Origin of the sequence: Nitrosomonas sp. Nm166, from assembly GCF_900112825.1 — a bacterium.
Lineage (GTDB): Bacteria > Pseudomonadota > Gammaproteobacteria > Burkholderiales > Nitrosomonadaceae > Nitrosomonas.
On the sequence record NZ_FONE01000013.1, the window covers coordinates 1 to 57,671 of the forward strand.

Here is a 57,671-nt window from a genome sequence, read left to right on the forward strand (position 1 = left end):
GGGATAGCGGCACAAATTATCACCCGTTACTCCAACCTGACAGACGTGATCTGGAATAACCAAAGCAAAGAAATTCTCAACAACCGGATTGTTCCTTAATCTAGGGCTTTCCCTGCCTGGCAAAAGCTGGGTAGGGGAAAGTAAAAGACACGAGGAATCGTCATGTTTTCAAATTTAATATCACACGCAATTGAATAAAGGGAGGTTCTAGTGAGTAGAACAGACGAAATTATAGCAGCGGCCAAGATGCCGCCTGAAGCGGTCAGGATGTCCAGATATATTGATGCAGTGTATTTTCCAATTCTCTGTATTCTTCTGGTAGGTACGTATCACATGCACTTCATGCTGTTGGCGGGAGACTGGGACTTCTGGCTAGACTGGAAAGACCGCCAATGGTGGCCGGTAGTCACACCGATTGTAGGGGTCATGTACTGTGCAGCCCTGATGTATTACTTATGGGTAAACTATCGGCTGCCCTATGGAGCGACGCTATGTATCGTATGCCTGTTAGTAGGCGAATGGCTGACCCGTTACTGGGGTTTTTACTGGTGGTCACACTACCCGCTCAACTTTGTACTGCCCTCAACCATGATTCCAGGCGCGCTGATGCTGGACACCATCATGTTACTGACGGGTAACTGGCTAGTTACAGCCCTGTTAGGCGGCGGATTCTGGGGCTTATTCTTCTACCCGGGCAACTGGCCGATATTTGGCCCGACCCACTTACCGGTGGTGGTAGAAGGCGTACTGTTATCAGTGGCTGACTACACAGGCTTCCTGTATGTGCGTACCGGTACACCGGAATACGTACGCCTGATTGAACAAGGCTCACTGCGTACGTTCGGTGGTCACACCACAGTCATTGCAGCGTTCTTCTCAGCCTTCGTATCAATGCTGATGTTCTGCGTATGGTGGTACTTTGGCAAACTGTACTGCACCGCCTTCTTCTATGTTAAAGGCGAAAGAGGTCGTATCTCGATGAAGCACGACGTAACAGCGTTTGGCGAAAAAGGCTTTGCACAGGGGATCAAATAATGAGTATAAAAAGCATTTTTAAACTGGGCGTATTAGGCCTGTACGGTGCTGCGATTGGAGCGGCCTCACTGGCGATGACCCTGGCAGTAGACGTAAAGACAGCGGCAGCGCACGGTGAACGTTCCCAGGAACCATTCCTTCGTATGCGTACGATTCAATGGTACGACCTGAAATGGCAACCGAAAGTCACCAAAGTCAATGATATTGCAACGATCACCGGCAAGTTTCACCTAGCGGAAGACTGGCCCCGTGCGGTAGGTAAACCGGAACGTGCATTTTTCAACATCGGAAGCCCAAGCCCGGTGTTTGTACGTTTAAGCACCAAGCTGAATGGCGAACCGACATTCATTTCTGGTCCGCTGGTCATTGGACGTGACTATGAATTTGAAGTCAGACTGAAAGCCAGGATCCCAGGACGCCATCACATGCACGCGATGGTGAATGTCAAAGAAGCAGGACCGATTGCAGGACCGGCCTCGTGGATGAACATTTCTGGAAGCTGGGATGACTTCACCAACCCGATCACCACACTGACGGGTAAAACCATCGATTTGGAGACATTCAACTTTGGCAACGGCATATTCTGGCACTTGGTATGGCTAGGCCTGGGCTGCTTCTGGATTGGTTACTATGTAGCCCGTCCGATGTTCCTGCCGCGCAGCCGGGTATTGCTGGCGTATGGTGATGAACTGCTGTTAGACCCAATGGACAGGAAAGTAGCCTGGGGCGTTGCGATACTGACCTGTGCCCTGGTATGGGGAGGCTATCGTTACACTGAAAGCGTCCACCCCTACACAGTACCGATCCAGGCAGGTGAATCCAAAGTAGAACCAATGCCGATTGCACCGAACCCAGTTGCAATCAAGGTGACTCATGCTAACTATGACGTACCAGGCCGTGCGTTGCGTGTGACCATGGACATCACCAACAATGGCGACTCACCGATTAGCATCGGAGAATTCACCACAGCAGGTGTACGTTTTGTTAACAAATTAGGTCAAACGCATCTGGACCCAGACTATCCAAGAGAACTGGTAGCTACCGGTTTATCGATGGATAACGACAGCAGTATTGCACCTGGAGAAACCCGCGAAGTCAAGATGGAAGCCAAGGACGCGTTATGGGAAGTACAACGTCTGATGGCGCTGCTGGGTGACCCGGAAAGCCGTTTTGGTGGCTTACTGATGACATGGGATGAGGAAGGCAATCGTTATATCAACAGTATTGCTGGCGCAGTAATTCCAGTCTTCACCAAGCTATAAGCGGAAGTCAAGAAACAACACCGGTACACCACTGTCGAAAGACAGCCGGTGTGCCGGTTTTTTTATGAGTATGAAAGCAAAGTAAAAATCTAGGCATCCTGGAAATGAACAATCAAATCAGCAATATCAGGAGTGCTCACCCAAAGGAGGATTTGTCGTGGTTAGGCAAATAACACACGCAGGGATTTCTGTTTTTATTCTTGTTATGATGGCATTTTACGCAAGCACAGTCGGAGCCCATGGCAAGGTAACGATGGAAGAAGACACTTGTATGCGTCGGATCGGCGAGAACATGATTCATCTCAGTACCTATCAGCCGCAAGTGGACGAAGAAGGACATTATTGCACCGATATACCGAAAGCAGGAAATGCCATATTGGTTATAGACTTAGTAGATCCCTCATTACGTGATATGCCAATCGGAATGAAAGTAATAAAAGGCAGCAAAGTAGATGAAGGAGAAACAGTTACCAATATACGTCCCGCGCTATATCACGACGGTGTCATCAGTACACAAGGTGTATTGGATCAAGGGAAATATCTCGTGCTGGTCACAGCCGAAGGCGTACCACCTCTGAATTATGAATATCACCTACGGGTGGAAATGGTCAATTATGCAGCAGTATTCAGGGCATGGATAGGGCCTGTCGTTGGCCTATTGCTGACCGCAATACTTGGGTATAAACTCATCAGGTCAAGACGTTTCAGAGATTGGATAGCCTCACGCGGTTCAGAGAAAAAATGAACCCCCCGATGACGCATAAAAAGAGAAAAAAATCATCACAAAACTAACCATTTAAAGACAGGAAATTTTAATAATGTCAGCAAGAATAGCAGCAATGAAACAAATCGTATTAACAGTATTACTGGCAGCAAGCGTAATGTTTACATCGCAAGTACAAGCGCATGGTGGTCTGGCTTTAGCAGATGACATGTGCGTATTGACAGTCGGTCCCTACAGAATGCACTTTACAGGGTATCAACCGCTATCACAGGAAGAAGAATTCTGTGAAGACATACCGGAAGTAGGCAAGACGGTGATTGCGCTGGACTATATTCAAGAAGAATTGCGTCCCTTGACAACTGAGGTCAGGATTATTCGTGATACCGGATCAGAAGAAAATCTGGATGCAATCACGGTATATCATTTGCCACCCAAGGTATATCCATCGGCATCGATTAATATCGAGCATACCTTTCCGGAGAAGGGTAAGTTCGTTGGACTGGTAACGGTAACGGGAGGTGCTCAGGATTATGTCTCCCGTTTTCCATTTTCAGTAGGGGAAGGCCGTCCCACACCCAAAATAGCCATCATCGCTCCGATTGTGCTGGTGATTGCAGCAGGCGCTTTCTTCATGATGCGCAGCCGGAGTAAAACTCATCCAACTGCGGCTTAAGGTAGGGATAAGGATGAGTGATTTATTGAACTTATCCTTTTAAAAATTAATCAAATTTTTAAAAGATGGGAGGAAAAATTGTGCAAGATAAACAATCATTAGAATTTATACTTAAAAAAGTAACTGTCTTTCTTGGGTTGCTGGTTATATTGTCCTTATTAGTTCAAGCAAATTCAGTAATGGCACATGCAACTTTGGTCAAATCCGATCCACCTCGTAGAGCTGCTCTTTCTTCACCACCCAAACAAATTCAACTATGGTTTAATGAAAAAATAGAAGGGGCGTACGCATCTGTTACAGTGCTTGACTCAAATAAAAACCCAATCACTGAAAATAGTCCAGAAGTTGTTCCAGATGATCCAAAGTCCGTTGTATTAAACATACCGCAAATCGAGCCGGGACGTTATACAGTACAATATCGTGTGATGTCTGTGGATGGGCATGTAATTGAATCAGGCTTTGACTTCAGTGTAAAAAAATAAAATGTAGTAACTATGATAGAAATCATTGCAGCAATTGCACGCTGGTTTCAACTTGCAGCAAATCTGATTTTATTAGGGAGTTGCGTTTTTCTAGCAATTACTAGTACTGGAGAGCGAGCATACTTAGAAGCATGGATTGAAAGGTTAGAACGCTTATTTCCTTGGTTGGCGTTGAGTATCCCATTGGGATTACTTATCATTCTGATCGCAACCATAGTACAGGTTACCGGCAATATCAATAGCTTGGAGCAGCAAGAAATTTGGTTGGGCATCATAAGAGATACCCGAGCGGGGCAGATATGGATCTGGCGAACTGTATTGGCTATCCTGCTACTGTTTGCGGTTATATATCTGCGTAACACACCCAAAGCTCGCTGGCGATATATTTTATGCGCTGTTATTGCGACTTTACCATTAATTGCCAGTTCATTGGCCAGCCACACGGCAGCAGAAGATTTATCCGTTACAGCTGTCATGCCATACGCACTGCATCTCATTTTTGCTGGTATATGGTTTGGAGCATTGCCGGCTTTTCTATTGCTGATTTATGAAAATAATAAGAAGGAAAATAGCTTAGCGTTTGAAACCTTGAAGCGCTTTTCTTCAATTGCTTTGCCGGTGATGCTATTGATTATTCTGACTGGTATTATTGTAGGCGACCGTATATTCGATGATCACTATGCAGCATTGGTGGCTACTTCATATGGCTGGCTGCTTAGTGCCAAAATATTTTTATTAAGTATTATTCTCTTGATAGCAGCACGCATCCGCTCATATTGGTTACCTTTACTGACGAGCAGCAAGCAAATCGCAGAGCAGGGTAGCAGTAAAAGTATAAAAAAATGGGTGCGTATTGAGTTTGTCCTGGCGCTGATCTTGGTATTTCTAGCAACGTTAGTTACCAATACCACACCCGTAAAGGATGCATTGATTGAAAACTGGCCATTTCCATTCCGATTTTCGATTGATGCTACCTGGAATCAACCTCATGTGGCAACCCAAGTATGGATAGGCGTAGCAATTCTGGTATTTGCGATAGCGGCTATAAAACTGGGCCATTCTCGTAATTGGGAATTGAAGCGCTTAATCAGTATTCCAGCGATCCTTTTTATATGTGGTCTTGCAATTGCGCTACCACCATTAACAATTCAAGCTTACCCGGAAACTTATCGTAGACCACTGGTTCCCTTTGATGCTATCTCAGTAGCTAATGGCGCAGCGCTTTATACGGAATATTGTGTTGAATGCCATGGACATCAAGGAAAAGGCAATGGAATCAAATCAAGAACCTTATCGACAAAATTGCCGGATCTATTGACCGAGCCACACACAGCAGAACATACGCCAGGGGATTTCTATAACTGGATTACCTATGGCATGGCTAGCACAGACATGCCCGGTTATGCAGAAAAATTATCCGATGAGGATCGGTGGGATTTAGTCAACTTCATTCATGCACTATCGCGGGGTTATCAAGCGCGAATTCTGACGCCAGAAATCATTTCAAATAAAGCTTATGTAAAGCCGCCCGTTTTTTCTTATTCAGGGCATGATGAAAGTGGTGGTGCTCTGCAAGATTTCCGTGAGAATAAAGCAGTTTTGCTCGTTATTTTTTCTTGGCCGCAATCTAAAGATCGAATAGAACAGTTAAAACTGGCTTATGATCAGCTAAGTAAACAAAACATTGCAATATTAGCAGTACCATCCACAGATCTGACTGCCGATGAGTTGGCACAACTAGCGACATTGCCTTTTCCAGTGATTACCCAAGGCGCTGCTGAAATTGCAGGGAGCTATTCATTGTGGCGTCGGACGTTGAGCCATCCGGATATCATTGGCCGTGGAACAAACCCTGAGCATATGGAATTTTTGCTAGATCGATACGGATACCTGCGCGCACGCTGGATTCCATCAATAGATCAAAATGGCTGGTCAGATATCGATAGGTTGAGTCAGCAGATAAGCTTATTGAATCGTGAAAAAAACAAAATGCCATTTCCGGAGGATTATGTTCGTTAATACCTTGAACAGTTAAAGAGAATTGTTTAAAGCTATCACCGAAGCCAGCAGTGCGACCGTTTCCGCAATTTCTACCAATGCGCCCGCTGTATCACCGGTTGTCCCACCAATCCGGTGGAGCATCAGATGACGTAAAAACCAGAAAATAATCACTACAGTCAGCGATAACCACAAATAGTGCATATCGGTGAGTAAAAACATCAGTAAAAATGTGGCAGTAATAATAAAAATACTCAACTGGCGTGGCTGATGCGCTGCCAGTGATGCGCCTAGTCCATTGCTTCTGACATACGGTGTAGTTAAAAACAGCAGTGGCAATAATGTCCTCGCGAGAATGATAGCCAATAATAAAGCAATCCATTCATTGGCGGAGATCAGGGTATAAAGCGTGACGAATTTGAGGAGCAGAATCAATACGATGGCTACTACTCCGGCCGGCCCGCAATTGGGATCTTTCATGATTGCCAATGTTTTTTTCCGATCACCCATTCCACCAATCCAGGCATCAGCACTGTCCGACAGGCCATCCAGATGTAATCCGCCGGTCAGTAAGACCCAGACAGCAACCAGTAACGCTGCAGTTACAAGAGGCGGTGAGTTATTCAATGCCCACCCTAATCCCATGAGTATTAATCCTATGATTAAACCTATCAGCGGATAGAAGAGTAAGGAATATCCCAGGTCTTTATCACTTGGCTGAACCGTCAGCCGCACAGGTAAACGGGTCAAGAATTGCATCGCAACGAGAAATGGCTTGATGATCATAGGAAGAATCGGAAACAAGTCTTACTTGAGAGTGTCCTGCTTGTTCTATGCAAACATGTTGCATGCTGGCATGCTTGACTTCAAATTCCAGCAGTCGCTCAACAGGATATTGCTGAATATGGCAAATGATCACTCGTATGACACCGCTATGTGTAATAAGTAAAATTCTCTTATCAACAAATTGGCGCTGGATTTCATACCAGGCTGATAATACGCGCGTCTCGAAATCAAGCAAATGTTCAGCCTTGGGAGGCGGATAAATCAAGGGATTCTGCCAGAAGCTAGATACAGCATCAGCATGGACTTGCATCAATTCAGCAGCCGATTGATTTTCCCATGCACCAAAGTGAATCTCCTGGAGACGTGCATCTTGTGTAACGGGAATGCAATAACGCTGCCCCAATGCTTGCGCAAAATCTGCACAGCGAATGAGCGGGGAAGTGATAATCTGCTGCCACTGGAAAGGGCTCATTTCAACGGTATGCCACATTTGTGCCCAGCCGCGTGGTGTCAAGGGATAATCCGTACTGCCACAATAACGATGGCTATTTTCGGTTTCGCCATGCCTGAGGAGATCAATAAAGGTTGTCATGGCTGAGTGGAGCTCAATTTTTTTGCGCAACTTGCGCTTCCGAGAAAGTTGCCATTTCATTATGCAACTGACAAGCCATGCGCAACAGGCTGAGCGCGATGGCTGCACCGCTGCCTTCTCCCAGCCGCATATCCAAAGCAATCAACGGTTCTGCATTGAGTGCTTTGAGAACCATACCGTGACCTAGCTCTGCTGACCGGTGCGAATAAATAAACCAGTCCTTGCACCCTAGAGAAATATGCTCAGCCGTTAATGCGGCAACGGTACTGATAAAGCCATCGATCAGCATAGGCAATCCTGATTGAGCGCCGCAGATATAAGCACCGGTTAAAGCAGCGATTTCAAAACCGCCGACACGGCGCAGCGCATCTAAAGGAGACTTAATGTATGCGCGATGCAAGGACAAGGCTCGGGAAATCACATTTATTTTATGAGTAATACCCTGATGATCAAGACCAGTGCCGGCGCCTGTCAGAAAGTGGGGTTGTTCATTCAACAAGATACACGCCAGTGCAGTGGCGCTGGTGGTATTACCAATACCCATCTCACCGCCGATGAATAGTTGTTTGTTATTTTGTCGCGCACGCTCAATCGCTTCGTAGCCAGCATAAAGCGCCTGATTCAATTGCTCCCATGTCATCGCGGGTTCATGGATAAAATTGGCCGTCCCTGGCCCCAGGTGATAATGTCTGACATTTGGCAATGACTGTGTATCATGTGCCGCTCCCAGATTAATGATTTCCAGTGAGGCGTCCAGCGCGCGAGCCAGCACATTGATGGCGCCGCCGCCGCGCGCAAAATTTCTAATCATTTCGCTGGTTACCGATTGCGGAAACGCAGAGACGTTTTCCGCCGCTACACCGTGATCACCAGCAAATATGGCAATGTGCGCCTGTTCAACGCAAGGCCGTGGCGTATTTTGCAAGGTGGCCAGTTGAATGGCGATTTCCTCAAGGCGGCCGAGCGATCCGGGTGGTTTGGTGAGTTGTGTCTGGCGCATCTGCGCCAATCGGCCCATTTCCGGGTTAGGGACGGCTAACGGTGCATCCAACCAACCGAGGGTAATGGGCTTGATCACACGTGTTCTCCTTTCAGCATCAATGGTAACCCAGCAGCGGTTAGCACTACCTGATCGCAATGCTGAGCGATTTCCTGATGCAATTTACCAGCTTCATCGCAATAGCGGCGACTCAACTCACCCATCGGTATGATACCCATATTCGTTTCATTACTGACCAAAATGAGTCTTCCCGTCAAACCAGGCAGTACTTTCACGAACGCCGACCGCTCAATGTCAAATCTTGATATATTTGGATGAGTCAATAAATTGGTCAACCAGAGTGTCAAGCAATCAACCAATAGACAGCGTTTACTATCTGCACGCTGACTTAAGACAGCAGCCAGTTCCACGGGCTCTTCAATGATGCGCCAATGATCAGGACGCCGCATCCGATGTGAAGCAATTCGCTCGCGCATTTCTTCATCTTCGATGGTTGCCGTTGCGATATAGGTGACTGGCAGCTGGCTTTCGGTGGCCAAACGTTCAGCCAGACGGCTTTTGCCTGAACGCACGCCGCCGAGAATCAACGTCTTCATGCTGGTCATGATGTGCCTGATTGCAAGTTGAGTAATCGATACAAATGTGCGGTATCAAGATATTGGTCAACGCAATCCGCTAACCGATTAATCGCCGCATCACATACGGCATGATAATCGAGTGTTGCATTTTGACTGTTCAGCCCGGCCCAGGTCAGTATACCTTCGCGTGCGGTAGAGGATACAAAAATACCATGTAAGTAGGTGCCCAGTATCAATCCATCATCACTGATTACGCCATCATTACCGTATGATAAATGAATGGCCGGAGTATAAGGTGCACCGTAAGTAGTGATACCTGTATGGATTTCATAACCAATCACGGCTGCGCCATTAAAGACTAAAGTTCCCTGTGTATTGCGCAGCAGCTTATCGGGTTGCAGTGTCGTTTCCATATTAAAGAAGGCGAATCCTTGCGTGCTGCCGGCGTCGCCTTCCAGGCCATGAGGATCATGAATCAGCTTGCCCAGCATTTGGAAACCGCCACAGATGCCCATCAGCTTTCCACCGTAGCGTAAATGCCGGCGGATCGCCACTTCCCAACCTTGTTGGCGTAACCAATGCAGGTCAGTACACACGCTTTTGGAACCCGGCAATATAATCAGATCGGCAGGCGGGATGGTTGCGCCAGGGCCGATAAATTGTAGCTGCACTTGCGGATGCAGGCGCAGCGGGTCGAAATCGGTGTGATTACTGATGCGCGGAAGTGCGGGGACGATAATGCGAAGATATTCCTGCTTCCCAGGCACAGCATCAGCCGAATCAGGCAATGCATCTTCCGCTTCAAGGTGCAAGCCCTGCAGGTAAGGCAAAACACCCAGTACCGGTTTGCCAGTATAGTGTTCCAGCCAATCTAGTCCGGATTGGAGCAATGCCCTATCGCCACGAAAGCGGTTGATGACGAAACCCTGAATGCGCGCCTGCTCGCTTTCGCTTAATAATGCCAGGGTGCCCACTAGATGGGCAAAAACACCGCCGCGGTCAATGTCAGCAATGAGAATGACCGGACAATCGACTGTTTCCGCAAAACCCATGTTAGCGATATCGTTGGCGCGCAGATTGATTTCAGCGGGGGAACCAGCACCTTCCACGATAATCCTGTCATATTGGCTGGCAAGCCGTACATAGGATTCAAGCACTGCCTTAAGTGCTATTGACTTATAATCGTGAAAACCGCGAGCATCCATGTTGGCGATCGCGTGTCCATGAATGATGATCTGCGCGTTCTTATCAGTGTTCGGTTTGAGCAATACCGGATTCATATCCGTGTGTGGTGTCAACCCGGCAGCTAATGCCTGCACCGCTTGTGCACGGCCAATTTCTCCGCCATTCCTTGTTACGGCGCTGTTTAATGCCATATTTTGCGGTTTGAACGGTGCCACACAGATACCTTGGCGTGCCAGCCAACGGCATAATGCAGTCACCAACATGCTCTTGCCAGCATCCGAGGTGGTACCTTGAATCATCAGGGTTTGCGTGTTCATTCTGGAGAAGCTGTATTATTCCAGTGATTGTGAAGTATTAATTCTTGCATTGAGCATTTTTCCGCCCAGCCTTGCAGTTTCAGCATCTGGGCCGGATAAAAGGATTCGCCATGACCCAGGCACAAAATAGCGATTGACTTGCTGCCGATGGGCATATTGAGCAATTGCGCCAGTTGCGCAGGGTCAAACAATGACACCCGCTCATACCCAATCCTTCCGCACGTGCAGCCAGCCAAAAATCCTGAATCGCACAGGCAATGCGGCGGCGAGCAGGCGATCCAATACGATAGGATCTACCAGATTCAGGAAGAAAATGGCGCATGTCGCGGTAAATGACAGCCCGTTCTGTATCACTGAAGCGATGATGATTGCTCATGAGACTACAAGTCGATGCCCTTCTGTGCCTGGATACCGGCGCGATAGGCATGTTTGATATCGGTCATTTCGGTGACGGTATCCGCGATCTCACACAGCGTATCGGGTGCACCGCGCCCGGTAATGACGACATGCTGCATGGGGGGGCGATTCTTCAAATCATTCAGTACTATGGTTAAATCCAGCCAGCCAAACTTGAGCGGATAAGTCAGTTCGTCGAGTATGATCAGATCGAATGAGGGGTCGCGTAGCATTTCCTGCACGATTTTCCAGCCGCGTTGCGCGGTTTCAGTGTCGCGCTCCAGATTCTGAGTATCCCAAGTGAAACCTTCTCCTAGGACGTGCCAAATTACATTGTCCTGTTTGCGGAAAAAAGCTTCTTCACCGGTGTCTGAGCGGCCTTTGATAAATTGCGCCACACCCACATGCATGTCGTGACCCAGCGCCCGTGCAATCATGCCAAATGCCGAACTGGACTTTCCCTTGCCATTGCCCGTGTGAACCAACAATAAGCCTTGCTCGCGATCGGCACGTGCAATGGCTGCATCAATCACCTCTTTTTTCCGCTGCATGCGATTGCGGTAGCGCTGGGAGCGCTCGGAATCAACCATGGTGTTATCCTATTGTAGTTTTGCGTGAATTGATCGGCTTAACGATCAGCACGAATAGCGCATGGATTACGACAGTAATGCCAACATAAAATACGAATGTTTCAATATAGAGCGGGAAGTATTTGACCAGTTGCTCGCCGAATTCGCTCAAGGTAGTATCGGTAATACGACCGGAGAAGAAATAAAATCCGCCGCTGGAAAATAATTCGCACAGCGTTAAGCCCACTATGACACTAAGAGAAAGCGGCATAACGGTACGCCAGGCAAATTGATAGCGTTTGGAGTACCAGCGGCCAGCCAGCCATAAGGAGGCATAGGCAGGTAACAGAAACACATAAGCCGGTGTCAAACAGAAATCACTGACACCCCCCCAGGTGTAAGCTGCAAAATCCAGCCACCAGCTCAATACAAAAAAGCCTAACAATGGCCATGCGGAATGCAGATATATCCCGGCCAAGAAGAAAATCGCCCAGGAAGCATCCGCCAGGCTGTGCACGGATGCAAAGTGATGACTGCGGGTGAGAATCATCAGTAACGCCATCAACAATCCGATAGCTATCTGGTTGTGAGTAGATAAAGTCAACATATGAAACTCCTTGTTAAGGTTGATAACGTATCATGGCCATGAAATTGCGTCCTGGTTGATTGAAGAATGCCGCTGTTTCATAGCGTTCATTAAATAAATTTTCAATCCGCCCTTGCAAGCGCCAATGTTTATTTAAGATATATTCAGCACGTAAATCAAATTTGACATAACTGTCAAGTTTACGCGTATTGGCCAAGTCATCAAAGCGTTCGCCTTCAACCAGCAGCATCGCACCCAGCCTATAATATTGACCAAACTGGCGATCGGCATCCAGCCGGAATGATTGTTCAGCACGCCTTGGCAATATATTACCGCGATTTAATCCGGAGGAACGATCTTCAGCATCCAGAAGTGTCAGGTTAGTATTGAATAACCAACCCTTAATCTGCGCGCTGAGTATGCCTTCAAAGCCTCGAATACGCGCTTTCTCGATATTGACAGGCATAAGGATTCCGGTTTGGGGATTAGAAGCAAGACCAATCAGATCATCAATACGGGTTTCATAAAAATTCAACGACCAATTCCCCCAGTCAGCCTTGCCGCGCGTGCCGAATTCATAGCTGCGCGAATCTTCCGGACGTAAATTGGGGTTGCTGCTAAAGAAGGAAGAGCTGGGGTAATACAGGTCATTAAATGTGGGTGCTTTAAAAGCGCTGCCAAAATTAGCGAGCAGACGGATGTTTTCAGTGAGCGGATAACCCCAGCCAGCGCCGCCGGTCACCCGGCTGCCAAACTGCTGATTATCGTCGTGACGTAGGGATAATTGGATGTCATGTTTGGCGAACGTGGCCTGGTGCTGGGCAAAAACGCCCCAGTTGGTGCGAGAATGCACCGTAAAAGCTTCGGTGCTCCTGACATGATCTTTTTGATAATCCATGCCGATGGTCAACAATTGATTTTTGCTCAGCGTAAAGTCATTCAGCACGGAAATGGTATCGCGGGCGGTATTAAACCGACTAAAGAAAACAGTGCCCAAAAAATTGTCCGAATCCTCTCGGCTGCGGCCGCCAATCAGATTGATGCGCCAGAAATCCACAGGGGAATACCGTGCCGTACCGCCAAAAACCTGTTGCATCAAAGTGCCCTTGTTGGGGAAACCATCAAATTCGGTTTTACCGGCGGATTGCATGAAATTACCATCGATTTCCAGTCCATTCTGAAACCGGTAGCCTGCGCGCATGCTGCCCGCCACGTTGCGATAACCGTCTCGGTCAGGCTCATGGGTAAAGCAACCCGCAGTGTCAGAGCCGGTGCAGGCATTAAACCCTTTGGTGCCAATGCCGCTGGCTGTCATATTAAACCAACCCTGTTTCCATCCGCGTGACAGGCCGACGGAGCCCTCCAGCGTGCCAAAGCTGCCGCCGCCAAAATTAAAACTTGGCTTGAGCCCTCCACTGGTGTCGCCTTTGCGGGTAAAAATATGGATGACACCGCCAATCGCCTCAGAGCCGTATAAACTGGAACGTGGGCCGCGCACGATCTCGATGCGCTCAATCTGGTCAATGGGAATATTTTCAAACGCCGTCGTGCCAGATGTGGCCGAACCGACCTTGATGTTGTCAATCATCACCAGCACATGGTCAGACTCAGTACCGCGCATGAAAACTGAAGTGTTTTTGCCCGCGCCGCCACTATTGGAAATGCTCACCCCCGGAACACCGCGGAACAAATCCTGAATGGAGCGGGCCTGCTGACGCTCAATATCCTGGCGCGTAATTACCGTCACCGAAGCCAGCGCCGTATCGGCAGTCTGGGCTGTACGTGTTGCTGTGACAATCACAGGTTTTTCTTGATGCTCTGCATTGGTTGCGAATACAGTTGCGGTTGTGCCAAACCATAGCACAGCCAGTGCCGGAAAACGGCATTTTTTCATGATTGATTTCCTTCGCGCCCACCCGCGCGTTATCAACTATAAAAATCAGGGTATGCAGAAGGAAATTCAGGAATGAACAGACAGACTGACTAGTAAAGTCAATCCGAATGCCACCGATTGCCCTCCGCAATTCCGCAGTATGCTTATTTCAGGCCGGTCTCCGGACTTATGAGTGGAATAGATTCCAGATCCGCGCCTTCCCATGTTGATACACAGTGGCCTCATGCAGATTGTTAACTCAATTACCGTTGCGGGGGCAGTGCTGGCATTGCTTATTTGTTGTGAGCGCACCAGTTTCCCGTTTAACCTTCAAGGAGAGCTTGAAGGCACCTGAAAAGTAAGGACGCGAACTTACATGACATGGAGCAGGCGTGTCAAGAAATTAATCCGTGAAATTGCTGGTTTTTCTGGAATCAGCCTGTCCCTGCTGCTTCCGGAAAAAAACGAAAAGCAGCAGATGGACGGGCTCAAATAAATCACTATGGAATGAGCATTAAGATTGCGTTTTACTTCACAAGCGCAGGCTGTTTTGATAACTCAAAAGTTAGGACTGGCATATCAGGTACTTGTTGAAGTTCAGCCGCATAAGTGGATATTTTTCCATTGGCATCCACCACATTGGTAAACGGAAGGTTGAGTTTGCCCGTAGTTTGATCAAAAGTAGTGGTGTCATCCCGAAAGCGATCTGTTAGCTGTTCATGATCAACCAATTCGAAGCGTAGTGGCTGGCTATCCTGGACGAGTTGCAAGCGTGCACGATAAACGCTGCTATCGCCATTATCCAGCATGACATTGACTGCAGGTATATCAACAAAACCAGCATCAAAACTGGCATTGGGAATCACTTTATATACTGCACCCGTCGTCTCGAAAGGGGTGCCCGTTGTATTGCTGAGTACATAGAGTTCGCCATCGGCATCTCGCCCGAAGCCTAGCACCCAGAAACCAGGCTGATCTTGCTCGGTTAAATCCAGTTCCAGAATTGCACTGCCATCCGAATAAAATAACCGGCCATCGCCTTGACCTGTCTTAGCGACATCCCCAAATAGATATTTTCCTTGCAAGGCAGTAATGGCATTGCCACGATAAATAAAGCCGCCGATGATCGCAGTGCCTTCATCATGATCATACTGAACGACCGGATCGATGAAGTCGCCTGCAACTGATTCATCAGTAACAAACCCTGGCTCATTACCATTGGGTTCAAAGCGGAAATTGCCTTCTTTCAGTGCCCAGCCATAGTTACCACCTGCTTGAACCAAATTAACCTCCTCAATATCGTTTTGCCCAACATCAGCAAGTACGAGTGCACTTGTCTGGGAATCAAAGGAGAAACGGAATGGATTACGGAAACCGTAAGCATAAGTTTCAGGAAGCGCTGTGTCTGATCCGATAAAAGGATTATCACTGGGGATACCATATTTTCCATTGCTTGAATTGTTTCCTGCTGGATCTATCCTGAGCAAGCTGCCAAGAGGATTGCTGGGATTCTGACCGTTGCCATCTGTGCCATGGCCAATGATCGGATTGCCTCCGGAATCCTGGCCATCGCGGTCATCAGCACCGCCGCCATCCCCGAACGCGATATACAACATGTTATCAGGACCAAAATTAAGCGCCCCGGCATTGTGATTGAACTGGGGTTGATCCACAGTCAATAACACGCGTACCTCTTCCACAACGGCTGGGGAACTGGTGGAATTTAGCCGCAATTCTTTAACGACCGAACGATGATTGGGGCTGGCGCCAGACGGAATAGTGGTGAAATCGCTGCTGTCTCCCGCCGGCTCTGAGGTATACGTATATAACAGGCCATTTTCAGCATACTGAGGGTGAAAAGCAAAACCGAGAAAACCGCGTTCATCAAATGAACCACTGCCAGAGATTCCCAGCGGCACTAGTACATCGGAGAAATCCAGAAATACTTCTTTATTATTGTTAGTCAGATTAATACGCCACAATTTTCCGTCCTGATCACCCACATATAAATGCTCGGGATCGCTCGGAGCGGAAACCGCCCAGTTGGGCGCAGTCAAATCACTTACTATTTGTTTTAATCTCAGTCGAATGGAGCCTTTTTGGATCGGAGCCGGGATTGGATCGTCAAGGCGTTTTTCTGCTGCAGAAACTACTGAATTTTCTATAGTTGTTGAACTGGCATTAAATGCTACGCCGCTGATAGCAATAACCAGTAACAGTAAAGGCAACCTTGAGTAGTAAAATTTCATTTTGTACCTCCTGATAGCAAAATTTAACTTCTACAGATTCAACTTCTCATTTTCTGAAATATCCTTAAGCTGATGTTATTAGACGTAATAATACGGATGCATAAATCTCGGAAGTTGCTCCGAGTGGGATAGTCTACAACGATTATTTAAGCTGATGTAAGGATTTAATTCTTAATAAACTTAATCAAGACACTCGTTATGGAATATAACGATTGCAGGTTTTGCTATGGTTTTCGTGTGCTGTCACTATTAGGTACCATGTGCGCTCTTTCAACAGGCAGCGTTTCACCCCGGAAGAACCTTGGTTCGCGCATATTCCATAGTACCATCAGTGGGACACCAAAAAGTAAAGTGACCACGCCAATTAAAAACACGGCACCTACACCGGCAATGGACCCACTGGAACCATAATCAGGATCCATCATGTTCCATGCCTGCATGATGCTTACCGCAATTAAGGTAACCGCCGCAATCGCGGGCAGAATCACTTGCGATAGCGCAGTGTGCCAGTGATTAAATGCGGTACGGTGGAAATAGACCACACAGGATAGTGCCGCTACCGTGTAGTAGGTACAAACCGCGATGCTGACGCTATGGATCGAATCTTTAACGATGGATTCGCTGATCAGGCTTAAAGTGATATAGATGATGAGCGTCATTAAACCGATCGTCCATGTTGCAAACTTGGGAGTTTGTGTAACTTCATTGATTGAAGAGAATTTGCGTGGAATTGCCTGGTAGGTTGCCATTGCCAACGCAACACGTGCGGCAGGCATGATCGTAGATATCGTGGCTGAGAAAGCTGAGATTGTGATGATCAACGCAGCCATCAGTGCGCCTTTAGATCCGATAATGTCGGTTGCCAGCGCTGTAATAATTGAATCAATATTATCCTTGAACGTCAGGCTCGATTGGTTCTGTACATCAATCCCGGCATACGCCAGCGCTGCGGTGGAGAAAACCACATAGGTGATAACAGTGATGACCATTGCAATAATGCCGCTTTGCCCGGCCTGTTCTGAGTCGCCTTCTGTCTCCTCGGACATTGCCAGCGACGCATCAAATCCCCAGAAGATGAATAATGCGATGAGAAATCCATTCAGAAAAGCACTGAATGAGGAGATTGCAAACGGATTGAACCATTCCAGTGAAAATGTCTCAGCAGTGCTCACTGCATCTCCCTGCAGGATACGCATGAACAGGATAGCTGCGAGCGCGATGAGTCCGCCGTATTGGGCAACGGTCAGAATCATAGTGGTGCGCGAAGATTCCTCGGCTCCGAGTGCTGTGAGATAGGTGGTGCTGAAGATGTATAGTGTGGCTATACCAAGGTTGAGCCACACGGGGGCCTGTTCCAAGTTAAAGATAATCGTTGTTGCATTGACGATGATCTGAGTTGCAGTAACCCCTGCCAGTATGCTCGCCAGTAACAGCGCCCACCCGCCGAACCAGCCGAATCGTGGTCCGATAGCTTTGGCGCCCCAGGTGAAAACCGTGCCGGAATCTGGCGCAGAGGTAGTTAAGTGCTTGTAGGATAATGCGACAAAGAACATGGGAATTACCGATAAAATAAATACAATCGGCAATTGATAGCCACTTTCGAAAGCGCCGTAACCCAGTGCGCCAGTTAATGAGTAAGCTGGAGCAGTCGCTGCCAGACCAATTGTGACCGCGGCCGACTTGGACACGGATCCCTTTTTTAATCCCTTGGCTTTTAGTCCGTGCATTACTGTTTCTTCGTGCATCTGATATCTCATGTCCTCCGGGGCGAGGAAAAAGAGTCCCCTTGAGCTGGAAAGTAGCAAAGATTCGAAATGAAGTCAAAAACAGCACTACGCCACTGTTATTTTGACCGCATACGCGATCTTTGATACATTCCCTGATTGATTCTGTAGCCGACTTATTTTCGATTGGATCGGAAATTTAGGATTATTCTCAGCATTCTTGTGTACTGGGAATGTGTCGGCTATACAGCTTGAATAACAGGAGAGAACAATGCAACACAACCCAGGGTTTCTACGGTTAGTGGAACAAGCGAAACAACGAATTAAGGAATGTAATGCAGCCGATGTACAGGCAAGATTGGCGCGAGGAGAGCAATTTCATTTTATCGATGTGCGCGAAGATCATGAGTTTGAGATAGATCATGCGGCAGGTGCTCGTCATCTTGGGAAAGGCATCATTGAGCGTGATATTGAAACCGTGATACCCGACAAGCGCGCATCTATCGTATTGTATTGCGGAGGAGGTTATCGCTCAGCTCTGGCAGCGGATGCGTTGCAGCAAATGGGCTATACCGATGTGGTATCCATGGATGGCGGTATTAAAAGCTGGCGTGATGCTGGTTATCCACTTGAGAAAGATCAATCTGGCTAGAACGGTACAAGGGATTGAGCTGTTAAACCTATAAGGGCTATTTTCTGTGACCATTCGGAAAATATGAGCTATTTCCCAAGCTTAATGTCATATTTTTAGCAGAAAAATTTTAAACCATTTTTAATATTTCACAGCACCACAACGATTTCTGATTGTCGGTTTATTGGATAATTTACTGACATCCCGCCAGTGGTAACCAATTGGCTAATGGACCTTCGTTTCGCAGTAATCCATCTTCTGTTTTCATGTAATAAACATGATTATCCGCTGAAGAAATACCCAGATAGGTCTGGGTCTCTGGATAGTAGCGATAGCTATATGGATTGAAAATTTCTGTAGCAGCGCCTGATGGGGCAAGGAAATCAGGATATTTCTCTTCCGCCCAGGTAAAGAAGCATTCGATATTTGCCTCTGACGACTGGTTTAAGAATTTATTGACAATGGTGCGACCACCCGAAATGACCAGATCCGGATATTCCAGTATTTTAAATTTCTCAAAGGGATTTCCACGCACTGCTATGACATCTGCGGGTGCACCAGGCGTTAAAGTCCCAAGTCCTGGTATGCCAAGATCTTCCCCGGCTTTGGAAGTTGCCGCTTTGAGTACGTTGACTACATCTTCGAAATCAATTGCCGACCCGCTAAGTGTATGCAGCATTATGTGTAATTCCTCACCATTGATCCCCCAAGGCACATCGTCGTGTCCTATTTCAGAACCGTAGACGATTTTTGCATTTTTCATACCCAGGCTAAACGCATTGGCGTGCATTTGCTCACAGGACGAATGTGTATCCAAGGTTGTTACGACGGTAACATTTTCATCGGCTATTCGCTGCAACAGTGTTTCACTGATTGCAGCACAGGGCACATGAACCAACTCATCAACTTTTCCGTCAAGGGCACGCGCTACTCCTGTCTCTTCTCCGACAAACGCCAATACCCGTCTATCAAGCATATGCGCTCTGGTCACAATTGCCTGAACTATCTCCACGGAAAGCATCGGCCATGGCGCATCGGGTACAGGATTGCCATGGGTCATCCAGTGCCTGCCAGGCTCACCGCCGGGTTCCAGGGAAATGACGATGGCAGTTGCCCCACCATTGACTAAGTCATCGACAGCTGCTTCAGCTTCGGCAGCTGATGAAACTGTAATGCCGATTTTATCGTACCCGCCATCGCCTCCGAATATGTTCAGCGGATAGCCATCAACAGCCTGAATGATAGGACCTGCGCTCAACAATCGCAGTGTGCCTTGACCACCTTCCATCGGTATTAATGGGCCGCCGACATCCTGCGCAGTGGTTATACCATGCTCCAGAACTATGTCTTTGTTAACATTTTGAAAAGCGATGTGTCCATGTCGTTCGATAAATCCAGGTAAAATGGTCGCATCACCCAAATTGATCTGGTTGGCGCAAAAACCGCTCAGTTCACCAAGCGCGCCCACTTGTTTAATCGTATTTCCCTCAATCAGGACGGCCATATTTTCTTGCGGAAAATTGATACCATCAAATAATCGAGTGGCTGCCAATACTTGGCAATCCGGAAGTCCGGGTACTTTTACCGTACCCGAGCCAGTGTGATCAATGCCTTGATGACCAAAAGCACTAAAACTTATCCCTTGCCAGAGCATGATGGAAATCACCAGATTTTTTTTGTTAAAGCGAAAGTTTCTCTGTTTCATTCTCCAATATATTCCTTTCAGTATGGTATGGGGATTTATAAAAATGTTGCGGTGTATGAGGTATTTTCTATGTTGAAGTACATCGATTCACAAGCGCAGTGGTAGTATTGCCAACAGGTGCCTATGAGTCAATGTGGTAAATTGTCGCATCTCGGCTCAGTCAATCTGTTGTATCGACAGATAGAATATTAAAAATGATTGAGGATGATTTGACCTCCAGAAACCACCAGATCAGGATATTCAAGACTCTTCAAGGTATGCATGGGGTTGCCTCTGACCGCGATCAGATCAGCGGGTGCACCGGGCTGCAGGGTGCCTAATAGAGGTATATTTAAGTGCTGACCCGCTTTCGATGTTGCCGCACGTAAGACATCAATTAACTCCATTTTTGCCATTTGCATCAGATACATCAGTTCTTGTGCATCGATACCCCAGGGAATATCCGGATGCGCAATTTCTGCGCCATATAAAAATTCACCGCCCAATGCTGTCCAACTGGCCGCATTGTGCGCGATACCTGAGCATTTTGACAAGGTATCGATGGTGCTGATGATTTTTACATTTTGCGACACGGCTTGTTTTAGCAGGGGCTCAGGAATAGGGTCGCAAGGTGTGTGCGCCCATTCATCAACACCGGCGTTAATTGCGATTTGTGCACCGGTTGCTTCCGCAATATGGGCTGTTACCTTGCGATTATGTTGATGCGCCTCATCGACAATGGCTGTAACAATTTCCTCTGATAATAATGGCCATGGTTTTGCATGCGAAGCTTGGTGTAATGGGTGGTGGGTATCGGCATGCTGCACATGACGCGACTGATCGTGATGCGTATGGTCATGATGAGAAGACCAGGGAGCACCGGCTTCACCGCCAGGTTCCAGGGCAACCTTGATGACGGCAGCACCTTTATCAATCAGGGAGCGAACAGTTTCTCGCGCTTCTTTTTCTGAGGAAACAGCTACTGCAATATTCGTGGCGCCAAGTTTAATAATGGGATAGCCATGGGGTGCGGTGATGATCGGACCGGAAGTCAGCACGCGCAAACTGCCATCGCCGCCATAAGGTTTATGGATAGGGCCACCTAAATCCCTGATTGTTGTGATGCCATGCCTTAGAACGGTATCGGCTGGAACTTTCTGATAGGACAGATGCGCATGCAGTTCGATAAATCCGGGAAGGATGGTGGCGTCACCCAGATCTATTGTTCTTATTTTGCTATGTGTATTAAATGGTGCGCGTGGTCCAATTTGGGTGACTTGTCCGTCACTGATCAACACCGATACATTGGTTCTAATTTCATGACCGTCGAAAACCCGGGCGGCATGAAGTAATAGGGGTGTAGCTACTTTTTCTTGTGCAGCAACTGAAGAAGGAAGAAAGAGCAGCGCCAGAATTAAAATGTATTGGATCCGGACAATGAATGTGAAAAATAGGCTGGCGATGGTTTGTTGTCGCATTTGTTTTCCTTAAATGGTGGAAAGATGACTGGATCTGGTCTTAGCAGTGAGCGGGCTCGATGAAACCTGTGAGTATGCACAGTGCGGCCATCAGAAAAAAATGACCCCAGGCTGATTCAACCAGCTCTTCTTTATCTTGTTGGGTTTTGTAACAGCATCCCCAGAATATTCCCGGTATCGCATTGTTCCGGCTTTGGGAGTGCTTGTTATCTTCCTGAAAGCCAGTGAAATATTGACTGCGAATGATTGCAGAGATCTGGCGGTGAGCATCAGTACGCCAGTGTTCTGCATCAGGTAGAAGTCGAGCCAGCGAGAGCATAGCGAGTGATGTGATGACGGTGGCAGAAGGATCATCGCAGTTCGATGATTGATCGAGCCGATTGGGGGATAGAGGATGTGGACGGGAATGTTGCCAATATTCACACGCAGTCTTGGCAAAAGTTAAGTAAGGCTCTCCCCATTGTGCTGCCGCTCGACTCAACCCCAACATGGCCCAGGCTTGACCGCGCGACCATGCACCTGCTTGATCGGTAGGATGAAAACCATTGCCGTCAAAGTGTGCATGTGCGTGAAATGCACCGCTGCTGTCACAGCAGGCCGCCGATAACGTATCGGTATGACGCCGTGCTATTTCTTCATGTGCTTTCTGTTGGCTGCTGCTCAGCAACTGGATGAGAGTAGCAAAATTATCGATTGCAATATGCCGATTGCCTTCCTTGCCGCCACCCAACTTTGATCCCAGCGGAATACTCTGCATGGCAGGATCAAAACTCGCTACCAATGCAGCAGTTGATTCTTTGGTCAGCGTGCGCGCATGGGTGTCGCGAAACCAGATTTCCCCTAACGCTGCGCCATACCAAAAAATCAAGCTGCGATTTCCTGAGTCAATGTGGATTTTTTCAGTCAATTGTTGGCAAATATTTGCTGCCTTGTATTGATCAGACGGGGATTCTGTTACTTTAGCGCGCAACCACCAACAAGCACCCCAGAATCCGCCAAGCCACGAGCCGCCGTCGGAGACAGCCCATGCATTGGTATCTCTTGATGAATAAAGCGGAAAATTGTTTAAGCAAACGCCATTGATCATTTCCATACGACGAAACATTAATTCAATGGCAGTGATCATTTCTTTGGGATTCAGTAACTGATCATCAGCGTGATAGGATGTGGACATAAATATCTCTCATTTAAAAAACCAGATTGAAATCGATCAGGAAGTTATTCGCGTCACTTTTCCCGGGATAAATGCTTTTCATGACATCACCGCCAAAAGCATGACCAAAATAAATTCTCGATGAAAACTGTTTGCTATAGGTATAGGTAAAACTGATATCAACCAGTTGGCCGATGTCACTATGACCACTGGTAGATTGTCCTGAATAGCCAAATGCGCCTGAACTTAAGGCTGCGCCCAGGCCGTTGTATAAAAGATCATTGGAATTAGCCAGTGACAACTGATGCACGTTTATATTCACCTGAGTTTTTGGCGTGGGTGAAGCAATGAGCTCAACAAAAGCATCTTGGATATTCATCAGGTTGTAGAACGGAAATTTGGCATACAAGCGTCCGCTGGGAACGGCGGAGAAATAAGTTTGATGTTTATCGTCTTGCGCATGACTGTCGCCTGAGCTGCGGTAATACACAGCCCGCAACCACGGCTTGAAAGGCAAGCCGGTCCATTGATAACCGGCTTCTGCGGCGATAGCCCAGGCTTGATGGGATTGATCAGTCCAGTTGCCAAACTGGTACGCGCCCCACAATAAAGCATCGATACTGCCCGATCCCACTTGATGCAGCGACAATAAGTGTGCACCTAGGGTATGAATGTTTAATTTCTCGTTGCTCAGCAAAGGTCTGGCACTGAGCGGACGATTGTCGAGCACCTGCGTATCGCGCTGATCATCGTAATTCATATAAAACAGGCGACCTTCTGTTCCCGGCAGCAGCGCATCCTTTTTGCTGGTAAATGCTGCATAAAGAATATTGATGTCGCTGATTTGTTTTTGGCCCTGCACAGTAAGATTACCTTGCGTTGGGCGAACGCCACTTACAGTCAGATTGAAATTGGGCTGATCATAAATACTGGAGAAGCCATCAAAACTACGTCCGATATAAATGGCATTAAATCCTCCCACGAGTCGTTCTGCGAGGCGCCTTCTTTTCAGGCCATCAAATTTTTCCATCCCGGCGCTATATTCCATGCCTTCGATCAGTTCGAAACGGCCAACCTTGGCAAAGGCACCTGGCAAGCCCAGTGCATGAAGCTTGAAGTTAAGATACCCCTGTTTCAGAAAAACGTTGCTGGCATTAGTGGATTGATTGGTCTGAAAATAAGCTGCTCCTAGCCCCAAAGGGCCGTTCGAGGGCGAAACCGCGTCGTTGGGAAGCCCGTAAAGACCGCTGTATTGCGCTTGTGCAAAACCATCCACGTAAGGCGTAGAAAGCATTGCACCGAGTCGTGCGCGCAATATCCATAAATCATAAGCATTGTTGACTGGCGGCTCAGGGCGGAAATAATTCCATAATTCATAACTGCCCATAAACTCACCATTTATTCGCAAATATTGGTTAATCTGACCCAAAGGCTTTGTTTCATTGGTCGCCAATGCATTACCGATATGTAAAAATGTTGCTATCACGATGTAGAAAATCAGAACTCTCAAATTTCTTACTCTAAAGACACAACTCAACGAATCATGGAACTCATTACTTCCAAAGATGGCACGCCAATTGCCTGCTGGCATGGCGGTACGGGTGTACCGCTATTACTGGTACATGGTACGACCGGCGATCATTCCACCTGGGACTCGACACTTGCCGAATTACAGCAGCATTTCAGCGTATGGACGATGGACCGGCGGGGACGCGGTCACAGCGGCGATACCGGCAACTACGCTTTGGAGCGCGAGTGCGAAGATGTCGCCACTGTGGTGGAGGTCATCGGTGGTAATGTCAATCTGCTGGGCCATTCTTTTGGCGGGCTTTGCGCACTGGAAGCCAGTCTTCTGACTGTAAATATCAATAAACTCATCCTGTATGAACCATCCATTTCATTGGCTGGGAGCGGCTGGTCGGCGGAACTGGAAAGCCGTCTGCAAACCTTGCTGGAGCAAGGGAATCGGGAAGAATCCCTGCTGTTGTTTTTTCGTGACATGCTCAAAGCACCCGAGCGGGAAATCGTTGCTTTGCAGGCGGGCTCGAATTGGCCAATCCGGATTGCCGCAGCCCATACCATTTTGCGTGAATTGCAAAGTATCGACCGTTATGTTTTTGCGCCGCAAAGATTCCATTCGGTGCACAATCCGGTTTTGCTGTTGCTCGGCGGGGATAGTCATGCGCGCCGCTACGTAACCGCGGAGAGGCTGCAGCAGAGCCTGCCTAGCAGCCGTATTGGCATTCTTACCGGACAGCAGCACAGCGCCATGAGAACAGCACCTGATTTGTTTGTTCATAAGGTCATAGAATTTCTTAAAGCTAAAAATTGAACAAAACAATGCATTTCTAAGTTGGTACTTGCCTTTTATGGCGGCGCGCAGATGCTAATATCACGGTCATCACACAAGCGGCACACAACACGCTGATCAATGTGCTCCAACCCAGCAATAAACTGCCGGAATATTGAGATAAAGCCGCATACAGTGGCGGGCCCAGTGCAAAACCGCCAAAGAAAGCGAACGATACAAGGCTGGATGCCGTGGCGACCGGACCGAAGGCTGGGTCTCTGACCAGCATGCTCATTGCGATAGCATTGGTTCCGACAGCGCTAAGCCCCATACCGACAGCACCGATCCATAACCGCCAGTGATTTTCCGCGTCCGTTTGCATGGTGATTGCCATGGCGCAAGCTGCAATAGCGATGAGTGCGAATAACAGGACCGATTCATCTTTAAGCTTTGCACCCATAGGCGTCAGCAGAATTCTGGAAAGCATTCCCATGATTCCGAAAACAGCAATCAGCATATCGGCCCACAACAGCGGCATGCCTTGTTGTGTCGCAAAGGTCGGCAGGAAAGTGACAAATGCGGAAAGTGCCAGGCCAACACAAAACTGTATACCCATCAACCAGCGTAATAACGAGTTAGGATAGGAAAATGTCAGGCGTTTACTGGTTTGAGCAGATTGCTTGGGAACGATGAAAAATGCTGCAATGCCAAATAATAGGGCGGCTGGAACAATGCAACCAAATGCAGTACGCCAGCCATACTGGAATGCGATAGCGGGCAATACCAAGCCGGCAAAGAGTGCTGCAAGTTGAACGCCGGCCTGTTTAAGCCCTACCACTTTGGCTTTTTTATCGGGCTGAATCTGCTGTGCAATGAGTAAATTGGTTACCGGATTTGCAAGCGCTTGCGCGATACCGCAAATCGCAGCGGCAATGATCAGACTAACAAACGTTTCAGCGGCTGCGATCAGTGTGAAAGCAGTCGCGGTGGCATAAAAAAGCACCCATAATCCAGTACGTGAACCGATGTAATCGACGATAACACCTGCCCATAGTGATAAAACAGCTGCCAAGCCAAACGAGCTCATAATCAGGTAGCCCAGTAATGTGGGTTCGAAGTGCAAATCCAGGCTCATGAGCGGTCCGAGTGTGCTGGTGGCATACAAAATGAGCATCGGTAATGTCATGGCAAATACCAAAACAATTTGCAGTAGGCACGCAACCATAGTGCTATGTAGGGATTTGGCGAGTGCAATCGACATGATCAAGCAAAAGAATAAACAGGTTGATGTTGATAAAAATTGATGAGCCGACGGCCTACCGAACTGATCAGTGATTCGTCATTACCATCTAAAATACGTGATGTGCGCGCTATTCTGCTGATACCGGAAAGGGGTGTCAGGTCACTGAGACCTTCAGCGCCATACAGTTGCACGGCTGAATCCGAGGTGATGCATAAGGCGAGTGAAGCCGCCATTTTGGCGACATTGATTGCGATAGCATCCGGATTTTGCGCATCCACACTCCTTGCAGCGATACGGATTAATTCACGTGCACTGGCAATGGCTTGGTAAGCGTTGACCAGGTGTTGGCGCACGAGTTGTTTTTCGGCGAGCCGGCTTGATTTGCCGCGTGCTGAATGGATACGGGCGCCCATTAAATCCAAACATCGTTGCGCCAATCCTATCCAGTTCATTGAGCGCAGTAATCGGCCTAAACCGAGCCGTTTGTTCATTAAATCCAGACCGCTGCCGCAAGTACCCAGCAGGTTATGTTCCGGCACTTGTACATCATGGAAGGAAATTTCTCCCTGACCGGATGAATGCCCCATGATGGAAAGTTGACGCTCAACCTTGAATCCTGGTGTATCCGTCGGGACGATGATCATCGAAAGTGCCTGATCGAAGGCGATCCCTTCTGTAGCAGTGCGGACCAGGACAGTGATGAAAGTCGCTTGATCCGCGTTGGAGATGAACCATTTTCTGCCATTGATATGCCACCTGCCATTGCTTAGACAAGCAGAAGTTGTAATGTGATCTGGAATGGAACCGCTATGGCCAGGTTCCGTCATGCCATAGCTCGGGATGGCTTTGCCGGTTACCATCGGCTGCAGGAATTGTTCGCGGATTTGATCATTGCCGAATTTCAAAAGCATATGTGCATCCAGCGCAGTGTGGCTGCCAAAGATGGCTTGAGAAAACTCCGTGCGCCCTTCCTGTTCTGCTACGATCAAATAGTCTTCCAGAGAAGCGATTTTCCCACCATGAGAAAGTGGATAAAATAACCCACATAACCCGGCAGACCGTGCCTTATTCATCAGGTCAAATTGTAATTGCCGTGATCGATCACTTTGTTGCGCTAAAAGCGGCTCGTTTGGAATAATCATTTCATCGACAAATGCGCTGACCTGGCGTGCCAGGGATCGGGCTAGTTTCGAATGGGCTGCTTTCCTATTGAGTTCCAGCATTGATGAGTCCTCCGGATAAGCTCCGCATATTCATATTGTCTGGGCTATGTTTGAATTGAACAGATTCCAACTCCACCGTGAGCTGTTTTTTGTCGATTTTGCCAGCCGGCCCCAGTGGCAACTGCCTGAAATAACGTAGATATTCCGGCAATTTATTTTTCTCTAGCCCTTGCTTCTGCAGGTAGCGAGTGAATTGCGATAACGATGGACGCTCGGCACCGTCTTGCATGACCAGACAGAGACAAATCCGTTGACCTAAATCTTCATCAGCAACTGGTATGCAGACAGCGCTGACAACCGCCGGATGAGATGCGGCGATGTTTTCAATCTGTGCGGGGCTGATATTGACACCACCGCGAATAATGATGTCTTTTTTGCGCCCGGTCAGCACCAAATACCCATCGCTATCGATCAATCCAAGGTCTCCGGTATATACCCAGCCATCCTTGTCGCGATACAGCGCGTCCAGATCGGGATTGTTCACATACTGCATCGGCGTGATGGGCCCTCTGGCAACAATTTCACCGGTGCACCCAGGGGTTACCTCTTGTTTCTGATCATCCACAATTTTGATCGAACAAACCTCCGGATTAGGCCGGCCAATCTTATGCACAATGGTTTCCAAATTATCTTCCAGCGTGGTGTGGCAATTCACGCCGTCTGCCGATCCATATAAACTGATGAAACCGCATCCGAATGCTTCGGTACAGCGGCGAATCGAAGCTTCATCGATTTTCGCGCCGCCACTAACGATGGCGATCAAACTTGAAGTATCAATTTCTGCTAATGCTGGATCTGCAACAATGCGTTGGAGCATGGTTGGGACGCCAAAAATATGCGTCGGTTTAAGCTCCGCAATGGCTCGAATCGCGGCAGAAACATCAAATTGCCGTAGAACGAGTACCGATCCACCCAGCCAGGATAAAATGCCAAACGTGGCGGTCGAGCCAAATGCCGTGCCCAATGGCATCAGATAAAGTCCACGAAAAGTGCTGCGATCAGGATGAATGCGTTGCAGGAAACGTCCTCGTCCGCCTGCCAATGCATTGTGAGAGTAAGCAATCCACTTGGGATCGGATTCTGTTCCCGAAGAAATTAAGAATCGGGCCGGTGAATTGGGGTCGACGGTTGGTAATTGACTGGACTGAATGGGTTCGGATTGTAGCAGCGCATTCATTGTGTGCCAGCCATCCCGAGATTCTCCATCGACAATAAGGATGCGCAGGGATAGCAAAGCGGTTCTTAACGATTCGATGAGTTCGCAACAACCCATGTCAACTGAGGTCTGCTCAACAATGATGACGCGCGCATCACATCTGCTTAATAGAGATTGAATATCAAGACGTCCACGACCAGGGGGAAAGGGTGCCACAATTGCACCCAACGCAGCCGCCGCGAGATCAATCGCACAGTGATACCAGCTATTGGAAAGCTGATATGCAATGACGTCGCCAGCCACAACGCCTAAAGCTCGAAAGCTGGCAGCCAGGCAACATACCTTATGTTGTAATTCTGCATAAATAATCGTTTGACCAAAGGAAATAACGGCTGGTTTAGCAGGATTTTGTTGCACATGTTCGCAAAATAATTCATACAAGGATTTGTTAGGATAAATTCCTTCTTGAATCCATTGGTTGCGAATTTCAGCAGGAACCAAGTCTAAAATACCTGAATGATTCATTGAAAGCTCCACGGAGAAGGCACTTGGGTATAGGATTTTGAATTTAAATTTAAAATAGACTTGAGTCGCGGATTGTTGTGCAAGTCCACAAGATTCTCGGCCACGATGGCCGCTGGAACCTGAGCGTGCTGCAGGGCGGTGACCCATTCTTCAGCTGTTTTAGCGAGCAGTACACAGCATAATTGCTGCTGCAGTTTTGCTGGCTCAATATCTGCAGCAATACCGAGCGCTTGAATAAGCCGTTGCGTAGTTTGATGGTCATAGCACTCGATAGCGATTTTTCCTTGTTGGGTGACATAGACCCCATTCACCACGCTTTTTGAGGCTGCGCCGATATCAAAGGCCTGATGCTGGTTCTGAAAATCATCGGCGCATAACAGCGTTGCTGCGCTCAGCAGTGATGAAGTCACTTTGGTGCTAACACCGTTCATGCACTGATTGAGCAAGGCGATGGTGATTCCTTGTGCGGCAATGGCGCCGCCCAGTACATCCAGTAATGTAAATAGTGACCCGCCCTGTGTGCCGCAGGTTTTGGAAATTTTATCGGCGACACCCGAATAGGCCTGCACCATAAAGTCAGTGCCCGGTATCGAATGTAATGGCGAGTAGGTATTTTCATCGGTTGACCAACCGGCAGCATAAGCGTAAACCAAGGTTGGATTCAGCTCCAAAAAATTGGAATAATCAAGATTCAATTGCGCTGCCTTGTTGGGAGCCCAATTATGCAGAAACACATCGGCATGCCGCACCAGTTCTGCCACTTCAGCTTGACCGGATGGCAATCTGATGTCGATCTCGCGGATCGTTTTAAGCCGATTGAGCGCGCCAAAGCGGGCTGAGCAACCTTCGGACATGGGTGGCATGCCACGCAATGGATCGCCTCCGGGAGGTTCGATGCGAATGACCTGGGCACCCAACAGTGCAAGTAAATGCCCTGCCAGAGGGCCTTGAATGCGGCGGCAGGATTCCACAACGGTGAGTCCGCTAAGTGGCAGCGTGCTGCTGGCCGGCTTGATCTGAATGTTTTTGACATCAGCACTGGAATCAAATGTCCACGGTCCTCTAAGCCACTCATATTTAGACTGCTCGTCAGTGACTTGCTCATCGATGGCGCGTACTGGACAGATAAACATGCCTGTTTGCGAGCACGACGCTGAAATTTCCTGGTAAGTTACCTTGGATATCGCATGCATCAATTCGCTGGGAATAGGAGACACAGCTTTGGCATAGCGCAATAAAAAAGCAGTCCATCCTTTGCCTGCCAATGCCGGACTGATACCAAGACGAGTCCAGAATTTCAGCCAGGGATCTGCACTTAATGTTTCAAGTTCAAAAACGACACCATCCGATGATACGAAAGGGGGTGCTGCTGAGTGCGCAGTTTTGTCTAACAATAAACCTTCTGGCAGTTCTGTCGCTGTGGCATCCGCAATATATTGAGATTCACTGAGCAGAGCTGCCGCCGCCATGGAAACACGACTGCTGGAGAGGGTCAAACCTCGCAGTTGGCCGATAGCGGCAGCAACGGCGCCATGCAGCGCCAGCGCAGCTGTCAGGGTGGATACATAATTTAATCCCAGCGCCTGGATTTTGCCGCTCGCTCGTCCATGTACCGACATCATGCCGCAAGCTGCCTGAATAATATTTTCGGTAACAACAGCCTGCTGATCGTTGTCATACCAGCCGGTTATTTCACTAATGACCGCGCTGGTATAAGGAGTCTTGAATGCAAAAGACAATCTATCATCCGTTGCATGTTGATCATGGCATTCAATTTTCATACCTAATGTATTGGATTGATACAGCAGCGAAAATGCTGTGGCAGCAAAGTGAGGGGCTGGATTTTTTAATGGCCCGGCAATAACACAATCGTTTAATGGTTGATTCATCATGCGGAAAGTTTGTTATGGTAGTCAAAGCAAAGCTTGCGTGTATTTATCCTCCGGCTACGGCAGGCAGAATCGTCAACACGTCACCGTCTTGCAAATGAGTGGAAAGACCGTCACAAAAGCGGATATCGTTATCATTGATATAGATATTGATGAAGCGATGGGCATTACCTTCTGAGACCAGTTTCTCTTTGATGCCTGGATACTGCTGTTCCATTCCATTGATGACGTCGGAAACTTTGTAGCCGGTTATGCTGATGCGTTTTTGATCATTGGTCAGCGGTCTTAATATAGTGGGAATAATGACAGTGATTGACATATGTGTACCTTTCTTATTTTTTGTTGATAAAAATTACTAATCAAGCAACCATTTGCAGTTCCAACTCGGGTTGATATTGATGGACTATTCGGACCCTTTCTTCGATGACCATCTGGTCGATAATGCGGAAGCTGCGAATTTCGTGGTTATATAGTGATTTTGTTGGGATGATGACGTAATGCGATTGAGGTTCGGTGGCATGTTCGACATCCGTATGGCTCGGATAGGCCTGGCTATCAGTATGTGAATGGTAGATGACAATCGGTTCTTCACCGCGTGCATCCATCTCTTTCCAGACATGTAATTGCTGTTGTGGATCAAACTGGAAAAATGTTTCCGATTTCGCCATATTTCGCATTGGAATCAGGCGCAATGGAAGATTGGAACCTGCAGGGCCTGCGATGATGCCGCAGGTTTCTATCGGATGATCATCCAGAGCTTGAGCGATCATTGCATTAATCAATTTGGAATGTATTGTCAGCATAATGTTTAATCTCCTGAATATTAATAAGTTGGCAGTGACTGATCGACGTCCTTGATCCACGCTAAAATCCCGCCATCTAAACTTTTAACATTGGTAAAACCGTATTTCTGCATTTCAACCAATACATCGCGGGAGCGCATACCCATCTTGCAATGCAGAACGATAAAACCTTCTTTATTCATGGTGGCTAAAACTTCTGTGGACATCATCTGGTTTTTAGGAATATGCGTAGCGCCTTCGATATGCACGATATTCCATTCTTCAATGCCACGAACGTCGATGAGCTGTATTTGCTCACCTTTTTCCTGTAGTGTTTTCAGTTCCCGCGCACTGATCACAGGAATATGGATATGGCTGTCATTTGTCGGGCGATCTACACCACAAAATTCTTGATAATCGATCAAGTCGGTTATCGGGGTTCTCACCGGCGCTTTTTGTAGTGGAATAAACCGGTAGCTCATGTCCAGCGCGTCGTAGACGGCAAGTCGGCCCAGCATGGTTTCGCCGATGCCAGTGATTAATTTGATCGCTTCCGTTGCCATCATCGCGCCAATCGAAGCGCAGAGTATGCCCAATACGCCACCTTCCGCGCAGGAGGGAGCCATTTCAGAAGGTGGCGGTTCTGGGTACAGATCGCGATAATTTAAGCCCATGCCAGCGGGTGCGTTTTCCCAAAAGACGGAAACTTGTCCTTCGAACCGGAAGATCGATCCCCATACATAGGGTTTTCCCGTCAGAACACAGGCATCATTCACCAGATAGCGTGTGGCAAAATTATCGGTACCATCGATGACCAGGTCATACGCTGAAATAATCGCTATTGCATTGGTGGTTTCCAGTCGCTCGCTATGCAGTTGCACACGAACGTAGGGATTCAATTCGTTGATGGCGTCGCGCGCGCTTTCGGATTTCAGTCTACCGGTATCAGACTGGCCATGAATGACTTGTCGTTGCAGGTTTGATTCATCCACTACATCAAAGTCGACGATTCCCAAGGTACCGACGCCAGCTGCTGCAAGATACAGCAGTACTGGCGATCCTAATCCTCCGGCGCCGATCACCAGAACTTTGCTGCTTTTGAGCCGCTTTTGGCCTTCCAGGCCCACTTCGGGAATCAATAAATGACGGCTGTAGCGTGAAATTTCATGGTTGCTTAAGTTTTCTACCGGCTTGACTAAGGGTGGTAATCGCATAAAAGCTCCTCGTTTATTTTAATGAGTATGTCTAGATTTCACCGCGTGGCTGGTTGACATTCATTCCCGAGCCTCAATGTTATTCATTGATTAATAATATGAATTTTTATTGGAAAACCATGCGCTGTAACTATTTTTTGCAAAATATAAATTAGATTGACGAAGTTGGGAATGCGACAAATTGTCGCGCGACAATTTGTCGCAGCAAGAATTTGCTTATCCTAATGAGTGATTATTGCAAGGAAAAATAGAAATTTCTGTTATGAAATAACAGGCTAGTGAAAGGATAATTTGCAGACGCGTTTCTTATATTCAATAATAGCTGAATGCTCAAGTTTCAATAATTTTATCGCTTACCCATATAACCCGGAGGATACCTACCATGACACACGTACACGACAAGATTTTGCCCGCAGGCACTCAAATCGGTGTTTATGAAATTAAAGACGCCGTAAAAATGGGTACTTTCGATATTGTTTATCGCGCCTGGAATCACCATCTCAAGGAAGGGGTAAAAATACAAGAGTATTTTCCGCGTGATTTTGCCATGCGCGCTAATGATGGATTAGGTGTTGAACCCAAGTCCATAGCCGATAAGGAGAATTTTGAATATGGCTTAAAGGCATTTTTGCATCAGGCTGAAGTGCTTACACAAATAGAACATCCTCATCTTGCGGTAGCTGAGAATGTCTTGCAATTCAATGGAACAGCCTACCTGATGATGAGAATCCGAAAAGGCATATCGCTTTCCAGGTTAATGCAATCTACAGAGACACTTGCCGAGACAGAATTAAAATTCATTCTGGTATCGATCCTGAGCGCTTTACAAAAAATACACGAGCACAAAATTGTACACGGCGGCATCCAGCCGGCGGCGATTGTTTTGAATCAGGAAGGCGAGCCGCTGCTGATTGATTTTGCCGCGGCACGATTGGCTATTGCTGCACGGGCTGCGCTGCTTGCCGATGAACTGGCCGCGGGTTACGCACCGGTGGAACAATATGAGTCAGCGGAAAAGGCCGGACCTGCAACTGATTTTTATGCGCTGGGCGCAACGATGTATTATTGTATAACGCATCAGCAGCCGGTCGTCGCGCAGAGCCGGAGAATGATTTTAAGCGCAGGCGAACCCGATCCGATGGCTTTGCCCGCTGAATCTGGGAGTACTCGTTATAGTGCGGAATTGTTAAAAGCAATCAACTGGATGCTGCAACCTGAGTATGATCATCGGCCGCAATCGGCAAGCGAGATCCTCACGCTACTCGAACCACAGCATGCCAGCAAACAAGCGAAACTTTTAACTTCCAGGCAAGCAGCCACGGATACTGCCAAACGTAATAAAAATCCCTTATGGATCGGTGCTACGGCCGGAATAGTTGCCTTGGTGGCTGCTGCCTTATGGTTTAATGAAAAAAAACCTGCAGAAATATCGGATGATCCGTCTGGTACAGTAATCGCTCAGCCTTCCTTGCAGCCTAGTTCCGCGAAATCAGCCGTAACAGTCGAACCAGAAACAGAAGCAGATCAATCCGTCGCTGGGGCTGTCACCGAATCAGATAAGGCATCCAGCTCAGAAAGAATATCCGTGGTCGATCAAGAAACCATGAGTGAGGCTGAAAAGCAGTCAGCAGAGAGAGAATCTACTCCAACAAATTCATTGGTTACCGAGCCGGAATCTGGCAGTGAGCAGGTAGCAATGCTGGATCAGTCCGCAAAACTCGATGAATCGACTCAGTCTAGGCAATCCAATTTCTCACAACAACCAACGGATACCGATCTCATTAAAAAACATTTAGCTGCCGCTGGAAAGGCCCTGAAAGCAGGGCGTTTTACCACACCATTAAAGGATAATGCCTATACATACTACCAGATGGTTCTTAGGCTAGATCCAGATAATGCGGAAGCGCTCGCAGGATTGCAGAAAATAGTTGACCGGTATATTCAGTTTATTGGCAAAGCAAGAGCTGAGGGCAGATTCTATGATGCCAAACTGTATCTGAAAAGGGCTGAATCGGTCTTGCCGGGCGATCCGAAGCTGCAGGGTATTCGAGCCGAGCTAGCTGTTGTTAAATAGGGGAGTCTGTTAGGTAGTGCTTCATAGGCTTGAGTCATGACTCAGCGGCCATACCACCTTTATTGTGAAAGATGGTAAGCAGGAGATTACTTAAGATACAAGACTGAACAAGTCTTTCGCATCCTCTGGTTCGGGCAGCATCGCAATCTCGCTGCCTAATTGATGTTCTAAAGCCAGCTCGTACACTAAGCGCAGCGTTGAAAAATCTTCCAATGCAAAACCAACTGAATCGAATAGGGTAATTTCAGCAGGGTTTTCCCTGCCTTGCTTGCGTTTGGTGACGAGCTCCCATAATTCAGCATAAATCCTGCTTGCATCGCACTGTTGTACTTCGCCTTCTTTCAATGCCTGCGGAATAAATTCAACGACAACTTTTGCCGCTTCGAGCAACTCCCGGCCCAATTCGGTTTTGCCCGGGCGATCACCACCCATGGCGTGTATATGCGTACCTGGTGCGATATCTTGCAGTTCGAACAATCTCTGTTGTGTATTTGCTGCCGTTGCAGTAATGACGATATCGGTATTATGAACAGCTTCCCGAATGTTGGCACAGGGTATCAATTCGAAAGCGTACGGTGCCATATTGCGCGAAAATTTGACCATCGCTGCGGCATCGGTATCGAAGTAGCGTATTTTTCGTAATGGAAAAAGACGGTTAAAACCCATCACCTGAAATTCAGCCTGCGCTCCGGTACCGATAATCGTCAAAGACTGAGCATCTTCCCTGGCCAGGTACTTGGCCGCCAAGGCACCGGTTGCCGCCGTGCGGAAAGCAGTCAGCAAGGTCATTTCGCTAAGCAGCAAGGGATAGCCTGTAGCGGTGTCGCTGAGCTGGCCGATGCCGATTACGCTCAGCTTGCCTTGTGCCGTATTGCCGGGATGGGCGCTGACATATTTGAACGCATAAAAATGGTCATCCGCACAAGGCATCAATTCAATGGCACCTTGCGGATAATACGTTGCCTGGCGTACGGATTTTTGGAACGCATCCCAACGGGAAAAATCTCTTTCCAGAGCCGCAATCAGTTTGTCAAAAAAGGTTTCAAGGCTGAGAACCTTGATCAGTTTCTGGATATCGTTAACGCTAACAATTTTCATCGCGGTTCCATACGAGTCAAGTAAGCCCTACAACGACTACTCTATTTATCAGGTATTTGCTAAAGCTACAGTGCTATATCAAACAAACGCGATACCGGTCTGCATGAGTCCCGTTAAATGGATATTATCGGTATTGAAGTGACTGTCTGCTGCCAGTACAGCCAATGCGCCAGTGGATATTTCACCGCTGTCAAGCAGTTTGACGTAAGGGGATTTTTCAGCTTTTGAGGGCACAGCTCCGAACAGGTTATGCCATAACTGCGTTACCATGTCGTCGTGGCTGGTGAAACCTGCCGCATTGATCGCAAGCTCACCCAATTGTTCATAGCTCAAGCCTTTATCCGCTTCAGTCAAACCGATACCGACATATTCCTGGTTGGCGACAGTAGCAGTACCGAACACGGCGCCCAGTAACTTGGCCACCTGACCGGCGTGACCATCCAGATCCAGCGCCAGTTTGATGTCATCAAATTGCAGCCGCTCAATATTCGTTAGCGTGTCTTGATTACCCTGATTGGTATTGGCCGTGATGGTGTAGCCGTTGGGGATTTTGCTTAGTGCATAATGCTCGCGTTGTGATTGCACCCGAACGGTATCAATTCCCGAACCGCCATCCAGCATATTGCTGTTGTCGTTTCCGATCATAAAGTCGTCACCCTGACCGGTCGTTGCATTTTCAATCGTGACGCCATTAGCAATCCATACATTGGGAACGGGCGAGCCTACATTCACGCCATTGGATTGAACATATACCGGTTGACCGATAAACGACGCGCCCGCCGGTTTCAAATCAACGCTGGCGGAAGCTGTACCGGTGTATTGAAGAGTGTCGGTACCTCCTGCATCCCAAAGGGTTTCGTGGTAAGCATGTGTGTCGTCATAGTTGTAAGCTTCATTGCCGGCATGAAAATTGTTGTTGGCGCCATACACATATTGTATGGCCGCGATATCCAGCAGCATCGGTGTCGTAGGGTGAAAGGAAAATTCATTCCCTTCATTGCCTGCCAGATCTGCATAGGTATAGCTCATGATGGTGTGTATGGTGTTATCCAGATTGGGCGGAAGCGTGATTGCTGCTGGGTCATCGGAATTAAAGAAGGGGTGCTTGAGACCTAAAGCATGGCCAATCTCATGCAAGAGTGTCTCAAACGAAATGCTGCCCGGATCCCATTCCTGAAAGTTCAGGAGCCCTAACGTGTTTATCCAGATATCACCTGCCTGGGCACTAAAGCCTGGCAGATAAGACCACGCCAAGGTAAATTCATCCGGATCTACGCTGTACATGGCACGGATATCGCCTACTTCATTAGATGTTTCCGTGACCTTGATAAAACTTAAATTGGCAACGTTAGCCCACTGTTGCAAAGCCCGTTCAAAATTGATTTGGTCATTGGTGGTCAGCGCTGTGGTTGCACTGCTCCATGGTTCACCATCACCGAATGGGGAACCATAACCTGACCCAGGCTGGGTAGACCAGAACAAGGGGCTATTGCTGGTTGGGAAGCTATAAGAAATGGCCGGATTCGTCCAGCGAAGGTCGCTTAATAATGCATCAATCGTATTGACATTGGCTGGATGAATGTCAGTAACACTGCTTGAAACAAAAGGGGTAGGCATCAATAAATCCTGGTGATCGTCAGAAGGAATGAATGCAGCATGAGCTATGTATAGGTATGTTTTTAACATACTTCTGGACGACTTCACAACTTCCAGTTTAACAGCGATGCACTACTGGGATTTTTTCCGTTTACTCTAAGCTTTCTTCGGTAGATTCGACTGAGAATCGATAGCCCGTTCCCCGCACTGTTTGCACCAGATTTTCTTTACCTACAGTTTCAAGAATTTTCCGCAATCTGCGGATATGGACATCAACGGTACGGTCTTCTATGAAAACATGATCGCCCCATACGCGATCCAATAGTTGTGCACGGGTATGTACGCGTTCTTTATACGCCATCAGAAAATGTAGTAGACGAAATTCAGTGGGGCCTAAGCTGACTTCCGCTGGTTTTGACGGTTCGTCATGGCTATATACATGAACGCGATGCGTAGTCGGGTCAAGTTTTAATCCGCCAAGCTCGATAATTTCATCCGACATTTCCGGCAATCGCCGGCGCAATACCGCTTTGATCCGCGCGAGTAACTCACGGGGTGAGAAAGGTTTAGTGATGTAATCATCTGCTCCGGCTTCGAGTCCGGCAATTTTGTCATTTTCCTGGATGCGGGCCGTGAGCATGATGATGGGAATGGCTTTGGTACGTTCTTCCTGTCTTAGTTTCCGCGCAAATTCCAAGCCCGTGATGTCAGGCAGCATCCAATCCAGCAATACCAGATCAGGTAAGACATTGTTGATTAACAGTTTTGCCTGTTTCGCGCTGTCCGCGCATAACACCATATGACCTGCTCTTTTTAAATTGAGAGCAATCAATTCCTGGATTGCAGGCTCATCTTCAACAACGAGTATTGTTACAGCCATATTTATATTAAAGGTAAATAGAAGTTGCTGAGATGATATAAATAAAGCGTTACATTTTTATGACAGTATGATGAATGTAATAATTTTTCTAAAGAATAGAATAACAAATTTAGTAAATGTATCGTTTTGCGATGAACTTGTAATTCAAGGTTAAGGCTCATATTATTCTGAGACTAAGGCTTTAATATAAATACCATTTTCTAATGGCACTGCATGAATGAATACCAAGCACCCTGACTGGATATCGCTGATCGAAGCAAGCTACAACTTGGAAGGCAATGACTCGCAGTGGCTGAAAAGACTTATAGATCATGCTTCTCGGCTCCTGAATCTCGGCACAGAACCTATCGGTTGGACATTTCGCTGCACGCCGACCACTTTTAAGCTGGGTAATTTTTCGGAAGGAACATCCAAGGCGCTAACCTATGTTGCTCGCATGTCCCATACGCTGGCATCGGAAAAATCGCTGGATTTGACCTACCGCACAGGAGTTGTCATTGCCACCGCGAGTGAGCTGGTTTTTCCACGACTGCCGGATATGCATAAGATGTTTATGAATCTTCTGAAAGGTCGCATGCAAGACTTGCTGGTTATCAATTGCCAATCCGGTATAGGTAGTGGCGTATCCATCGGCGTGTTACTTAAGGAAACCTCAACAGTGACTGCCCAGGAACGGCGGCGCTGGTCTCAAATTGCGGCACATATCGGTGCAGCGATCCGGTTACGCAATATGGCTGCTAGACTGTCAATCGATTCTCCGGAAGTAGAAGCGATTCTTGACTCGGGTGGAACCATACAGGATGCGCGAGGACCGGCAAAAGACCATGATGTTCGAGATAAGCTACGTGAGGTTGTTCGTTATATCGAAAGGTCACGCACACAAGTCGGGCGTGAGAATGTTGACGAGGCATTAAATAATTGGGAAGGACTGGTCAGTGGCCGCTGGTCGATGGTTGATCGTTTCGACAGCGATGGGCGCCGTTTCATCGTAGCCATCAAGAATGATCCAGCTTATCCCGATCCACGAGGATTGACACCGCGTGAGCGGCAAATCGCAGAATATGTCGGACTCGGATGCGCATCGAAAGAAATTGCTTATACTTTGGGTCTTTCCGAGGCCGCGATCACCAACTGCACTGCACGCGTGCAAAATAAGCTGGGAATAACCTCTCGGCCCGAGCTGGTAGCATTCTTTGCCCCGAATGGATTCAGACGCAAACTCGCAGAAACCATGCTTAGCGGAAGGCAATTGTTAATTGGTGCTTATCCACTTGTTAATACTCGTCAACTCGCAGGCCTTTCTGAAACGGAGCGCGATATCGTCGCGCTTCTTATTGCCGGATCCACCAACGCCGATATTGCGCAACGCCGCGGATCGAGCGAGCATACCGTTGCCAATCAAGTGCAATCCATTTTCCGAAAACTATCCGTACGATCCCGCGGAGAATTGGTTGCACAGCTTCAGATAAAGAGTTATTAATGGTAAGGGCGTACGACTCTGCTGAGTATAAACGAATTTAGAGCAGAATCTGGTCGTATTGCTGGAGCCATAAGCATTGATCATTTGTCTTCAGAGTTGGATGTGATGTGTGGAATTAACTATTGATTAGCGGATTCCCCTTGCAACAAAATTATCTCTAAAACCGAGGAACGTGACTCTGGGACAAACTTCTGGTCAAGGCCTGGTGATATTCATTCAGCCCGATCTTCGTTCGTGCTGGAATGGGAGTCAGAAATATCTCTTAGGAGAACCAAGTGGAAGGAAAAGACAGTAAGAGTATGAACAAAGATCGGGAAGCGCAAAAAGATGATTCCTTCACGCTATCCGCGCCCAAGATAGAGCTTCCGAAAGGCGGCGGCGCGATCCGTGGCATGGGCGAGAAATTCGCCGCCAATCCAGTGACGGGCACAGGTTCCATGGCGGTGCCGATTGCCACCAGCCCGGGGCGCAGTGGTTTCGGGCCTGAGCTGTCACTTTCCTATGATTCAGCTTCAGGCAACGGGTCATTCGGTTTCGGCTGGAGCTTATCGCTGCCTTCCATTACCCGCAAAACCGATAAAGGTTTGCCTCAGTATCTGGATGGTCATGACCATCAGCAGGATTCGGATACCTTTATCTTGTCCGGTGCGGAAGATCTGGTGCCTGTGTTCAAGAAAAAGGCAGACGTAGCACTTGAAGAGGGGGAATTGGAGCCAGAGGAGTGGGAATTCGATGAGGATGGTAACCACAAACTGGATGAGTCATCTCGTGAGGGCTACAGTATTCGTCGCTACCGTCCCCGTATCGAAGGCCTGTTCGCGCGGATCGAACGCTGGACGAATGTTAATGATCCTGGCGATGTGCACTGGCGCTCCATCTCCAAAGACAACATTCTCACGCTCTATGGTAGAAACAGCAATTCCCGTATTGCCGATCCTGCCGATCCACGAAAAATCTTCAGCTGGCTGATCTGTGAAACCCGCGATGAGAAAGGCAATGCCATTCTGTATGAATACCACCAGGAGAATGATGCAGGTGTTGATCTGATGCAAGCCAACGAGCGCAACCGGTCACGCGCAGCCAATCGCTATATCAAGCGCATCCGCTACGGCAATCAAAGCACGCTACTCATAGATGGCCGCCGCCCTGTCTTCCTGACGCCGGATCAGCTGAGCGAAGCTAAGTGGCTATTTGAAGTCGTCTTCGATTATGGCGAAGATCATTATCGGATTCTTTCAAACGCTGCCCAGCGCCCGCAGATAGAAGCTGCGACGGAACCGGCGGATCCATCCTGGCCGGTACGTCCCGATCCATTTTCCAGTTACCGTGCCGGTTTCGAGGTGCGCACCTATCGCCGCTGTCAGCGCGTGCTCATGTTCCATCACTTCACCGAATTGGGTGTGCATCCGTATCTCGTGCGTTCTACCGAGTTCAATTACACCGATTTTGAATACGCTGACGACGCGTTACCCAATCCTTTAGATGAACTGAAGCACGAGGGCAGCACCCGCTTTGCTTCGTTCATACAAAACGTCTCGCAATCTGGTTATCTGCTTGATAACTCTGTTCCAGGTGAAAGCGAGGTTTTAGATGAACGCATCAGAAAATATACCTACTTCAAGAAATCGCTGCCGCCGCTGCAATTCAAATACAGCAAGGCAAAAATTCAAGAAACGATCAGCGAACTGGATGCCGCAAGCCTGGAAAATCTCCCTATCGGACTGGATGGAAGCCATTATCAATGGGTCGATCTGGATGGCGAGGGGGTAACCGGCATACTCACCGAACAAGCCAACGCTTGGTTTTATAAACCCAATCTCGGGGGCGGAAAATTCGGTCCATTGCAACCAGTAGCACGCCAACCCTCGCTGGCGGCGCTCAGCGGTGGGAATCAACAACTGCTCGATCTGGCAGGCAACGGTCAGCTCGATCTGGTGGCATTCAGCGGCCCCACACCCGGTTTTTATGAACGCACCCACGACGAGGATTGGGAGCCTTTCCAGTCTTTCAAAACACTGCCCAATATTCCGTGGGACGAACCCAACCTGAAATTCATCGACCTGAACGGCGACGGTCATGCCGATATCCTTATCAGCGAACATCAAGTGTTCACCTGGCATCTGTCACTGGCGGAAGACGGCTTCGCCCCCGCCCGTCAGGTGACCCAGCCGCTGGATGAAGAACAAGGCCCCCGGCTGGTATTCGCCGATGGCACGCAATCCATCTACCTGGCTGACATGTGCGGCGATGGCCTGACCGATCTGGTACGCATCCGCAATGGCGAAGTCTGCTACTGGCCCAACCTAGGCTATGGGCGTTTTGGGGCCAAGATCACCATGGACAATGCCCCCTGGTTCGATCATTCCGACCAGTTCAGCCAGCAGCGCATTCGTTTGGCGGATATCGACGGCTCCGGCGCCAACGACATCCTCTATCTGCACCGTGACGGCGTGCGGCTTTATTTCAACCAATCCGGCAACCGCTGGAGCGCGCCGTATCACCTGCATCCATTTCCACAGATCGACAACCTGACTTCGGTCATGACGGCCGACTTGCTCGGCAACGGCACAGCCTGTCTGGTGTGGTCATCCTCCCTGTCGGGTGACAGTAGACGCCCGCTGCGCTATCTCGATCTGATGGATAGCCAAAAACCGCATCTGCTGATCGAAGTGAACAACAATCTCGGTGCAATCACCACAATTCAATACACCGCGTCCACCAAGTTTTATCTCGCCGACAAGGCTGCGGGCACGCCCTGGATCACCAAACTGCCGTTTCCCGTGCATGTAGTCGAACAAGTCATCGTCGAAGAAAAGTGGCGCGAGACGCGCTTTTCCAGCCGCTACAGCTACCATCATGGTTATTTCGACGGACATGAACGCGAATTCCGTGGCTTTGGCCGGGTCGAGCAAGTGGATACAGAGCATTACGGTAAATTCACTGCGGGCAATACCGCCAGCCCCTACATCACCGACGATCATCAGCTTTACCAGCCACCCATCAAAACCATCACCTGGTTTCACACCGGCGCATTTCTGAACCGCGAGCGCATCCTGTCGCAATTCCAGCAGGAATATTTCCGATCCGGCCGCTTTACTGAAAATGTCCTGCCCGAGCCCGATCTGGCCGTGCAGAATCTGTCCGTAGAAGAGTGGCGCGAAGCGCTGCGTGCCTGCAAAGGCATGATGCTGCGCCAGGAAATTTTTGAATTGGACGTGGATGCCTTGACAAGGGGCGAAGAGCAACGCGTCAAGTTGTTCTCAACCGCCTATCACAACTGCCACATTCAACGGCTGCAACCCCGTGCGGACAATCGCCATGCGGTCTTCCTGGTCACTGGGAGCGAAGCCATCACCTATCACTATGAACTCGATTTACGTGACCCGGCCATTGCGCCCGATCCCCGCATCGCGCACACACTGAATCTGCGTACCGATTCATACGGCAATGTGCTGGAATCCGTCGCCGTGGCCTATCCCCGTAGCGGGCGGCATATCGAAACGGATACAGGCACTGCGCTGTTGCCCGCCGACACGCCCGACCGCATTCGTGAAGTACAAGACAAACCCCATCTGGTCTATAGCGAAAACCGCTTCACTGAGGATATCGACGATCCACACGATTCCGATAATCCACCCGATCTCGACAATCACCGCCTGCCGCTGCCTTACGAAGTCAAGACGTACGAGCTGACCGGACTCGAACCGGAAGCGGACGAATTGTATTATTCCCTGGCCAATCTGCGGCAAGTGCCGATTGCCGACCCTACCAACGAACTTCCGTATCACCAGCTGACTGGACCAGGCGGTCTGAAAAAACGCTGTGTCGAACATGTGCGCATGCTGTATTTCGACCGCAACCTGAGCGATGCCCTGCCGCTGGGAAGACACAATACGCTGGCATTGCCTTATGAAACCTACAAACTTGCACTGACGGAAGACTTACTGGAAGCGATCCTGAGCGAGAAGCTGAACGACCTGCAAACCTCCGATGAAAGCCGTGAGAGCATGTTCAATCGTGTTTTGCATGAGGCTGGCTACCATCATTTCGCAGATGATCCCGGCCGCTGGTGGGTTCGTTCCGGCACCGCAGGATTTACTCTGGAAGGCGAGCAGCACGCAGCACAACACTTCTTCCTGCCCGAACGCTACACCGATCCCTTTGGTAATCAAACCACGCTTGAATATGATGGCAATTACGATCTCTACATCCGCTCCAGCCGCGACCCAATGGGTAATGAAACAGCCATCGAAGTCTTCGACTACCGCGTACTGGCGCCCAGCCGGATGCGCGATATCAACGACAATCGGACCGAAGTGGCTTTCGATACCCTCGGCTTGCCTGCCGCCGTGGCGCTCAAAGGCAAACCGGATGGAAACGAAGGCGACAATCTCGATCCCGTGCCGCCCGACTTGGATACCGCAACACTCATCCGTTTCTTCACCGGTAACTACAACGAAGCCGAAGCACACGAATTTCTTGGCAATGCCACCGCGCGCCATCTGTATTACTTTGGCGAAACCGAGGAAAGGGATGCTGATGGCAATATAGCAATCCGCTGGGGAGCAAGCCCTGCCAGCGCCTGCGGCATACTGCGCGAGAAACACGTTGCACAGCTTGACCCAGACGAACTCCCTCCTCCGTTACAACTGGCTTTCGAATATTCCGACGGCAGCGGCAATGTATTGGTCAAAAAAGTGCAGGCCGAATCTGAAAACGAAGACGGCACACCGCGCTGGATAGCGAACGGCAAAACCATCCTCAACAACAAAGGCAAGCCGGTCAAGCAATACGAACCATATTTCACCGTTTCTCAACGATTTGAAGAACCGGCAGAAGTCGGCGTCACCCCCATCCTGTATTACGACGCGGCAGGCCGCCCCATCCGCACCGAAGCGCCGGACGGCAGCTACAGCCGGGTGGAATTCACGCCCTGGTTCATGGCGGCCTGGGACGCCAGCGATACCGTTCTCGAACGGGATAATGCCTGGTATACCCGTCATATCAACGGAACAGCCGCAGAACAATACGCCGCAAGAATGGCCGAACTTCACGCTAATACACCCACTGTGACCCATCTGGATAGCCTCGGTCGAGAGGTGATCGCCATTGCGCACAACCGCTTTCCTGACAACGATGTTCCTGCGCCAGATAGCGATCCCTTGAGGCGCACTTGGCTGGAAGAAAGATATGTCACCTGCACCCACCTCGACGCCGAAGGCAAACCGCTGTGGATACGCGATGCACGCGGCAATCGGGTCATGGAATATATCAAACACAACCCATCCGGCACCGGCCCGGAATATTTCCCCGCCTACGACATTGCCGGTAATCTGCTGTTTCAGCACAGCATGGACGGCGGCGACCGCTGGATGCTGATGGATTCAACCGGTCAGCCCCATTATGCTTGGGACAGGAACGAGCGCGTAGTCGAAAATGATCCGCTTCAAGAAGAAAACCGCCTCTATCGTACCATCTACGATAAGCTGCGCCGCCCCAGGGAACAACGCTTGCAGATTGACGGAGGAACATGGCTGGTGACAGAACGGCTTATCTATGGCGAAAGCCTCGCAGAAGCGAAGACACGCAATCTGCGCGGCCAGGTTTATCAGCACTACGATCCCAGCGGCTTGATCACCAATGAATTGTTCGACTTCAAAGGCAACCTACTGGAAGTGACGCGCCAACTCGCCAGCGCTTATGCTGCTTCGATCATCGACTGGCCGGAGGATCTGCCAGATAGTGCGCTTGAACAAGAAATCTTCACCCAGCGCACGCAGTACGACGCGCTCAACCGCATGATCTGGCTGGAAAACTGGCATCGAGAAGACCGCTCAGACCGCCCCCCAGCTGTCTATATCCCCCGGTACAACCAGCGAGGTATCCTGGCCGGTGAAACCCTGACTGTACGCGGTGAAGCAAGGGAAGCGATTCGCCGCATCGAATACGACGCCAAAGGCCAGCGGATGCTGATCGAATGTGGCAACGACACGATCACCCGTTACTATTATGACGAGAAAACCTTCCGGCTGATGCAATTGCGGACGGCCAAACGCGTTGCCGATGTTCCTTTGCCATCACCACCCGGCGATCACACTAATTTGAATGTGCTGCAAAATCTGTATTACACCTACGATCCTTCCGGCAATATTACGGAAATCCATGACAATGCCTATCAGCCCGAGTTCTTCCAGAATCAAATCGTCGAACCCAGCAGTACCTATACCTATGATGCGCTCTACCGGCTGATCGAAGCCAGCGGACGTGAAAACGGGGCGGCTGTCGGTGCGCCCAGTCATATTGTGACACGCAGCCCGGAGGTGACTTTTGCAGTGAAAGATCGGAACGCGTTGCGCAATTATACCCAGCGCTACAGCTATGATCCGGTAGGCAATATCAAGGCGATGCAGCATATCGCGGGGATAGGCAGTTGGACCCGGCGCTACGACTATGCCAACGACAGCAATCGTTTGACTCGCACCCATACCAACAACCCTGCGGAAATGGTCGATTATCGTTATGACATCCACGGCAGCATGCTAAACATCGCCAATGTGGATCCGGGCAGATTCCTGCGCTGGGATACGCGTGACATGATCCATGCGCTCGATCTGATCGGCGGCGGCTGGGCTTATTACCAGTATGACAGCAACAAGCAGCGCACACGCAAGCGCATCGAACGTAACAATGGCGGCAACACAGTGGAAGAGCGGTTATATCTCGGCGGCATGGAGCTGTATCGCCGCTGGCAAAACGGCAACTTGATGGAGGAGATCGAAACGCACCATCTGTTCGTGGACGATCAGCGGGTGTTGATGGTAGAGGATGTATTGATTACGGATGATTCGAATTTGGGTACGAAGACCTTGGATCGTTATCAGTACAGCAATCATTTGGGCTCGGTGGCGCTGGAACTGGATGGTGAAGCACGCATTATTTCGTATGAGGAATACCATCCGTACGGGACGACGGCGTATCAGGCGTATGGGTCGGAAGTGAAGGCGGTTGCCAAACGGTATCGCTATACGGGGATGGAGCGGGATGAGGAGAGCGGGTTGAGTTATCACACGACGCGGTATTACTTGCCTTGGGTGGGGAGGTGGGGGAGTTGTGATCCAAAGGGTATTTCCGATGGAATAAATCTATGGAGTTATGCTCGTAATCAGCCAATCAACTTGGTCGATATTTTCGGCACAGATGCCACAGTGGCAGAGCATCAAGTGAGCCGAAGAGAAATCGAGCGTACTGTTCATATTGGTGTACTTGTAGTACCAGGAACGGCATTAGGTGGGACACAGGAAGAAAGAAGCGAACATCTCAGCAGGCAGGAATTAGAAATTGCAGCAGAACAGATTGAAATAGAGCTTCGTGCAACCTACCACGATTTTACTGTACAAGAAGACGGGACGACCATTCACTACACTTTTGCTATTGATGTACAAATTTCTACCGATTCCCGTGAGGTTGTATCAACCGACCTGGACACGATTGTAAACAATCCGGAAGCTACCTATCGCGACGCAAGTTCAGCACGGCAGGAAGCATTGGCTGTTGGAGTAGAAAATGTTGCCATCATTGTTCCTTCATTGCCGGGACCAGCCCATGCGCCTACTATAGGCGACCATTCCCATGATGAATCGACACGCGACGCTCGCAGGTTACCTGGTTTGATGGCCCATACTGCGAACGCTATGTTGATTGGTTATCGAGATGATATTTCGACACGATCTCTAACAGCAGCTCATGAAGCGGGTCATATACTCGGACTGACAAACGCTTCTGATCCTACCAGTATTATGGGGCCCAGAAGCTCTAGTAGATCACTGACAAGCGAGGACGAGCGGCTGATTCATCGGGCAATTCATCAACGGTTGCCCGGATTTTCTTTTCCAGAAGTTCAGCGGACGTCTGGCAGAGAAACGCCCTTCCGACCGCGTGAATCAAGGCTTTCAGACCTGCAAACCAGACTTGAAAGATTGGAAAGACGCATTCGGGAATTAAAAGAGGACATAGCTCACTTAGGGCAGCCCGCGTAGCCCGCGTAGGGCGGATACCATGAAATGGGTTCCGCCGAATGAAAAATATGTTTGGATTCCGTTGTGAGGAACTTGTCCGCGGAAATGAACATACGCCATCCTGTCTGGCGGATCACCCTACGGGCATCCGCCCTACGTGAAATCGATTCTCCGGATGGAACGGAAAATGATTGTGGTGTGTATGGTGAATGAGAAGGGGGATGGATGCCGGATTATCGGCGGTTTCGGGTGCCGGGCGGGACGTATTTTTTTACGGTGAATTTGCTGGAGCGGCGGTTGGATTTGTTGGTGCGGCATGTGGATGCGTTGCGTGCGGCGGTGCGGGCGACGCGGCGGGATCGGCCGTTTCATATCGATGCCTGGGTGGTGCTGCCTGATCATATGCATTGCGTCTGGACTTTACCGCCAGGGGATGATGATTATTCCAATCGCTGGAAAGCGATCAAAATCCGTTTCGCACAAGCATTGCCGCGCACAGAAAGACGCTCAAAGGTGCGAATTGAAAGAGGCGAACGAGGCATCTGGCAGCGGCGGTTCTGGGAACACACCATCCGCGACGAAACCAATTATGCGCGGCATATCGACTACGTGCACTGGAATCCGGTCAAGCATGGTCATGTGCAACAAGTGAAGGATTGGCCCTATTCCAGCTTTCATCGCTATGTGAAGCAGGGATTTTATCCGTCAGACTGGTCTGGCGAGCCAGATTTTATGAAAACTGAAGATTGGGGTAAAGAGCAAACGGAGTCAACAATGAGATCAAAGAAGGCTGAGCGATGAATTCAGGATTTGTATACTTTGCTGCGGTGAGCAACCACATGAATCGTAATATGGCACTGCTCCAAATCGCTTGTGTACAAGATACGCCAGTGACCAACCCGCAGCTTGTACAAATGCGAGAAAGTGCCAGTCAGAGTCTCAGGTTCGATCTGATCGTAGTGTTCCGCAAGCCATTGGATCTTTTCTACAATCCTTTTTGCAACAGGAGCATCGAGTTGAGAGAGATCCTCAAGCGCTTGAGGTGTGAATTGGATTTGATAATTCAAGCAAGCTTTAACCTGTCTTTTACTTCCTGGAATGTGATTCGTTCAGAAGAGTCCAGGGATAGCTCAAGCCTTGCTTTGATTTCATCAGTTATTTCGAGATATTTGTCTGGGTCAGTCATGATGTTTCGTAATTCTTCATGCACAACTTTCCTGATCAATGCTTGCAATTCATCAACAGTGAGATCGGCAGTTTTCATCGGATTACCTTCTTCAATCATGGAATTAACGGTGGAAAAACAAACTCATTATATAGGATAGTATCGAAACGATGAAGCCCCACAAGATATGAAAAATCATTTAAAAGTTATACAAGGGTATGAGTAAAACATTGCAGCGGATTTTGATATTGGTCGAAAGCGGTGAAACCCGCATATCTGATCATGGCTATGACGAACTCTCGGAAGATAATATTTTTGCTAGAGAAATTATTGCAGGGATCCACGAAGCGATAGTGATTGAAGATTACCCTGATTATCCAAAAGGCCCTTGTGTTTTGGTATTGCAAAAAGATGGTGACGGCATGCCAATCCATGTCGTTTGGGGGATGCCACAAAATGCTGATTCACCTGCTGTGGTGGTTACCGCTTACCGGCCCGATCCAGATAAATGGGCAAACGATTTTTTGAGGAGGAAACGATGAACAAATACCGTCGTAAGAAACTCGTGCGTGAAGGTCAGTACATTGTTGAGATTGAGGTCGAACTCATTGATACAGGAGAAGGCTGGTCACCTTACTTATCGCTTGAGGATGCTTATAAGCTGGATGATGTCCGTGCTGCACTCCATCGTGGTGACCTTGAATCCGCCGCCCGATTGGGACGAGTTTTCACGCTCACTCCTGTGACAGCTTGAGATTTCTGATCCTGGATATACCCAGGTTGAGGTGACGAGGTGTTGTTTCTTTGGCTTTATTGGCGGATCACCCTGCGGGCATCCCGTTTGGTGGATCGCCTATTGGCATTCACCCCGTGAGTGTTTGTGGTGCGTATAACTTATCTACTGAAAAAGGGTGTTTATAGGGTTGATAAATCAGGCTCACTGCGAAATTGCGCTTGCACAAAATGGCGATCAAAGGTGTATGTGTCTGCGCATGACAACAAACGAGATGCAGACGGTCAGGGAATAGTCTTTGTCCTGGTTTTGTTGAAAGCAGAGCCAGCCTTCATAAAAGAGCGCTTCATCGATATGAGTCATGTTTACGGATGGGCTGTGCAGGAGTCTATTACCGATTTCAATGGCTTTGGTGTGATATCCACGACAATTGAAGAACGTGACGACTTCATCGAAGACATAGGATGTCGTGACCAGCTGCAGCGGAGATTTTATGACTTGTTTCCAATGTTCAAGTGCCACACCGTGATGCTGGTCGTTGGCAAGTTCGAGTGCGAGCAAATAACTGGTATCGATGAATACCGGTGTCATTGTGAGGTGAGATAGTGATCATGGTGAATCGAAGCATCATCAACATCGGCTACGATTGGTTCAGTGCCAAGTTGGAGAATCGGATCTACCATGTCGGCAGGTTCAATCACAATGCGGGTTCGTTCCTGGCGAATTTCAACCACATTGATACCTTCAAGCCATTGCTTGGGGATCAGCACTCCCTGTTTGGTTACTTTTGCACGCATGTTTTCTCCAATTTGACTGTGATGATTTTAACTATTGTAGCGCAATACAGGGAATATGGCCCGTATGACGGTGGGTAAGCTGGTAAGACGGAACCGGAACGGGTTCCGTCGTATGAAATGAATAATATAGAAATGGTGTGAATGAGGATGAAACGATGAGGCAAGTTTTATTGTATCGCGGGGAAGATGAATCCTGGGTAGCCGAATGCCCGAGCCTGCCTGGTTGTATTTCCCAGGGCAGAGATAAGGAAGAAGCATTGAGCAACATCAAACAAGCGATTGAAGGCTATATCTTGACTTTACAAGAGGATGGATTGCCTGTGCCTGAAGATCGGTTGGATGCGATAGTGGTTGCTGTGTGAGCAAGTTACCGCAAATTTGGGGAAGGGATCGTGTCCGGGTATTGAATGGCTTTGGGTTTTATCAGAAACGACAACATGGCAGCCATATCATTTTGCGGCGTAGATGATCCCTTTGCCCAAGTGGTCGTTCTGGATTACAAGCTACTGGATCGAGGAGATGCCACGGGCAATATTGCGTCAAGCAAATTTAACGGTAGATGAGTTCAATCAACGATTGAAGTCGTTGTGACTTTACGGATTGTACAGTGGATGTGAAGGTTTGTTTGGCGTGGTGAATTGACGTAAGACGGAACCGGAACGGGTTCCGTTGAATGGAAGCTGTACACAGCCTTCACCAAATGGCAAGAAGCCAAAATCCGCAAGGATTAATACATAAGGAGATGCAATATGAAAGCAACTATCCAGTTTTTACCGACGAACAATAGATCAGATATTTTCAATAAGTTTCTTTTTGTTGTTCCACGTGTTGAACAGCTCTGGCAGCATATGACGAGCAACGGTGTTTTGCTTGAGAAGCTGGATACCGCTGAAATTGAAGCAATGAAGCAACTCCTTAGCAAGCTTAAATATACAAATTTCACCATTGCTGGCAACACGGTAAAAATCGGTATTGAAAATGATAAGAGCCTACTTCGATTGATCGAAGCGGTTCCAAATTCACCCAACCACTTTGAAGAGATAATCTGGAAGCGTGGCTTAACCATCGAAAAGTTGACTCAAAACCAAGCAGATCAACTTGATAACCAACTCAAAGCGTTAGGGATTGGCTCTGTCACTATTGTTCCAGATACCCAACAACCGCCAGCCTACAAGATTATCGGACAAGTGCTTTGGTCTGATAACACGTCCTTAGCCGATAAGGGCTATATCGTGCACGCCTTTGATAAGAACACCAAAGGTGAGTTAAGTTTACTAGGAAAGGCGCAGGTTGAACCGAACAGTATCTACCAAATTACCTATACGTGGCAGTCAGATGGCAGAAACAGTCCCGATCTGATCATCCAACTATTCAATCCACAAGGTGTAGTCATCGCTGAAAATCGCAAGCAGGTTGCTAAATTAGAAGAAAAGATAAATCTGAAAGTCGAGAAAATTCAGCCTAGGACCTTCACCCTGACCGGAATCTGTAAGAGTCAAGCAACTGGTGCTGTATTATCCAACCTACAGGTAGAAGCTCAGTTTCGTGCGAACAATGTTACGTTACTGACTCGATCCGGTGTTACTGATGAACAAGGTGTTATCAATATTCCTTTTGATGAATCGCTTTTTAGCAAACTTCCTGCCGATCAGCAAGTAGAGGTCGTCTTTATAGTTAGTCAGAATGGCCAATCCTTAAATACGAGCAGCACAATTAAATCGCTGCAATCTGGAGATCAGAAAGTGGAAATTCTTGTAACCATGCCTGAATCCAATTGCGAAGTTTTCGTTGTCAGCGGGAAGGTTCAGCGTGAGGATGGCCTGCTTCTGCAAGATCTGCGAGTGTATGCCGCACATAAGATGAAGCAGGGACTAGTCCAGTTGGGCGAGGGTATTACCAATGCACAGGGCCTGTATACCATTCGTTACAAGTCATTACCGGAAGTGAAGGCTACTCATCTGCATGTAACAGTCACCAATGAAGACGGCAAAGCGCTGCAATCCTCTAACATTATTCGTAATGCGAGGCCACTGGAAATCGTCGACCTCGTAATACCGATTGCTGTGAAGGTGGTTACTGAACAGCGAATCGAAGGCATTATCATGCTGGAGCACGGCATGCCTGCCAACAAACTGAAGCTACGCCTGTACCGCCGCGATTTCGGTGATAAGATCACGCTGCTGGCTGAGACGAGCACTTTGGCGGGTGGCCAGTATGCCTTTACCTATGATGCAGGTGGTCAGATACTGAGTCTTGAGGTGCGTGCTGTCGACAACTCAAACAGAGAGGTTCCGCTTTCCAAGCCACTGAATAATCTCAGTCATGAATCACGGGTGGTGTTGAATCTGGTTGCGCCCGGCAATTTACAACCACTAGCCGCAGAATACCACCGTCTGGTAGCCGACCTTACACCCCATGTTGGCCAGGTGACAGCATTGGCCCAGGCAAAGGAAGACGAGGGACGTCAGGATCTTACTGTGCTGAACCGGGCTACTGGTTGGGATGCACGACTCATTGCACTGGCCGCCATGACCGAACGACTTGCAGCCGAAGTGGATGTGAAGCTGCCGCAAGAACCGTTATACGGCTTGCTACGAGTGGGTTTGCCCTCGGATAAGTTGCTGCTGGCCCAGGTAGAACCAGATGTAGCTGTGCAGGCACTCACCAAGGCGCGTGATGCGGGTATCGTAGAACTCACCGATCTACAGATAGAGCAATTTAAGCAACATTTCTCCAATTTCGCTAACACAGTGCGTTTGAACATCCCTGCGCCAGGATCAAACTCGACCTACACCGATTTGCTCAAGGCTTCCGGTTTGTCTCAAGATGTTCAGAATAAATTTGTTGCTATCTATCTCAGCCATCGTGGTGATGCAATCCAACTATGGGAAAAAGCCCGTAACGCCGGATTGGACGAGACACAGATTGGCAGATTGCAATTGCAGGGCAAACTTGCGTTTCTTGCCGGAAACAGCGAAGCAATGACCGCTCGCCTACTGCAAAAGCAAATTAGCGATCCCATACAATTGGTGGAACGGGATTATCATCGTGCTGAAACATGGGTTACAGAGGTATTTGAGCAAGCGGAGATCCCAATAGACCGGCTTACTAATCTGACCGATGCAGACGAGCAAAAACTCGAGAAGCTGATCCCTGTTGCTTATGTCGCTGAGAAAGTAGACGATCGCCTGCATGCTTACACAGAAGACATGGCACGCAAAATACGGCTGAGTTATCCCACTCAAGTGGTAGGTCGGCTGATTGAAAGTGATGAGAAATACAAACTGCCTACAGCACATGACTCTACTGTCACATTGCTGAAGAATGCTGTGATACGGGGGTTTCGCTTGGGCGAGACGCCAATAGCGGCATTTTTCAGAGCAAATCCAGACATCACGGCAGGCATGGCGAACCACGACGCTCAAGCCGCGCAACAGCAGTTGCAAACGTTACAGCGTGTCTACCAGATCACCCCCAGCGACGAGGCGATGCCAGTTCTTATATCCTTGAATATAACTTCTGCATTCGATGTGATGGCGTATACAGAAGCGCAGTTCATAACTCTGTTTAATGCAACTTATTCGGAGATTTACAATAAGTCAGCTCCTCCGGGTTTAGCCGCTTTGGTCAGCCGCAAAGCCAAGCAGGTCAGCAGCGTCACCTACAACTTGTTCGCCATTGTCAAGAAACTTGAAAGTGATTCACCTGTCGCCGGGATATCAGCACCAGTGCAGGTCCGAGAAAGCGTCAAGAACGAATTGATCAAACAGTTCCCGACAATGGAATCGCTGTTTGGCTCAATGGACTTCTGCGAGTGTGAACATTGTCGTTCAGTGCTAAGTCCTGCGGCCTATCTGGTGGATCTATTGCAATCTCTAGAGGAATGGGGAAACACGAGTGGGCGACCGGATATGCCGTTGCCGTATGATGTCCTCGTCGAAAGGCGACCGGATATTCCGCACATTCCGCTGACCTGCGAGAATACCCATACCGCATTGCCATATATCGACATTGTCAATGAGGTTCTCGAATACTACGTTGCCCATGGCAAGCTGGCAGAAGATACCGCGCACGATACCGGTGAGGCGACTACGGCGGAACTGCTGGCCGAACCGCAGAACGTGATACGTGAGGCCTACGACATGCTGCGTGAGGGGCGTTATCCACTCAATCTGCCATTCGACCTCTGGATCGAGACTGTGCGTCAGTTCTGCAACTATTTCGAAACGCCGTTGCATTATGTACTTGAGGTGTTCCGTTCCAGTGACAATCTGTTCGCACCGGAGCAACTCTTCGACCGCTCGGCGATCTTCATGGAGTCGCTCGGATTCTTACCCGCTGAAGTAGCGATTTTTATCGATGACGATCCACTGGCTAAATGGTATGAATTATACGGTTTCACATCTGACGAGGAAGCGAGGGCCGAAGCAACCGACGAGACTGGGCAGCGTATTGATATAAACTCTGCCAAGGCGCTTTCGCGACGCCTCGGCATCACGTATAAGGAGATTGTGGATATCGTACAGACCGGGTTCGTTAATCCACAATTGTCGACACTCTCGGTCCTCTACAAGTTAGGCATCAGTGTCGGTGACGCTCGACTCTACATCGATCACAGAGCATTCTATAAACAGAACAAGGACTTGATCAGCAAGGAGCGTGACACGTTACAACCTGCCGATCAACTTCGCTTTGACGAGCTGGCAAATAAAGTGTCGGACACGGCATTCACCGGCTGGCACATCGTCAATGAACTGGACGCGCTCGAGAAGCGACTCGAAGGTCTGTCAGAGGAATTCAAGATCCTGCTGGACGATCTGGAAACTGCCATCCAGAAGATCCCATTCGATCGCATCCTGGTTCTGGCTGACCCGAACGCCGGGTGCGATTTCGATCAGACTACGCTGCGCTATGCCGATGCTGAGGATCACAAGGCTGATCCGATTATCTTCCTGCGCATCAACCTCTTCGTGCGCCTATGGCGCAAGCTCGGCTGGAGTATCGAGGAAATGGACCGTGCGCTGCAAGCTTTCATCCCGAAGAGTGCTCCATTCGATGCTGCCCACCTGACCCAGCGGCCGCTGCATACCGCGCTAGTTTATCTGGCTCACTTCAAGGCGCTCGATGAAAATCTGAAAGTCGATAAACAGAATCGCCTCATGCTGCTTACGTTCTGGTCGGACATTGCCACGACCGGCAAACAGCCCCTTTATGCGCAACTTTTTCTCACACGTAGCGTTCTCAAAAGTGCGCCAGTTTTCGACCATCCATTGGGGCAATATCTTCAGTATTTCGACAATGCAGCGAATGAATACAAGCCGTTTTACTGGGATTTTAGCCAACCTGAGAATCCGGCTACAGGCAATGTCTCACTGCGTACCAACATCCTTACCTTGCAGGGCGCACTCGGCCTCACGGCGGATGAAATCGAACATATCCTCATTGATGCTGGTAAGTCGCTTAATACCGCCGCGCTGTCACTGACAAACGTGTCGTTGTTGTACCACCATGGTTTGCTGGCTAAGGCGCTCAAGTTGGCTGTGCGTGAGCTGATCGCACTCAAGCAGCTCTCCGGGCTCGACCCGTTCAAAGCCTTGCATCCCGATCCGCTAGCCACTCTCGAACAGGATCATCCGTTCTCGCAAACCCTGGAGTTCGCTAAGGTCGTCGAAGAAGTCAAGGAGAGCGGACTGAAGATCGAAGATTTGGACTACCTGCTGCGCCATCGCTTCGACGAGACCGGCAAGTATCGGCCCAACCATGAAAGTACGCTGGCCCTGCTGAAGACGCTGGCCGAAAGCGCCCGCACCATCCGAGCCGAACACGCGGTGCCAGAGGACCCAGACGTACTGAGCGAAGAGGTGCTGCGGCAAAAGCTGGGCCTCATACTGCCGTCTGATACTACTGAGCGTCTTCTCGGGATGGTGAACACCACGGTTGAATTTACGTCAACAAAAAGTGGCGTGAATGAGGCGGGCAGACTCAACCCTGGGATGTTTGTCTCCGAAGAACGAATCCACGAAGTCAGCTACAAAGAGATCCCGTACAAGGAGCAAAAGCTGACTGTCCGGGGCGTGCTGTTCGATCCTGCAATAGGAACGATGCGGGCCTCATTCGATACAGTGCTGACAGGGGAGCAGAAATCGGTATTCGCCGACTTACTGGATAGCGTCAAGAAGAACGCCCGGGACTTCTTTGATAATCATCTCAAGAAGCAAAAGCTGCGGTTGGATGGTGAGGCGGGATTTCTAGAAGAGGATGATTTCGCTGATGTCGGCGGACTCTTCTCCCCATTGACGTCATTGAAAGAAATCTTGACAGAGGATGATATCGAAGTAGTTAAAGCCAAGCTGGAAGAAAATGCGAAGATCGAAAAGGAAAACCAGGAGATGTTGCAGACACGTCGCCATCGAATTGCGCAAGCCTTTCTGCCCGTTCTGCAACGGCGGCTGATCCGACAGTTCATCGTTCAGACGATGACCGCGCAGACGGGAGCCGATGCGACCCTCGTGGAGAGCCTGTTGACTGATGGACGG

The 57,671-nt window shown here is 48.8% G+C and carries 47 protein-coding genes, 1 pseudogene and 1 riboswitch (1 of these 49 running past the window's edge); of the genes and pseudogenes, 19 read left to right on the forward strand and 29 right to left on the reverse strand.

Annotated elements, in window-relative coordinates; all coding sequences use genetic code 11:
- From BM021_RS16570 to BM021_RS05395, 7 genes and pseudogenes are all read left to right on the forward strand, one after another.
- Positions 1-99: pseudogene (locus BM021_RS16570) on the forward strand (methane monooxygenase/ammonia monooxygenase subunit C); the annotation flags it as partial.
- A 111-nt stretch (positions 100-210) separates the two neighbouring features.
- Entirely contained in the window at positions 211-1,035 is an 825-nt protein-coding gene (locus BM021_RS05370; protein WP_090719658.1) for a methane monooxygenase/ammonia monooxygenase subunit A, read from the forward strand.
- Entirely contained in the window at positions 1,035-2,297 is a 1,263-nt protein-coding gene (locus BM021_RS05375; RefSeq protein WP_090719660.1) for a methane monooxygenase/ammonia monooxygenase subunit B, read from the forward strand. Before BM021_RS05370 ends, BM021_RS05375 begins: the two co-directional genes overlap by 1 nt.
- Positions 2,298-2,454: 157 nt before the next feature.
- A complete protein-coding gene (locus tag BM021_RS05380; RefSeq protein WP_090719662.1) occupies positions 2,455-3,042 on the forward strand; it encodes a hypothetical protein in 588 nt (195 codons plus the stop codon).
- Between the two features lie 73 nt (positions 3,043-3,115).
- Positions 3,116-3,694, forward strand: a complete 579-nt coding sequence (locus BM021_RS05385; RefSeq protein WP_090719664.1) for a hypothetical protein — start codon at positions 3,116-3,118, stop codon at positions 3,692-3,694.
- A gap of 80 nt (positions 3,695-3,774) precedes the next feature.
- Complete coding sequence (locus tag BM021_RS05390) at positions 3,775-4,176, forward strand: copper resistance CopC family protein (protein ID WP_090719735.1); 402 nt, start codon at positions 3,775-3,777, stop codon at positions 4,174-4,176.
- A gap of 12 nt (positions 4,177-4,188) precedes the next feature.
- Positions 4,189-6,195 (forward strand): CopD family protein, encoded by a 2,007-nt coding sequence (locus tag BM021_RS05395; RefSeq protein WP_090719666.1) that lies wholly within the window; start codon positions 4,189-4,191, stop codon positions 6,193-6,195.
- A gap of 12 nt (positions 6,196-6,207) precedes the next feature.
- On the opposite strand, the gene BM021_RS05400 is transcribed toward BM021_RS05395, so the two are convergent.
- The 11 genes from BM021_RS05400 to BM021_RS05450 form a co-directional block, all read right to left on the reverse strand.
- Positions 6,208-6,960: an adenosylcobinamide-GDP ribazoletransferase gene (locus BM021_RS05400; RefSeq protein ID WP_090719668.1), complete on the reverse strand. Its 753-nt coding sequence runs from the start codon at positions 6,958-6,960 to the stop codon at positions 6,208-6,210.
- Positions 6,884-7,582, reverse strand: coding sequence for a histidine phosphatase family protein (locus BM021_RS05405; RefSeq protein ID WP_256207790.1), 699 nt, complete (start codon positions 7,580-7,582; stop codon positions 6,884-6,886). The genes BM021_RS05400 and BM021_RS05405 overlap by 77 nt, the downstream gene beginning before the upstream one ends.
- Positions 7,566-8,630, reverse strand: coding sequence for a nicotinate-nucleotide--dimethylbenzimidazole phosphoribosyltransferase (cobT, locus tag BM021_RS05410; RefSeq protein WP_090719670.1), 1,065 nt, complete (start codon positions 8,628-8,630; stop codon positions 7,566-7,568). Before cobT ends, BM021_RS05405 begins: the two co-directional genes overlap by 17 nt.
- Complete coding sequence (gene cobU / locus BM021_RS05415) at positions 8,627-9,157, reverse strand: bifunctional adenosylcobinamide kinase/adenosylcobinamide-phosphate guanylyltransferase (protein ID WP_090719672.1); 531 nt, start codon at positions 9,155-9,157, stop codon at positions 8,627-8,629. The genes cobT and cobU overlap by 4 nt, the downstream gene beginning before the upstream one ends.
- Positions 9,154-10,614: a cobyric acid synthase gene (locus BM021_RS05420; protein ID WP_256207791.1), complete on the reverse strand. Its 1,461-nt coding sequence runs from the start codon at positions 10,612-10,614 to the stop codon at positions 9,154-9,156. The genes cobU and BM021_RS05420 overlap by 4 nt, the downstream gene beginning before the upstream one ends.
- A gap of 97 nt (positions 10,615-10,711) precedes the next feature.
- On the reverse strand, positions 10,712-11,008 hold the full coding sequence (locus BM021_RS05425) for a hypothetical protein (protein WP_256207792.1): 297 nt from the start codon (positions 11,006-11,008) through the stop codon (positions 10,712-10,714).
- Between the two features lie 4 nt (positions 11,009-11,012).
- A complete protein-coding gene (cobO, locus tag BM021_RS05430; protein WP_090719677.1) occupies positions 11,013-11,618 on the reverse strand; it encodes a cob(I)yrinic acid a,c-diamide adenosyltransferase in 606 nt (201 codons plus the stop codon).
- A gap of 4 nt (positions 11,619-11,622) precedes the next feature.
- Positions 11,623-12,204 carry a hypothetical protein gene (locus tag BM021_RS05435; RefSeq protein WP_090719679.1) on the reverse strand — a complete coding sequence of 194 codons (582 nt, stop codon included), beginning with the start codon at positions 12,202-12,204 and terminating at the stop codon, positions 11,623-11,625.
- A gap of 13 nt (positions 12,205-12,217) precedes the next feature.
- Entirely contained in the window at positions 12,218-14,077 is a 1,860-nt protein-coding gene (btuB, locus tag BM021_RS05440) for a TonB-dependent vitamin B12 receptor (RefSeq protein ID WP_090719681.1), read from the reverse strand.
- 133 nt (positions 14,078-14,210) lie between these two features.
- A riboswitch (cobalamin riboswitch) is annotated at positions 14,211-14,426 on the reverse strand.
- A 157-nt stretch (positions 14,427-14,583) separates the two neighbouring features.
- The gene (locus tag BM021_RS05445) at positions 14,584-16,305 is read right to left on the reverse strand and encodes a PQQ-dependent sugar dehydrogenase (protein ID WP_090719683.1); all 1,722 of its coding nucleotides are present in this window, start codon (positions 16,303-16,305) and stop codon (positions 14,584-14,586) included.
- 224 nt (positions 16,306-16,529) lie between these two features.
- Positions 16,530-18,050: an APC family permease gene (locus tag BM021_RS05450; RefSeq protein WP_090719685.1), complete on the reverse strand. Its 1,521-nt coding sequence runs from the start codon at positions 18,048-18,050 to the stop codon at positions 16,530-16,532.
- Between the two features lie 250 nt (positions 18,051-18,300).
- Here BM021_RS05450 and BM021_RS05455 point away from each other — a divergent pair, with 250 nt between their 5' ends.
- A complete protein-coding gene (locus tag BM021_RS05455; RefSeq protein ID WP_090719687.1) occupies positions 18,301-18,681 on the forward strand; it encodes a rhodanese-like domain-containing protein in 381 nt (126 codons plus the stop codon).
- Positions 18,682-18,853: 172 nt separating this feature from the next.
- On the opposite strand, the gene BM021_RS05460 is transcribed toward BM021_RS05455, so the two are convergent.
- From BM021_RS05460 to BM021_RS05475, 4 genes are all read right to left on the reverse strand, one after another.
- Positions 18,854-20,365, reverse strand: a complete 1,512-nt coding sequence (locus tag BM021_RS05460; protein WP_090719689.1) for an amidohydrolase family protein — start codon at positions 20,363-20,365, stop codon at positions 18,854-18,856.
- A 188-nt stretch (positions 20,366-20,553) separates the two neighbouring features.
- Positions 20,554-21,822 (reverse strand): amidohydrolase family protein, encoded by a 1,269-nt coding sequence (locus BM021_RS05465; protein ID WP_090719690.1) that lies wholly within the window; start codon positions 21,820-21,822, stop codon positions 20,554-20,556.
- Positions 21,823-21,862: 40 nt separating this feature from the next.
- Complete coding sequence (locus BM021_RS05470) at positions 21,863-22,996, reverse strand: glucuronyl hydrolase (RefSeq protein WP_090719692.1); 1,134 nt, start codon at positions 22,994-22,996, stop codon at positions 21,863-21,865.
- 13 nt (positions 22,997-23,009) lie between these two features.
- On the reverse strand, positions 23,010-24,461 hold the full coding sequence (locus BM021_RS05475) for an alginate export family protein (RefSeq protein WP_256207793.1): 1,452 nt from the start codon (positions 24,459-24,461) through the stop codon (positions 23,010-23,012).
- A 57-nt stretch (positions 24,462-24,518) separates the two neighbouring features.
- Between BM021_RS05475 and BM021_RS05480 the strand changes: the two genes are divergently transcribed.
- The gene (locus BM021_RS05480) at positions 24,519-25,307 is read left to right on the forward strand and encodes an alpha/beta fold hydrolase (protein WP_090719694.1); all 789 of its coding nucleotides are present in this window, start codon (positions 24,519-24,521) and stop codon (positions 25,305-25,307) included.
- Between the two features lie 16 nt (positions 25,308-25,323).
- On the opposite strand, the gene BM021_RS05485 is transcribed toward BM021_RS05480, so the two are convergent.
- The 7 genes from BM021_RS05485 to moeB are packed head-to-tail and all read right to left on the reverse strand — an operon-like array spanning position 25,324 to position 33,297.
- A complete protein-coding gene (locus tag BM021_RS05485; protein ID WP_090719696.1) occupies positions 25,324-26,526 on the reverse strand; it encodes an MFS transporter in 1,203 nt (400 codons plus the stop codon).
- 2 nt (positions 26,527-26,528) lie between these two features.
- On the reverse strand, positions 26,529-27,731 hold the full coding sequence (locus BM021_RS05490) for an acyl-CoA dehydrogenase family protein (RefSeq protein ID WP_090719697.1): 1,203 nt from the start codon (positions 27,729-27,731) through the stop codon (positions 26,529-26,531).
- The gene (locus tag BM021_RS05495; protein WP_090719699.1) at positions 27,715-29,412 is read right to left on the reverse strand and encodes a class I adenylate-forming enzyme family protein; all 1,698 of its coding nucleotides are present in this window, start codon (positions 29,410-29,412) and stop codon (positions 27,715-27,717) included. Before BM021_RS05495 ends, BM021_RS05490 begins: the two co-directional genes overlap by 17 nt.
- On the reverse strand, positions 29,409-31,304 hold the full coding sequence (locus BM021_RS05500; RefSeq protein WP_256207794.1) for a CoA transferase: 1,896 nt from the start codon (positions 31,302-31,304) through the stop codon (positions 29,409-29,411). Before BM021_RS05500 ends, BM021_RS05495 begins: the two co-directional genes overlap by 4 nt.
- 43 nt (positions 31,305-31,347) lie before the next feature.
- The gene (locus tag BM021_RS05505) at positions 31,348-31,620 is read right to left on the reverse strand and encodes a MoaD family protein (protein WP_090719700.1); all 273 of its coding nucleotides are present in this window, start codon (positions 31,618-31,620) and stop codon (positions 31,348-31,350) included.
- A gap of 40 nt (positions 31,621-31,660) precedes the next feature.
- Positions 31,661-32,104, reverse strand: coding sequence for a M67 family metallopeptidase (locus tag BM021_RS05510; RefSeq protein ID WP_090719702.1), 444 nt, complete (start codon positions 32,102-32,104; stop codon positions 31,661-31,663).
- Positions 32,105-32,124: 20 nt separating this feature from the next.
- Positions 32,125-33,297 carry a molybdopterin-synthase adenylyltransferase MoeB gene (gene moeB, locus BM021_RS05515; protein ID WP_090719704.1) on the reverse strand — a complete coding sequence of 391 codons (1,173 nt, stop codon included), beginning with the start codon at positions 33,295-33,297 and terminating at the stop codon, positions 32,125-32,127.
- Positions 33,298-33,679: 382 nt separating this feature from the next.
- Between moeB and BM021_RS05520 the strand changes: the two genes are divergently transcribed.
- Positions 33,680-35,371: a protein kinase domain-containing protein gene (locus BM021_RS05520; protein ID WP_090719706.1), complete on the forward strand. Its 1,692-nt coding sequence runs from the start codon at positions 33,680-33,682 to the stop codon at positions 35,369-35,371.
- A gap of 90 nt (positions 35,372-35,461) precedes the next feature.
- On the opposite strand, the gene BM021_RS05525 is transcribed toward BM021_RS05520, so the two are convergent.
- From BM021_RS05525 to phoB, 3 genes are all read right to left on the reverse strand, one after another.
- Complete coding sequence (locus BM021_RS05525) at positions 35,462-36,469, reverse strand: ornithine cyclodeaminase (RefSeq protein ID WP_090719708.1); 1,008 nt, start codon at positions 36,467-36,469, stop codon at positions 35,462-35,464.
- Positions 36,470-36,547: 78 nt separating this feature from the next.
- Positions 36,548-38,086 carry a M10 family metallopeptidase gene (locus tag BM021_RS05530; protein ID WP_090719711.1) on the reverse strand — a complete coding sequence of 513 codons (1,539 nt, stop codon included), beginning with the start codon at positions 38,084-38,086 and terminating at the stop codon, positions 36,548-36,550.
- 130 nt (positions 38,087-38,216) lie between these two features.
- Positions 38,217-38,945 (reverse strand): phosphate regulon transcriptional regulator PhoB, encoded by a 729-nt coding sequence (gene phoB, locus BM021_RS05535; RefSeq protein WP_090719713.1) that lies wholly within the window; start codon positions 38,943-38,945, stop codon positions 38,217-38,219.
- A 217-nt stretch (positions 38,946-39,162) separates the two neighbouring features.
- On the opposite strand from phoB, the gene BM021_RS05540 reads away from it, so the two are divergent.
- From BM021_RS05540 to BM021_RS05550, 4 genes are all read left to right on the forward strand, one after another.
- A complete protein-coding gene (locus tag BM021_RS05540; RefSeq protein ID WP_090719715.1) occupies positions 39,163-40,425 on the forward strand; it encodes a helix-turn-helix domain-containing protein in 1,263 nt (420 codons plus the stop codon).
- A 275-nt stretch (positions 40,426-40,700) separates the two neighbouring features.
- Positions 40,701-48,461 carry a SpvB/TcaC N-terminal domain-containing protein gene (locus tag BM021_RS05545; protein WP_143074298.1) on the forward strand — a complete coding sequence of 2,587 codons (7,761 nt, stop codon included), beginning with the start codon at positions 40,701-40,703 and terminating at the stop codon, positions 48,459-48,461.
- Positions 48,462-48,524: 63 nt separating this feature from the next.
- Positions 48,525-48,653 (forward strand): hypothetical protein, encoded by a 129-nt coding sequence (locus tag BM021_RS16020; RefSeq protein WP_256207795.1) that lies wholly within the window; start codon positions 48,525-48,527, stop codon positions 48,651-48,653.
- Positions 48,654-48,665: 12 nt separating this feature from the next.
- Complete coding sequence (locus BM021_RS05550) at positions 48,666-49,241, forward strand: REP-associated tyrosine transposase (RefSeq protein WP_090719719.1); 576 nt, start codon at positions 48,666-48,668, stop codon at positions 49,239-49,241.
- 2 nt (positions 49,242-49,243) lie between these two features.
- Here BM021_RS05550 and BM021_RS05555 read toward each other — a convergent pair whose 3' ends face one another.
- Complete coding sequence (locus BM021_RS05555; protein ID WP_218147819.1) at positions 49,244-49,507, reverse strand: type II toxin-antitoxin system RelE family toxin; 264 nt, start codon at positions 49,505-49,507, stop codon at positions 49,244-49,246.
- The gene (locus tag BM021_RS05560; protein ID WP_143074299.1) at positions 49,504-49,704 is read right to left on the reverse strand and encodes a hypothetical protein; all 201 of its coding nucleotides are present in this window, start codon (positions 49,702-49,704) and stop codon (positions 49,504-49,506) included. Before BM021_RS05560 ends, BM021_RS05555 begins: the two co-directional genes overlap by 4 nt.
- A 119-nt stretch (positions 49,705-49,823) precedes the next feature.
- Between BM021_RS05560 and BM021_RS05565 the strand changes: the two genes are divergently transcribed.
- Together BM021_RS05565 and BM021_RS05570 are read left to right on the forward strand one after the other, a co-directional pair.
- Positions 49,824-50,147 carry a DUF4258 domain-containing protein gene (locus BM021_RS05565; RefSeq protein WP_090719724.1) on the forward strand — a complete coding sequence of 108 codons (324 nt, stop codon included), beginning with the start codon at positions 49,824-49,826 and terminating at the stop codon, positions 50,145-50,147.
- Positions 50,144-50,359 (forward strand): hypothetical protein, encoded by a 216-nt coding sequence (locus BM021_RS05570; protein WP_090719726.1) that lies wholly within the window; start codon positions 50,144-50,146, stop codon positions 50,357-50,359. Before BM021_RS05565 ends, BM021_RS05570 begins: the two co-directional genes overlap by 4 nt.
- Positions 50,360-50,575: 216 nt before the next feature.
- Here the strand turns inward: BM021_RS05570 and BM021_RS05575 are convergent, their stop codons facing one another.
- Both BM021_RS05575 and BM021_RS05580 read right to left on the reverse strand, forming a co-directional pair.
- Entirely contained in the window at positions 50,576-50,929 is a 354-nt protein-coding gene (locus BM021_RS05575) for a type II toxin-antitoxin system VapC family toxin (RefSeq protein ID WP_218147820.1), read from the reverse strand.
- Positions 50,926-51,135 (reverse strand): AbrB/MazE/SpoVT family DNA-binding domain-containing protein, encoded by a 210-nt coding sequence (locus tag BM021_RS05580; protein WP_090719728.1) that lies wholly within the window; start codon positions 51,133-51,135, stop codon positions 50,926-50,928. Before BM021_RS05580 ends, BM021_RS05575 begins: the two co-directional genes overlap by 4 nt.
- Before the next feature lie 155 nt (positions 51,136-51,290).
- Here BM021_RS05580 and BM021_RS05585 point away from each other — a divergent pair, with 155 nt between their 5' ends.
- The 3 genes from BM021_RS05585 to BM021_RS05595 all read left to right on the forward strand — a co-directional run.
- Complete coding sequence (locus tag BM021_RS05585) at positions 51,291-51,497, forward strand: type II toxin-antitoxin system HicB family antitoxin (RefSeq protein ID WP_090719731.1); 207 nt, start codon at positions 51,291-51,293, stop codon at positions 51,495-51,497.
- Between the two features lie 75 nt (positions 51,498-51,572).
- Complete coding sequence (locus tag BM021_RS16025; protein ID WP_256207796.1) at positions 51,573-51,698, forward strand: hypothetical protein; 126 nt, start codon at positions 51,573-51,575, stop codon at positions 51,696-51,698.
- 186 nt (positions 51,699-51,884) lie between these two features.
- Positions 51,885-57,671: the 5' portion of a neuraminidase-like domain-containing protein gene (locus BM021_RS05595; protein WP_090719733.1), read on the forward strand. The gene runs 3,036 nt beyond the window's last position; 5,787 of the gene's 8,823 nt are visible here — the first part of the coding sequence; its start codon is at positions 51,885-51,887; its stop codon lies beyond the right edge, outside the window.

Bases quoted from the DNA above. Each gene is read 5' to 3' on its own strand.
- BM021_RS05375 (WP_090719660.1), top strand. From the start codon at position 1,035: ATGAGTATAAAAAGCATTTTTAAACTGGGCGTATTAGGCCTGTACGGT.
- BM021_RS05385 (WP_090719664.1), top strand. From the start codon at position 3,116: ATGTCAGCAAGAATAGCAGCAATGAAACAAATCGTATTAACAGTATTA.
- BM021_RS05395 (WP_090719666.1), top strand. From the start codon at position 4,189: ATGATAGAAATCATTGCAGCAATTGCACGCTGGTTTCAACTTGCAGCA.
- BM021_RS05400 (WP_090719668.1), bottom strand. From the start codon at position 6,960: ATGATCATCAAGCCATTTCTCGTTGCGATGCAATTCTTGACCCGTTTA.
- cobU (WP_090719672.1), bottom strand. From the start codon at position 9,157: ATGACCAGCATGAAGACGTTGATTCTCGGCGGCGTGCGTTCAGGCAAA.
- BM021_RS05420 (WP_256207791.1), bottom strand. From the start codon at position 10,614: ATGATTCAAGGTACCACCTCGGATGCTGGCAAGAGCATGTTGGTGACT.
- BM021_RS05425 (WP_256207792.1), bottom strand. From the start codon at position 11,008: ATGAGCAATCATCATCGCTTCAGTGATACAGAACGGGCTGTCATTTAC.
- cobO (WP_090719677.1), bottom strand. From the start codon at position 11,618: ATGGTTGATTCCGAGCGCTCCCAGCGCTACCGCAATCGCATGCAGCGG.
- BM021_RS05435 (WP_090719679.1), bottom strand. From the start codon at position 12,204: ATGTTGACTTTATCTACTCACAACCAGATAGCTATCGGATTGTTGATG.
- btuB (WP_090719681.1), bottom strand. From the start codon at position 14,077: ATGAAAAAATGCCGTTTTCCGGCACTGGCTGTGCTATGGTTTGGCACA.
- BM021_RS05445 (WP_090719683.1), bottom strand. From the start codon at position 16,305: ATGAAATTTTACTACTCAAGGTTGCCTTTACTGTTACTGGTTATTGCT.
- BM021_RS05450 (WP_090719685.1), bottom strand. From the start codon at position 18,050: ATGCACGAAGAAACAGTAATGCACGGACTAAAAGCCAAGGGATTAAAA.
- BM021_RS05455 (WP_090719687.1), top strand. From the start codon at position 18,301: ATGCAACACAACCCAGGGTTTCTACGGTTAGTGGAACAAGCGAAACAA.
- BM021_RS05460 (WP_090719689.1), bottom strand. From the start codon at position 20,365: ATGAAACAGAGAAACTTTCGCTTTAACAAAAAAAATCTGGTGATTTCC.
- BM021_RS05465 (WP_090719690.1), bottom strand. From the start codon at position 21,822: ATGCGACAACAAACCATCGCCAGCCTATTTTTCACATTCATTGTCCGG.
- BM021_RS05470 (WP_090719692.1), bottom strand. From the start codon at position 22,996: ATGTCCACATCCTATCACGCTGATGATCAGTTACTGAATCCCAAAGAA.
- BM021_RS05480 (WP_090719694.1), top strand. From the start codon at position 24,519: ATGGAACTCATTACTTCCAAAGATGGCACGCCAATTGCCTGCTGGCAT.
- BM021_RS05485 (WP_090719696.1), bottom strand. From the start codon at position 26,526: ATGTCGATTGCACTCGCCAAATCCCTACATAGCACTATGGTTGCGTGC.
- BM021_RS05490 (WP_090719697.1), bottom strand. From the start codon at position 27,731: ATGCTGGAACTCAATAGGAAAGCAGCCCATTCGAAACTAGCCCGATCC.
- BM021_RS05495 (WP_090719699.1), bottom strand. From the start codon at position 29,412: ATGAATCATTCAGGTATTTTAGACTTGGTTCCTGCTGAAATTCGCAAC.
- BM021_RS05500 (WP_256207794.1), bottom strand. From the start codon at position 31,304: ATGATGAATCAACCATTAAACGATTGTGTTATTGCCGGGCCATTAAAA.
- BM021_RS05505 (WP_090719700.1), bottom strand. From the start codon at position 31,620: ATGTCAATCACTGTCATTATTCCCACTATATTAAGACCGCTGACCAAT.
- BM021_RS05510 (WP_090719702.1), bottom strand. From the start codon at position 32,104: ATGCTGACAATACATTCCAAATTGATTAATGCAATGATCGCTCAAGCT.
- moeB (WP_090719704.1), bottom strand. From the start codon at position 33,297: ATGCGATTACCACCCTTAGTCAAGCCGGTAGAAAACTTAAGCAACCAT.
- BM021_RS05520 (WP_090719706.1), top strand. From the start codon at position 33,680: ATGACACACGTACACGACAAGATTTTGCCCGCAGGCACTCAAATCGGT.
- BM021_RS05525 (WP_090719708.1), bottom strand. From the start codon at position 36,469: ATGAAAATTGTTAGCGTTAACGATATCCAGAAACTGATCAAGGTTCTC.
- BM021_RS05530 (WP_090719711.1), bottom strand. From the start codon at position 38,086: ATGCCTACCCCTTTTGTTTCAAGCAGTGTTACTGACATTCATCCAGCC.
- phoB (WP_090719713.1), bottom strand. From the start codon at position 38,945: ATGGCTGTAACAATACTCGTTGTTGAAGATGAGCCTGCAATCCAGGAA.
- BM021_RS05540 (WP_090719715.1), top strand. From the start codon at position 39,163: ATGAATACCAAGCACCCTGACTGGATATCGCTGATCGAAGCAAGCTAC.
- BM021_RS05550 (WP_090719719.1), top strand. From the start codon at position 48,666: ATGCCGGATTATCGGCGGTTTCGGGTGCCGGGCGGGACGTATTTTTTT.
- BM021_RS05560 (WP_143074299.1), bottom strand. From the start codon at position 49,704: ATGAAAACTGCCGATCTCACTGTTGATGAATTGCAAGCATTGATCAGG.
- BM021_RS05565 (WP_090719724.1), top strand. From the start codon at position 49,824: ATGAGTAAAACATTGCAGCGGATTTTGATATTGGTCGAAAGCGGTGAA.
- BM021_RS05570 (WP_090719726.1), top strand. From the start codon at position 50,144: ATGAACAAATACCGTCGTAAGAAACTCGTGCGTGAAGGTCAGTACATT.
- BM021_RS05575 (WP_218147820.1), bottom strand. From the start codon at position 50,929: ATGACACCGGTATTCATCGATACCAGTTATTTGCTCGCACTCGAACTT.
- BM021_RS05580 (WP_090719728.1), bottom strand. From the start codon at position 51,135: ATGCGTGCAAAAGTAACCAAACAGGGAGTGCTGATCCCCAAGCAATGG.
- BM021_RS05585 (WP_090719731.1), top strand. From the start codon at position 51,291: ATGAGGCAAGTTTTATTGTATCGCGGGGAAGATGAATCCTGGGTAGCC.
- BM021_RS16025 (WP_256207796.1), top strand. From the start codon at position 51,573: ATGGCAGCCATATCATTTTGCGGCGTAGATGATCCCTTTGCCCAAGTG.